The sequence below is a fragment of the Faecalicatena contorta genome, from assembly GCF_022835095.1.
In the GTDB taxonomy this organism is placed as follows: Bacteria; Bacillota; Clostridia; order Lachnospirales; family Lachnospiraceae; genus Faecalicatena; species Faecalicatena contorta.
Map to the genome: position 1 here is coordinate 3,171,933 of NZ_BQNQ01000001.1, position 56,070 is coordinate 3,228,002.

Consider the following 56,070-nt stretch of genomic DNA (forward strand, 5'->3'; position numbering starts at 1 on the left):
AACGCTTTATAGAGGGCCAGGCTGTTTTTTATCTTCAGCATTTTTTTCAGGCTCTTTAATATGCTTCCCGGGCGTGGAATATCGTCGTCCATGAAGTTGTCCGTATTAAAACGGTCATGGATATCTTCCGCGGTCTGCTGCAGCCTTTTTTTGATTGGATATGAAGGGTAAGCAAGGAAACGGCTTTGTATAAAGTCAGCCTCAGCAGTAAAGCGTCCGAAAGTATAGGCTTGGGGTTCAAAGATAAAGTGGGGCAGTTCCTCTAAGAAGGCGTCCATCTTTTCCACAAATTCTAAAGTAGATTTGAAGCGCGCCCGCTCAGCCCATTTTGCGTCGTTGGTTTCCAGAGGATCTTTATCCGGCTCATAGGCAATGACTCCCTCCAGCAAAACGGCGGCTATATCGGCAAAGCTTACACCGTAAATGGGTTCCTCGCCCAATTCCGGAAGAACGGTAGATATGTAATCTCCAAAGACTTTATTAGGCGAAATAATTGTGATATTTCCCGCCTTCAGCCTGTCCTTGAACCGGTACAGTAAAAATGCAATCCGGTGCAGCGCTATGGATGTTTTCCCGGAGCCCGCCACCCCCTGAATGAGAATGGTTCCGGCATTTTCGTTTCGGATGATTTGGTTCTGTTCCTTTTGGATAGTGGAAATGATCGATTTCATCTTTTCATCCGAAGTGTGGGACAACTCCCGCTGTAAAACATCATCCTGAATATTTACCGCGCTTTCCAGCGTATATTCCAATTCACCGTCTTTTATCTTAAACTGGCGTCTGCGTATCAGGTTTCCCTCAATTCTGCCCATGGGGGCGTCGTATCCAGCCGGTCCGGGTTCACAGTCATAAAACATCCCGGCAACCGGAGAGCGCCAGTCATATATCAGAAGTTCATTTTCATAATTGAAAGTAAAACGCCCAATATAGAACTTTTCGGTCCTTTCCCTGCCCTCTTCCTGAAAATCGATCCGGGCGAAATAGGGGGACCCTTTCAGCTTTGAAAGTTTTTCCCACACCTCTGCGGCGAAAGCCCCCGTATGGTCGATCTGCCTGAGCACCAACTCGTTTTGGAACATTTCATGAGGATCAAGCTCCCCGCGGTAATCTGCCATGTATCTTTTCGCATCCATATACTCTTGGTCCATCCGTTCCACATTGGAACGGGCCTCCTGCAGAGCGGCATCTAATTTCCCATTGATCATCTCCAGGTAAGCGGCCTCATCCGGGAACTGCACGGTTTCAACACATTCACTTTCCGTTTTCTTATCACTTCTGCTATGCTCATTCATTATTTACAGCCTCCTCAGATAAGACAAAGCGCTGTGTGGGATAGCCAAACTCAACCAGCAGCTCCGCCTCCGAAAAGCCCAGTCCCTGAATCTCCCGGCGCTGCCCTGTATCCGCTTTATCGCCCTCCCTGAATGTGGTAACGCTGATCTCCTTCCCCACGACCAGTTCGCTCAAAACCTTCTCCAAAAAAGCCTTCGGAATCCCTTTATCCCTGTAAAGAGGGTGGGTCCCCATAAAATCAATGCTCCCGTTTTCATATGAAAAAAGCATAATCCCCACCGCAATCGATCCGTCCTTTAAAATGAGAGCCTGCCTGCATCTAATCCGACGTTTCAGCTCCGCCTCATATTCATCTTCATACAAATGCGGAAACCCATCAATAACAAGACGCACCAGATCCATCCAGCAGGGAATATCATCTTCTGCCGCAAAATCAATACTCCATTCCATAAGATCTTTACTTTGAAGCATTCCATATTCCCCCTCAAACTGAAATCTCAACTGCAAAGGATAAAACTTTTCATTCCTGCGATATTGATTGGGCGGCAGCTTATACATCTCCCTAAAAATATTTGTAAATGCCTGCTGGCTTTCATACCCCGCTGCCGCCGCAATCTCAACAATCGGTTTCTCAGAAAAAACCAAAAGCTTAGCCGCTTCCGTCAGCTGCCTGCGCTGCACATAATCATGGATCGTCAGCCCAACCGTACGCACAAAAACTCTGTGAAGATAATACTTAGAATAATGAACAGCATTCGAGATACGATCCAAATCCAGTTTTTCCATCAAATGCTCCTCAATAAACTCAATTGCCGCCGAAACTTTCGCAACAACATTGTTATCCATAAAAATCTCCTCCTTTCACAATTCCTAATATTATCAAACTCTACAAGATTTGTTTTGCGCATTCTTGCTATAACCATCCGTCTCCCCCGCCGAATCCCCCGCGCCGCCTCCCGTCCGGATGCACCCAGCTGGGAAAAGCGGTTATGGCTTCCTGCAAAGCTGTGTATACCCAAAGGGCATCCCTTCACGCATCCCCTGCGGGCGGAGCCAAAGGAAAGCTGCGGAATCATGTATGCCGTTTCAGAACCCTAAAAACGCGCTTAGAAGCAGTTACAGAGAATATGTGGGGAATAGAGGGCAGGATTTGATTCACAAAATCAAATCCTGTTGCCGCCGGCGGCCCGAATGCATCGGCATTCGGACCAACTGCGGCAAGTACCTCTATTCCCCACATATTCTCTGTTACTGCTTCTTAGCAAGTGGCGCGGATTCTGAAACGGCATACATGATTCCGCAGCTTTCCTTTGGCTCCGCCCGCAGGGGATGCGTGAAGGGATGCCCTTTTGGGTATACACAGCTTTGCAGGAAGCCATACCCGCCGTTTTCCCAGCGTCCTTTCCCCTACTTCATCCTCTCAACCCGTTCCTTGATCGTCTTATTAAAGTTCTCTACCTGTCTGCAGTAAGTCTCATTCATAAACTTAGAATTCAGCATAAAATCCGCTGTTGCCAGGTTATTCGCAATCGGAATATCATAAACCACCGCGATTCGAAGCAGAGCCTTTACATCCGGGTCATGCGGCTGCGCCTCCAGCGGATCCCAGAGAAAGATCATAAAATCAATCTGGCCCTCCACGATCTTAGCGCCAATCTGCTGGTCACCGCCCAGGGGACCGCTGCAGTAGCCTTTCACCGGAAGCCCGGTTCTTTCCGAAATCAACTTTGCCGTTGTGCCTGTTCCGCATAAGAAATGGCTCTTTAAGATGTCTTTATTTCTGTCACACCAATCCACCAGTTCTTTTTTCTTGCCGTCATGGGCTACCAGTGCTATGTGCTTTGCTTTTCCGATTTCTAAAGTTACGTAACTGTCTTCCAGCATAAATAATACCTCCCAATTATTGCAGGACCACTTTCGTGAACTCTCCTGCAGCTCATCTTTTTCAAAGTATTGTAATCGTCTGTACTATGCCAGCTGCTCCATAGAATAAAAACGGATAGAGGCCAGTAAACCGATGACTACTGTCACTATCATACTATAAATGAAAATAATTGGAAAGACCAAATCAATATTAACCATAAATCCTGCTGCCAGCGCAATTGCAAGCCCGATTCCGAGGACCGTCATCTGGAAAATGGCACGCACAAAGTCCTGCCCGGTTTTACCCAGTGTATCGCCCAGAAGGCACTGTGCAATGACTTTAGTATACAGCCGGTTGGCCTGCAGTACCGCATACGTCAGAATTGCCAGGATGCTCTGAACAGGCCCGATCCCCCACGCTATACTCAAGGGGATACAGAAAATACATCCATCCACAAGGGCCTTGATATGCTCCATCAAAGTCGCGTACCACAATTTTCTAACCGGACTGTCCGGAATCAGAAACAGATAGGGCGTCTTCAGTTCATTTTCCCATTTTCCGAGGTATCCTGTCAGGATCAGTGTCATGTACATGATAATACCCAGCATATACATCTGAGGCACCCCTGATTTTAAAGCGCTGTCTCTCATAACGCGGGAAAGCAGGATCGCGATGGCCAGGCACAGCAGAGTCATTTTGGAAAATATAAAATACTTTTCCTTTTTGTATTCCAGCAGCTGTCTGTAAAAAATGGCCTTTGCACCGGTTCCTTTGTATGTGTCCTTTACCCGTCGGAAACGCTTTTTCTTCTCTCCCATCGACATGACCATCTCGCCGTTTACTTTCCGCCTTCTCATTTCCGCATAGTCATCTGCAAATTTGGCGGCATCCTCGTAATAGTCGCCATCGCATTTCATACGGACGGCTGCCGCGATCATCACCGCCACAGCCAGCAGATACAGCACGGTACAGATTACATTCAGTACATCCGGGCCCAGAAGAATCAGGCGGTAAACGGAGATATTCCAGCCCACAACCGGTATCATCTGCAGCCCAGGCCAGTCGAAAAATGCAGACGCAGTCTCGAGCGTAACGCCCTGCTTCTTAAAATAAATAACGATCAGAACCGCAACTCCCACAAGAAAGATCTTAATCCCTGTGCTAATTGCCTTCATTACTTTTTGCGGGATTTTATCATTCGTGTACAAGAAGATCATCACACTGACCTCAAAAACCGTTTCCACGACGCACTCCACCAGGAAAAACAGGATCATCTTCCACGGTGTAATGCCAAATACGGTAAGTCCCGCTATCAGGAATAAAACGCTCACTACAATAGTAAGAAGATAGTTCATCCATGCACTGTGCAGCAGGATCTTTTTCGGGCTAATCGGTGCGGTAAATACAAAGTGTGCATGGGATGGCTTGAAAATAACGCCTTTTTTAGAGGCATAGCCAGCAAAATTACTAAGGAAAATATATAAAGTCCAAAGTGTGATGATGACAGTCAAACCCTTTGCCGAGCTGAAATGTATCTTTGTTACGATCTGCCCCAGCATAACCGCCAAAAAAATACCATATACAATACAGATAATCATGACCAGCAGAGATGCCGGCTTTTTCACCGCTTTTTTCAGGTTGTTTATAAAACTCCGTTTCGTAAGATATAACAATGCCTTCATCTATGCTTCACCACCTGTCTCCCAGTTACCGGTCATCTCAAAGAAGAGGGCATCCAGGTCCTTTTCCCCGACCTCAGACTTCTGATAAGAACCTATGATATGGCTCTTTTCCATCACAAACATGACATCCCACAGCTCTTCTACCATTTCAAGCATGTGTGTGCTGATCAGAACGGTAACTCCCTGGTCACGCAGCTCGAGGACAATTTCTTTCAGTTCTTTAATCGCCCTGGGATCCAGACCGACCATGGGCTCATCCAGAAGAATCACCTTGGGTTTTATGACAAGCGCACAGCAGATGCTGACCTTCTGCATCATCCCTTTGGAGAGTTCATTGCCCAGCTTATCCCGCTTGTCATCCAGCTCAAACCGCTCCAGCAGCGCCGTAACCTCTTCCTCTGTAATACTGCTGCCATATGCCATTCTCACATATTCTATATGCTCCCTCACGGTCAGCGCCTCAAACATAGAAGGAATCTCCGGTACATAGGCAAACAGCTTCTTGGCTTCCATCTGCTTGGCCGGGATTCCCTGTATGCCGATCCTTCCTTTGTACCTCAAAAGCCCGGCGATGCTCTTAATAATCGTGGACTTTCCTGCGCCGTTCGGCCCCAGAAGAATCCCCACCTGCCCGTCCGGGATAAAAAAACTTACCTGATCTACGGCAAGATGTTTCCCATAGGATTTACTCAACTCTTGTATCTCCAGCATAACTTATCCTCCTCATAATTCTAAATTTATTACAGTCAAAACTCTCTTTGTTCGAGAAACTTAACAGAAAGTCCCGCAGACAATATCAAAACAGCTAATCCCGATACTATCAACAGTACGGATATGCCTGTATTCATTACAATTGCTTCCGCAATCAGATTTTTCCCAATTATCGAAAACAAAGCCACCAGCCCCCATGTGGGCAGCATAATCATTACAACAAGCAGCGCCATTTTGATTTTTGTATAGGAAAAACGAAAATACAGCGGGAAAAAAATACTTAAAACAACCGACATAGCCAAAAATGTAACCGAAAGCGAGGAGAGAGTCAAGTCCTCCCTCACGAAAACTATATTTTTAAGCGTAATTTTAGAAAGCAAAAAGTATAAAAACATTTCCAGTATAGTTAGCAGCAAACCCAGGATATATTTTACGGCCACAATCATGCTTTTCTTATATGGAACCGCCAGCAGATATAAGTTGCCCTTATACTTATCCTCCATTAAAAAAATGTTGTTAAAAAGGAAATAGCTGGCAAAGCTGACCGATATAAACAGAATATACACGCTGCTCATATGAACAGACTGATTGCTTAAAAATATCGGGACTGCAAGCAGTATCATGATGGAAAAAACAAAATACATCCCTGCCAGTAAAAGATCTTTTTTTATGAGATGAATAATCTTCATGATGCGCCTCCTCACCCTATTATTTTCAGCATTGCCTCTTCGATTGTAGGATCCGGAAGCTTTGATTGTCTCAGGAACTCCTCTTTCGATGCTGCGGCTAATATCTGCCCTTCATCAATCAGGATGATGTCATCCCCGATTTTGTCCAGATCAGAAGTAATATGCGTAGAAAAAAAGATCGTCTTCCCTTTCTCTTTCTGTTCTGACAACTCCGTACAGAATAGCTGACGCGTCTTCGGGTCCAGACCGCCGGACGGCTCATCCAGAATCAGGATCTCCGCATGATGGGATAACGCCAGGGCAAGCGCAAATTTCATCTTCATGCCCTTCGAAAGTGTATCAATCCTCTGCGTCTCCTTTAGTCCGAACTTCTCCATATACCTGTGATATTCCGAATCATCCCAGCCGGCATAAGCCCCGGCCACAACGTTTTTCATGGCAGATATGGTAAACTTATCATAAAAGTATCCGTCATCAAAGACCACGCCGATCCGCTCTTTATACGCTCGTTCATTATGATACATCGTTCTTCCCTCAAGAAGTATATGCCCGGAATCATATGGAACCAGGCCTAAGATGCATTTCAGCGTGGTTGTTTTACCTGCACCGTTATTGCCGATAAAACCGGTGATCCGTCCCTCTCTGACAGTAAAAGAAACATGATCCAGAGAAAAAGATTTGTAGTTCTTGCTCAGGTTTGATACTTCCAGCATTCTTCATCCCTCCTCATCTCTAAAACGGATTATGTATCCATCTATACAGCAGTAATTTCACTCTATACGGTATCTGTATTACTCATTTAGTACAATAATACAATGATTCCATCATCTTGTCAAGTAGGTGTTATCCGCTTAAGAATAGTACTAAAAACCTTTATTACTTTTCACCCCCAAGCCAGTATCAGTAAATCGGAGGTTCGCCGGCAAGCTTTAGTTTTGCAGGCGGACGGGGCCGCAAAATGAAGGGATAGCCGCAAACCTGCCAAACGCAGATTTGCGGCTATCCCTTCATATTGCTGGGCTCATCCAATCGGCAGTTAAGTTCGCCTACTGAGGGAGGCTCCGTAACCGGGGCAGCGTATTGATTCGTTTGGTAATACTGAATCCGCGTCCCCAAAGCGGGTTCACTTACTGCCCTCTGTTCTGAAGTAGGAATGATCGATCTCCTTCCAGTTATTGTTATTTTCAGGATTCACGCCCGGCCATCCGCCGCTGGGGCTCACGCATATGTAATATTTACCGTCAAAGCTATAGATACTTCCCTCCTGCAGCTTACTGCCGAAATGGTCTCCACCTATAATGTCCGCCTCTGTAATCAACTGATCATTTAAAACCAGAACTTTCGTCCAATTGTTCGTGTAATTTTTAATCTGCGCCATGCTGCCGCAATTGTATTTCTGGGTAATCGTATCCTCGGTTACATAATAATATCTTTGAACGCTCTCATCATAATAAATACCTTGCGGTACTTTTATGATTTCTGTATCATTCGGCGGTTTCATCGCATCTGCCAGATCTTTTAAGTCCTGAAAGGTCGGCACTCCGGCATGGTAACTCAACGTACCGCCGTCTTCCGGCCTGCGCTCTGTCGTGCCGATCGTGATGTGGCTTCAAATTCCGGCAATCCATTTTTCCATCTGTTTCCCCACCATTATCACGGTTTATTAAGCATATCGTAACAGTTCAGGCTGACCGGAACTGTTACGGAGTATCATCAATTGCAAAATCATAAATTGTTATGTTGCTTCCCTTGGTAATTCCTATTTTCTGGCTTTTCAGATCCAGGTTTTCTCCTTCGTATACCAGCTGCAGGGTCATTTCCTCTTCCGTTTTGTTTAACACCGTCTCTCCGCTGTCTTTTGCTCCGTGTTTCTGCTTGTAATAGGATGAATAAACAGCCTCTGTATTTCGCCTCATATTCTGGGAACGCGTGAACAGCTTGTAGGACTGTGAGATTACTTTTGTGAAGGTTCCGACAAGCAGCACCAAGATAACAAATCCCACAACCAATTCTACCATGGTAGACCCTTTCCGTTTATTTTTTGAATCAAAGGGATGACACGTTTTTCTGTTTTTCACTTCATTCTGCATCTTACTCTTCCCCCACTTGGTCGCCAGTATCTGTCAGAGTTATATTCAAACTGGAATAGAACTCCATAGTTTTCGATGGCACCCGTCTCATTTACTGTGTACCTCTTTTCGCCGGCATCCCATGCCGCAGCGAATTCCACGGTATGCTCATACCCATTACCGGTATTTGAATACTGGATACTGATGCCGGAATCCTCTTCCTGCCATGCAGCACTGCATGACGTTTGATTCCTGCAGCTTTGTTTCACCATATCCCCGGAGTCACTGCGGTACCAGCTGGACATGCTTGCCCCGCCTTCTCCGGTTTCCGCATCGCAGGACAGGAATGTAACTTGTCTGGTGTCCTGGTTCCTTGCAAAATTCTCAGATACGATTCGATCCATATCCGGCAGAGTGAGCATAAATGCCGCGCCATCCTGTGCCAGCTGCCCATAGGTAACCAGCGTACTGCCTTGACCCTCCGTCTCCAATTTTCACGGCAGTCCGATGGTTCTGCCTGCGCCGATGTCTCCTAAATAATAAACATTTTCATCATAAGCACTGCATGAAGGGTAATACTCTCCCGGGGCTGGTGCAGTGATCATGGCCTGATCCACATCTGCATAACGATTGTCTGACTTTTGCGAATCTGCAAGCGGATATCCTGCTGACAGATCTGTGTCCGACGTATCCCTATAAAATACATGATAATAAGTTCCGTTCCCCTTTGTAAACTGCAGCATATAGATCTGCGCCGCCTGGGATGCACCCGATATCTCCGCGGTGTAATCGGCGGCATCCGGCCGTGTATTCATCCGGGCGTTGCTGCCATCCACTTCCAAGGCAGTCCCATCTCTTGCAGATAGAGAGGCCAGAGCATCCTGTCCGTCGACCGTTCCTGTCGTACCTGCAATCTCAGTTACTTCGTCCGTCTTCTGGTACCAGCTTCTGAAGGCGGAGTCTTCATACCGTTCTATATTTCCTGAAATGCCTTTTGCCATTACCTGCGAAGTCCTGATATCCTCTGAAGATCCTGCGCCATTCACCGTTTCCGGATCCGCCAGTACAAGAACAAATTCCTGTTTTCCTTCTTCGGATTTTTGGCATTTCAGATAAGATGCTGCCTGTCTGCTGTTCTGGGAGTTGTGGATGACCTGCAGCAAATAGCGTTCTGCATACGATTCCACTGTACAGGTCAGCGTAGTCTGTTCTGTCCTGTTGTCATTCTGCACCGCCGTATCTCCTTCGTAATGACCTGCTTCCGTATATACCACGCCGGTTCTTGACTTTGCCATATCTGGAACCCCATTTTGGACACGGGGTATCCTGAATTCGGCGTAACTCCTGCTATACTTGTATTCATGAGACCAGTAGGAACTGATCTGGCTGTCAGATACCGCACGGACAGCCGCAGCCATATACATCCCCGCACAATCGGAAAGCCTGGACGGCAGCTCCATCTCACGGGTGACACCTGCCGGACCGTCCTTGTAAATCACGGAATCTTTATCTGCTAATGCTTTGACCGATACATTGATTGTCATACCGCCTGTAAATTCACTCAGGTCAACGCTTCGCTCTATTGCGGCGGAAGAAACTCTTTCCGCCCCGCTCAGAGATAAAAATGTCAGATCTCTCTGCGTGTGACCGCATAGGAACCATCTGCATTTTTTGAAATAACTACGGTCTTTTCCACCTGTGCGGCCTCGCGATAGATATCCTCGTCTGATCCTTCTATTTTCCTGCTGTATGCAGCCGTACCTGCTGTCTCATCTGCAGATTCCTCATAACCATTTTCCCTCAGATCTTTTTTCAGTGCTTCCATTTCCTCTGCGCTGTACTACTTACTGCAGACCTTATCCTGTGCGCTGCGCTCGATGGTAACGGCATATCCTGCCAAATAATCCATGATGCCTTCTGAATTCTCATCCGCGGCGTCTGTCTGTGCCGCCTGATCCGCCGCATTGGCAGCTGCCTGCAGCGCCTGTTGTTCCACAATGTACTGTTCTGTATCCCTGCACATATATATTCCCAGAGTCATGCCAAGGGTTCTAGCCTCAGACTCTTTTAATGTCTAAAGTAAAATCGGTAATTCTCATTCTCGGCTCATTTGCCGCGCAGTCATCCACATTCCCTGCCTTCGCGTCAAAGCTCAGTAGGCCGTTCTCTGCATCATAACTGCTGATCTCCGCCGTAACCAGCCCCGATGCACAGGAAGCTACGACCTCTTCGGTTGCGCTGTCCACTCTAGGATAGGCCAGCACACTGCTCTTCAGGCTCGCCATGCTGTTCCCCAGCGAGGAAGCCGCCTGCAGTTCTTCATTCAGCCTGTCGTACTCCTCACATGCCGCCACAACATCCTGTGTCAGTTCCTGACTGGCAGCTTTTCCAAGCTTCACCACCGGCTCCAGCTGTAATGCAACCGCTTCCATCTCCGCATCAATCTGGTAGATACTGTCCTGATAAATCTGCAGTTCGTCCTCCGACAATCCTGCTATGTACACCTGCGGAATCTTCTGTGCCAAATCCTGTGCCTTGGCAAACTGAAGAAGCGCACTGACCGTACGCGCCGTCTCCGCAGCAAACTCCGGGGTTCCGGACTCGGAAAACATCCTGTTTCTGCTGGAATATTTATATTCACCGTTAACCAGAAGCAGATTGATCAGCGGCATGTCGTCCGCAAACTGTACAATGCAGGTTGCGTCACTTAGCTGAAGAAGCTTTTCAGCCAGCCTCATGGTCACGCCCACTGCGTTCTCCACACCACTGATTGCAAGATCCAGGCCGGCAAAACATTCCACATATCCGTGCACAAGTTCTCTCGGCGCTACGGATGCAAAGACCTGTTTTAGCTTTTCCTTCTTCCTCTCGCCCCCGGATAGCGGGAAGTAACCGTAAACCGGATTGGAGATTCGCTCCACATCCGTTAATTCACGGCTGATATATTCCATCAACTGTCTTGGCTTCAGAGCCGACACGTCCACCACTTTCGTAGTAAACTGGCTGCTGTCGATCACCAGATATACATTCTTTCCTGGTATATGATTGGTCTCCCAAAGATTCCGGATCATTTCCCGGAACCCGTCCTGATGATCAGCATGATTGGCTCTACATACGACACCATCTTATTGATAGCAATATCCGCGTCAAATTCCATGGCATCCGCCGTCGGCAACGGCAGAGTATCCATGGTGTCAAACAGCTCCTGGAGCTGCGGCATAACTACTTTGTGAGTACCATGATAACCGCAATGATCATAACACCAAGTATCTTAAGGTACACAAGGGAGCTGGATATCTTTCCGTTCAGGCAGTGCTCTTTCTCTAACATCAAAGCCATCTGCATGGAAACCAGTTCCAGATTACTGCTGCTCTCCGCAGAGCGGTACATATAAATCCTAAGAGGGGGAAACGCCCCGTTCTGTGACTCCATCGCCTCCGAAAGGGATATTCCCTGCCGGATTTGGCGTATCATGTCTTCATACACCTGCCGTTCATTCGGCTTAATGGACTCTCCGTTTGCAATGATGTTGAGCGCCCGCACCAAAGTAACGCCCGCACCGACCAGCGTGGACAACTGCCTGGAAAAATCCGCCTGCACCTTTGCCTTAAACTGCTTCCGGTTCTTTCCGAACCGCACTTCCTTTGCTGAAAGCAGAAAAGCGTCCTGCTCGTGCAACCTGAGCTGCAGCTCCGCCTCGTTTCCCGCATTCATGGTGCCCAACATCTTTTTTCCGTCTATCGTCTGAGCCTTATACTTGTATTGTGCCATCAGACGTCCCTCCCTGATTCCCTAATTTTAGGTAATATTTTACTATATCAGAATCGCCAGATACCAGTCAATCATCTGGTTCCCGAAGAGCAGGCCCAGTATCATGCCCACACACAGAAACGGCCCGAATGCAAACTGTTCCTTGCGCCCCTTCTTTCCTGATGCCAGCAGATAGATCCCATATCCGCCTCCCAGGAGGATACCGATAATCGCAGATGCCAGAACCGTCCGCCATCCAAGAAACAGCCCCCCTGCTGCCATCAGCTTGATATCGCCGCCTCCAAATGCTCCCGGGACAGCGATCGCAAGAAGCAGCATGGGTACGCTGATGCACACCATTCCGATCAGCCTCTGCCCGATCGTAATATCCTTCATAAAAAACAGTCCCGCTGCTGTCAGAACTACAATGGCTATGGAGCAGCCGTCCGCAATCTCCATGGTGTCTAAATCCATCAGTGCCACAACGGTCAGAACCCCTGCGAATGCGAAGACCAGCACTGCTTTCGCATAATCCCCGCCGTCATATCCATAGTATATGGCGCAAAACAGTGCGGCTGCACCTCCTGCTGCCTCGGTAAGCGTGTCCCTGGCTCCAATTTTCCCGCCGCAGTAGCGGCACTTTCCCCGCAATAATAGATAGCTGAATATGGGAATTAAATCCGCTGCCCCTAGTTCATGATGGCAGGCCGGACAGGCTGAACGCCCCCTGATAAAAGACATTTTCTTAGGGACGCGATAGACAATCACGTTTAAAAAAGAAAACACACAGGCGCCGGCAAAAAACAAAAGGATGCACAACAGCGCTTCACATATAATAAAACTCATATTTATTCTCCGAATCTTGTTTCAAACCACGCTCGGTGATTTCACATTGAATTATGTAAGTTAAAATCTTCTTATGAAAAGAAAAAAGGTATTTGTTTCCACTTTTTCCCTTTCATAAAAAGGGGAATTCACCCGGTTACAACCGAACAAATTCCCACTCCTCATCTAATCAGTATATTGATGAATCTTCCAGTAGACTTCCCATGTAACAGTATCATCAGTTGCATCATACTGATACTGCACCAAAAATCTTCCCTTCCGATAACTCATGGTATCTACGCAGTTCTTTCTGGTATTCCATGAAACTAAATGGATCTGTCCAGGACAACATTCTTCGCTTCACGCAGAGCCTGCCGCTCCTGAACTGACTGATTCCATATCCACAGGGTGGTGCAAGAACCACTGCTGAAATAAGCAGGACTATGAGGGCTGTTTTGCATGTATATTTCAATAAACTTGGTACCAGAACCGCTGCAAGAATCAATATAATTACAATTACAGCGATCAGTTCAACCGCGTAAACCCTTTCTTATTTTTAGCCTTCTGTCTTAATTCTTTAAACAAAAATTTTTCCTCCTGGATAATGTTATTCGTCCTCCCTTTGCACCGAATAGATTCAATAGTATGACTCCCGGAAAGACCGCATGTCATGCATCATGACATGCGTATCTGATACTGGTTGGATTTAACTCCCATTTGTCAGTCTGTGTCAATAAGCTGTTGCGCATTTGGCAAATTACTTATTAGCTATCATAAGTTTTGAAGCTATTATTTACGCTTTCTTTGCTCTTCTTCCACACTTTCTTTGCACTTTTCATCTCAAAATATATATTCTAGCAAACACGCCCGTTTATTTCACTTTTACAGCACCAATTGTGCTAAATCCGGAACACTTCCTGGTCATCCGGTACATATAGATTTCCGCTGTAATATTTTCTTCCTTCTTCGGTATATAGTTCTTTCCGTTCCTCCAAATGCGTTTCTTCCGTATGATAAAGAATCAGATTTGGGATTCTCAGCTGCTCTGCCAGCAGACATGCCTCCTTTACCGTACTATGATGTTTTTCGTATGGCTTGAATTTATCTGCTTCTCTATAAAGGCAGAATGCCTCATGCATCAGCCAGTCGCTGTCTCTGACATACTCCTCTTCACACGGATTATACGGTTCATCCCCGCAGCAGGACAGCTTTTTCCCGTCCGCGGTTTTCAAAGTAAATCCAAACTGCCGGGCCTTTGTTGATCCAATATCAAAAAAGGTAACTTCGCAGCCCAGTATCTGTTTCGTATCCCCGCTTTCAAGCGGAATCAGCTGAATACGCCCTCCAAGGTGTTTCGTCACCTTTTTCATGATCGTCAGTTCCGCTATCGTTGTAATCGTGAGGATCAGGCCGCTGTGGCAGTAAATCCTGACCTTCCCCTCATATTTTCCCTGATTGATGTTCTGCCCGATCATTCTTATCAGCCAGAACAACCCCAGCAGATGATCAATGTGCTCGTGTGTAATAAATATATCATGGATTTCTTCCAACGGTATATTCGTCTCCTTCAGAATCCGGAGGATCTGATTGCCGCCCCCTGCATCTACCAGAAAATGCCTGTGTTCCTCCGACAAAACAAAGCACGTATTATAGCAGTCTGTCACCGTTGCATTTCCAGTACCTAATATCGTCAATTTCATAGTCTGCACCCTTTTCTACTGTACGTTTCCCACCGCCCCTTTTAAGCGGCCTGCTGCCTATTCATAGTACTTCATCAGCGCCTGTGTTCCCAGCTCTGCGTATCCTTCCGCTTCCAGTTCTTCACAGTTAGCAAGCACCTGGCTGAGCATCCCCAGGTCCAGCTCACTCATATTTGCCTCAATTAAAGCCAGTTTCATATCCTTGATAAAATGCTTCATAAAAAAGCCGGGCGCATAATCGTCAACCAGAATCTTTGGCCCGAATGTATCCAGCTGTCTGCTGCCTGCCGCACCAGTGGATACTGATTTTAAAACAGTTTCCAGGTTCAGCCCTTTTGCCCTGGCGTAGGCAAGCGCCTCACAGACTCCCGACAGCGCCCCGGCAATCATAATCTGATTTGCAAGCTTGCAGTGCTGTCCGCAGCCAGCCTTTCCCTGATAATTGATATTTGTCCCCATGGCTTCAAACAGCGGAAGACACGCTTCGTAGTCCGCCCGATCCCCACCGGCAAGGATAGAGAGGGTTCCCTCTTTTGCTCCGGTATCACCGCCAGTTACAGGGGCATCAATTACATGGAAGCCTTTCTTTGTCCCCTCTGTATATATTTTCTCCGCGATCTGCGGGCTGGTCGTTGTCATATCAATCAAATATGCGCCTTCGTCCGCACTGTCCAAAATATTGCCTGCGTCAAAATACACCTCTTCCACATCCTTTGGGAATCCCACAATCGTAATAACGGCCTCACATCCCGCCACACAGCTCTTGATCGAGTCATGGAAAAGTGCCCCCTCTGCAATCAAATCTTCTGCCTTCGCTTTGTCCCGTGCAAAGATATGCAGTTCATAGCCCGCTTTCATTAGATTTCGTGCCATGGATTTCCCCATGATTCCTATTCCAATAAACCCTATCTTCTTCATTCTATCACCCTCGTCTTCATATTGCCGGAAAATGATTTCAAATTTTTCCGGATCTTAATTCGTATTTTGTTTTATTGCTTCAGCTGATTCATGATTTTACTTTATACTGCGTAACAGTTCAGACAGGCCTGAACTGTTACCACAGAGACTTACTGTTTTATTATAGTATATTAGGAAACCTGTCACAATAGAGAAATTATTTTTTTGTGTATCATACCGTCAAATCACATTGTAATCTTCCGTTGAAAATGCTATACTGAACACACATTTTACAAAAGAGAATATCTGGGGAGGTATTTTATGAAGCGGAAAAAAGGCGGGTTCACCTTAGTTGAATTAATTGTTGTGATTGTTATCATTCTAGTATTGGCAGCCGTCCTGGTTCCTTCACTTTTAAGATATGTGTCCAAGGCTAAAAATGCCGCCGCTATTAATGAGTGCAGCGAAGTACTTCAGGCTGCTGCCAGGACTGCCGTTGATCTTGCCGCCGAGGGAACCCTTACCGCACAGATCCTGAACGACAGCAGGCCTGTAATCTTGAAACAGGCGAATGCCGGCGGGTCATTTGAGACTACTATACAGTTTGAAGACGATGATGCAGAGATCTTATCTTTCGGATATTTATCGGAAAGCAATCTCCATGTAATTTATGACATCAAGCATGATCCCCGGATTTACATAGATGTTGAAGGTAATGCTACCCTTACCAGAATGAACAATTTTATAAAACAGGCGAGTGACTTTGTTACAGGGCAGAAACAGGATAATCCAAAGCTAAATTCTCTGGACCGCCTCAGGCTTATAGAAAATGCAGTAAATAACGGCGGGCTCTTAGCAGTTACCGAATCCCAGAAAAAGGGCACGCCCTATGAAAAAAACGAATTATATTGGCATCCTTATTATTTAGGCGATTTCAAACAGGAAAACCCTCCGGTTGTCCTGTTTGCCAACACATCATCTACCACACACGGCGGCTGGTCAGCTAATCTTATCTATGTAGACGGAAAAGTATATCAGGCTCCTGAAAAGAACACTGTGAACATAGCAGGCTGGGGAACGGGCACCTCTCCTGTATATGATTACAATTCTTTGAAGACTTGGCTGGACGAAAATAAGTACACTGCAGTAAACTAAATCACCTCATATAAAATATAAACCATCTGCCAACCGGCTGGCACAGCCGGCCAGCGGTGGTTTTTAATTTGCTCATTTATCTGCAATAGGAAAACATCTTCTGGCATTGATACCAATAATATATTACAATATACATATTAACCAGACAGGAGGACTCTCTATGGAACTTTCCAGGCAGCTCGCCTCACAGATTGTTAATGCAGTCTACGAGGTGGTTAAAAATGACATCAACCTGATCAATGCCTTTGGCATCATAATCGGCAGTACGAACCCACAGCGAATCGGTACTTTCCATGAGGCCGGCAGTGAAGCCGTGAAAACCGGCGCGCCCGTATACGTGGACAGCGGACACCGTTTTAAAGGCACACAGAATGGAATTAATTACCCCATTTTTCTGGAGGGGCAGCCAGTCGCCGCCATCGGCATCACCGGAAATCCGGATGAGCTCCGGCAGTTCGGCTTCCTGATTACTAAAATCACAGAAGTTTTTCTCAAGGAGCAGCAACTGAATGAAGAAATGCTCTCTGAAAACCGGTCCCTGCATTATCTTGTAACTTCGCTTATTTATGACAACATTCAGAATCAGAAGCAGCTGGAATTGCTGTTGGATAAATACGAGATTGATCCTGCTCAGGAATATGCCGCGCTTTCTATAAAAATGCCGGACACCACTCTGGAGCCTGCGCTGCGTTTTTATTTTGCCGCTCTGGGATGCCGGCTCTCCCTTTATCTTTATCCCAATGAGTGGGTTGTCATATTTGACAGGGAAACCTTTGGCCGTTTTTCTCCGTCTGAATTTGGCAGCAGGTTTCAGGAACGCGTTCATTCCGGCATGGGGCCATTTTGTACACTCTATCAGCTGCACCAGTCCTATCGCAGTGCCCAGGCCGCTCGGGAACATGCACAGCAGCGGAACGCCGTATTTTATAATATAGAAGACATTTCCATTGAGTTTGTCATGGAAAGCCTGCCAGGCAGCATACAGAGGCTTTATGCGGACCATGTCCTGAAGCAGCTGAATCCCAGGGAGCTGCATATCTTGAAAACGTACTTCAACTGCAGCCTTTCCTTAAAAACTGCTTCCGAAAAACTCTTTATCCACAAGAATACTCTGCAGTATCAATTGGACAAGATCGCAGAAAGAACCGGACTGAATCCACGGGTATTCCATGATGCTTTCATGCTGCAGTTCGCTTTATTCTGCAAGCAGCATTTATAAAGGTCATTGTTTATTCATACCACTGTATGCGGGGATGATTTTCAAACAAGTTTTATTACTAATAACAAATATTGACGGGATTTTTTTCTATTTTCAGTATCTGTAACATAGCCGTACACTGAAGTTTTGATATAATAAATACATACAGGACATCATTGTTTCTGTGTCTATACAAAAAATAGTAAATGTTATTAGTAAGCGACAAGATGTGAAATGATATAAGCCCGTATAAGTTGGGGCATCTATTGTTGATTATGTTAGTAAGGTAAAGACGATGCCTTTTTATGCAGTATTTGATGAGCAGACTCCTGTTGGATTTGCTGCGATAAAAATTCATAATACATTTACAGCCGAGGTGTGCGTCATGGGCGTTATCAACAGGTATCAACGCGGCGGATTAGGCACAAGACTTATATCGGCTGTGGAAGAATATTGTTGTTCCAACAAATTCGAATTTTTGACTGTTAAAACATTAGCCCATACCGTTCACTATGAACCCTATGAGAGAACCAGAAAATTTTACCGCAAGATGGATTTCGTGCCATTAGAGATTTTTCCACTTCATTGGGATGAAGAAAACCCATGCCTATTTATGGCTAAAAAGCTATAGTCCATTATGAACAAAATGGGATATTCCGTATGTCTCTGCCTTGCGGCAAAATGGCATTCTACTGCGTAACTTTTCGTCTATTCAATCAATAAAAAATTAAATTTCAAATATGGAGGTTTTATTATGAAGATCGTAGTTGCTGTTGATTCTTTTAAAGGCAGTTTAAGTTCCATGGAAGCCGGACGTGCAATCCAAGAAGGTATTCAAAAAGCCAGTCCAGAAGCAAATGTAATTGTCAGACCGCTGGCAGACGGAGGCGAAGGTACAACCGATGCCCTCATAGAAGGGCTGGGCGGGGAGCGTATAGAACTCACTGTTACGGGCCCTCTCGGTGAACCGGTGTGCGCCTGTTACGGATATCTGAAAGAAACCGGCACCGCCATTATTGAAATGGCATCTGCCGCGGGGATCACTCTGATTCCAAGAGAACAACGGAATCCTTTGGCCGCCACCACCTTTGGTGTGGGAGAACTGATCAAAGATGCCGCAGAAAAAGGATGCCGCAATTTTATCGTCGGGATCGGCGGAAGTGCAACCAACGATGGCGGAATCGGCATGCTCCAGGCACTTGGATATGAATTTCTGGATGAGAACGGACTTAAATCAGGCCAAGGCGCCCAGGCCCTTGCAGGAATTTCCAGCATCCGCAGCGACCACGTCTTCCCATGGCTGTCCGAATGTACTTTTCAGGCCGCCTGCGACGTAACCAATCCCCTTTGCGGTAAAAACGGCGCCACATACATATACGGCCCGCAAAAAGGCGTTACTGAAGAGATGAAGCCCTTACTGGACGCAGCCATGGATCATTTTGCCCAAATCACCGCTGACACCTTTGGCGTCAGCCACGCCGCCGCCCCCGGAGCCGGAGCAGCCGGAGGACTCGGTTTTGCCCTCCTCAGTTACCTGAATGCCCGTCTTACCCCCGGCATTGACCTGATCTTGAGTGCAGTCCGCCTGGAAGAAGAAATGAAAACCGCAGACATCGTAATCACCGGAGAAGGCCGCCTTGACCACCAGACTGCCATGGGCAAAGCCCCCGCCGGAGTGGCCGCCCTCGCAAAAAAATACGGCGTCAAAGTTCTCGCATTCGCCGGGAGCGTTACCCCAGATGCCCGGGCCTGCAACAGCGCCGGAATAGACGCCTACTTCCCCATAGTACGTGGAATTACCACCCTGGAAGAGGCCCTCATCCCAGAAAATGCTGCCCAAAACCTTACAGACACCACAGAGCAGGTCTTCCGCCTCATAGAGGCACTGTCAAACGAGAGATACTAATAAAAAGGGACTGCTATATGGAAGATTTACATAGGGCAGACCAGCTGCACATCTACAAACCAACCGCCAAGTCATGCCCATATGCCGCCCCCGCCTGTTCCGCGTCCGAAGTGTCGGCTTTCCCGCCCGGATGCCGCTCTCGGGCGGCTTTTTAAAAAATTTTCACTGCAATCATCGCAATCCCCAGCACAGACAGAACAATTCCCGTGGCCCGGTTCAGGACCTTCGCCGGGGCTTTATTCGCAAATTTAGCTGCTAATCTCGCGCCAACCAAAGTAAACAAAATACATAACACGAGGGCAGGTATATCCGGCAGCCCGCCGCTGATTGAAAAATGGGATATGGCGCCTGTAAAAGCCGTAAATGCCATGATGAAAACACTCGTCCCCACCGCTGTCTTCAATTCATATCCAAGTATACTTGTCAGCATCAGAAGCATCATCATGCCACCGCCTGCACCAATAAATCCACAGATAAATCCGATCACGATTCCGCACAGAATTGACTGGATAATTTTTGTCCTGGCGCTTTTTTCCTCCTGCTTTTCTTTTGTCGTCATAACCGGTTTTACTATAAACTTAATACCCAGAAGCAGGGTCATAAAGACAGAAAAGCTTCCCATTGTCGTATTCGGAACCAAAGAAGCGATATAACTGCCGAACAGGGTAAATACCAGGACTGTTAGGAGCATCACGATCCCGTTTTTGATATCCAGGTTCTTATGTTTCCCATATGTATAAGCAGAAACTGCCGATGCGAGCACATCAGATGCCAGTGATATTCCCACCGCCTCATATGCATCAAATCCCAGAAAAGTAATCAGCATGGGGGAGATCACCGCCGCTGCAGAAAGCCCCGCCAACCCCGTTCCGATCCCGGCGCCCATTCCTGCCGCCAGACAGACAAGTATCTTCACTGTCATCATTCCTCACCTCGTTTCATGGTCTCCAAATTACTTGATATACGGTAGAGAATCTGATCAAACATCTGCCTCTCTTCACTCGTAATTCCCCTGAAAACGCTCTTCATAACCCGGGCCTGAGCCTCCAGCGCCTTTTCAAGCGGCCCGGCTGCCTCCTTTGTAACCTGCAGATGGCTGATCCTCCGATCTTTATCATCTTCCCTGATTAACAGCGCCCCTCTTTTCACCAGTAATTCTACTGCCTTAGATACATAAGATTTGGCTATATGACGGTACTCCACGATATCTCTGGCCGTATCGTACTGAGGATTATTGTGAAGAAATAAAAGTACATCCACTTCCACTTTACTCATGCCGTACCCGGCTGCAACCGCATTGATGCTTCCGCTGTACAGCTTATTGAATTGATTTGTAATGGATAAAAATTCACTTATAGAAATCATCATCCTGCCTCCTGATTTATTAATTAAACTGTTCCTTTTTAAATCAAATATAGTTCTTTTAAGAACAGTTCTCTGATGAACTATATTATCATAAAACAAAAATTTGTCAATTGATTTTAAAATAATAGACGTTTTAAAAAAAACAGTTGAAATTCGAGAAAAAAAGAGATATAATAATCAAGGTTCGTCTGACGAACCATTGGCTGGAATAGCTCAGTAGGTAGAGCACTTCACTCGTAATGAAGGGGTCGTCGGTTCAAGTCCGATTTCCAGCTTTCGTAAAAAAGGCCGCAAACCCCGGGGTTTTTAAGGAGGATGCGACTTTTTTTGCTATCTTTTTTTATCGAATGTATTTTCGAAAAACACTCATAAATCCTTAAAAATACCGAGAAATCCTGAGAAGTTTTAGTCAAAATTTAGTCAGAATTAACGACTTCCACGCCTTATATTTAGAGTTGTTGCGCTGTATTGTGAAAATTTTTTTAGTCAAGACACGTAAATTTATCGATCATACTCGCGAGGATTTTTATATTATGAGGAGCTATTATTTCCATTTTTTCTAGTTATTTTTTATCCTTATCATTTTAGGGAATTATATGCTTGTTTACACCACATACTATATCTGCTATGTTTAGAAGATTATTATCCATGTTTTCCACTACGTATGTAGTCGGTGTAAACGGTATATAGTTCCCTCATTTTATAATTATTTTAAAGGTACACTTTATGAATAAGAATATAAAACTATCATTAAAGGAAGAAATGGAGAAACAGGCTCTTAAAATAGAGAAGGAAGTTATGGATAGCCCCTATGTAAAGGATCTTGAAGTAACTGATAAGATGAATTCTGATCTCCTACAAAAAATACAAAATATTAATAAGGCTCCATCATCTCAGCCCACTAAAAGCTAACCTACTCATCAATCCATCTTCTTCCGCGAAATAGGAGCCACGAGATCCGCAAAGACTTCGTGGCTCTCATTTTATACTTTCCTGCCAACAATGGTATCCAATGAAACTTTGAAAACATTAGCCAATCCTACCAGTTCATAGATATCAGGAATCCTTTTCCCGGTTTCGTAATTGGATAGCGTTTGTCTGCTCATACAAAGCTTTACGGAAATCTGCTCTTGAGTCATGCCAGATTCTTTTCTGAGCTTTTTAATGTTATTTCCGATAGTATTCGACATCATAGTTTCACCCCTCCTTATAGCAGTATATTAGCAATTCTTATAATAGCAGATATGCTATTTTTTTGCAATAAGCACCCTATTCGTAACAGTTAAAACAGTGATTGGTTTGTGGTATAAAAACACCAGAAACACGCCATTTTTAGCCAGTATTTCTCTTTCTGAAGTACTGATTTCTACTAAACATTTTGTTGCATTTCATAAGGTAAATGCTGAAATATAATTTGAAATTTTTATTGCAACTCCCCCTCAAATATGTTAAAATTATTTTAAGAAAGGAACCCCCACTAAGTTCCTTTCAGACATAGATTAAGCCCGGAACCCTGAACCGGGCCATTATTTTACTTCAATATTCTCTTGATCGCTGCCTGTAGCCTTGCATGCCACGGAGCCTTACTCTGCCAACTAAAGCAAGGCATGTCCTTCCCATTATTTGCCTTGTAAATACTGTTCAGTACGGTCATTTCATCCTGGTGTGACAGCGGGTGGAACTCTTTCCCGTCAAAATAGATTACCGGCCCTTTGCCGTCTACTGTGTAAAAACATTGCATAGTTGTTTCTCTCCCTTCGTTTTTGGTTTCTTTTTTGTCAGTTGCTGCATTTTCTCCGTCTGTCAGACGGCTCTTAAAATCATCCCAGACACTCTCATTCCCAGGCAACCAGCCATACCATCCGGGGCAACTCTTACCGCACACATCCCAGTGACGTACTACACGCTCCGCAGGTATACCATACCGCTGCATCAGGCTTTTGGTCAGACTTACTGCATTATCAATTGTCTTATCAGCAATCTTTCCGTCTACGGAACACAACTCAATGCTGATGGAATTGGAGTTAGTACAGAGTCCAAATAAATTCCCTCCGTAGTCTACTCCTACCGCCCATGCCGTGTTATTAAGTGATACAACCTCGTAAACATCGGACTCATCTACAAATAAGTGTGCTGATGCTCCCCTGTCGGCATCACGAAAATAGTTCGCATTGTTTTTGGCTGTGTCGGTCAGGTTGCCTGTATAATGTATTACGATATACAGTCTGCCGGAATTTCCCGGAGTATAGTTGACCTGGGTATGATCAATCGCATAGTTATATCCCATGATTACTCCTCCTGTTCTTCCATGACACCCATTAATTTTTCGATTCCAACCATTCCAAAATCTTCTACCGTCTGCGGGGTAAATACCTCTTCTGTTAATACTTCTTTTTCTTCGGACATATCGATACTCCTTTCCATGTTAGTTTTTACGCTGCAATTCGCATTGTATTGTTCTGCTGGATAAAATCTTTCACTTGCTCATATCCCCAGCCACAATCTACCAGGCCGCTCACCAAACATTCCATTGACTGTATTGCGCGCAGTTCTTCCAGTGTCAAATGGTCTCTTAAATTTTCATTGGTTCCAATCCCCAATTCTTCTCTTAACTGCTTCGCATTCTTTCCAAACAGGACTTTATAAATGCAGTTTGTATATGTGGAATAAGCGTGTCCGTGCATTCGTTCATTTTCTGCAGACTGCTGCAGTGCCTTTGTGAGGGACTGTCTGACTGCGATTCCTTTCTCCCGTTCAATTAACTTTCCTTTGAGAAGTTCTTCCATTGCATTGAATTGTTTAATATATGCCAATTTAAACTGCATAGCCTTTTCGCCCGTATACCCCATTGCTAAAAGAGTGAATCCGTCTCTTGTCATAACGTACATAGGGTTTGGCTTTCCATTAGACGCTTTATAAGAGCCCAAAATGAATAGAGCGGAAAATTCCGCTGTACTTATGGTAGATTCGATATTCCTTATAGACTCCATTACGTCACGATGATTCTTTTCAAATGTTTCAGCTACATCCAAGCTGCTTACTACTGTTGTCTCTGATTTATTAACCCTTTTAATTTCTACTAACATAATTTCAATCCTTTCTGTTGAATTTCTGCATGAAAAAGAGGACGATTATTCGCCCTCTGAATCCTTGTCTCTTAGCTGCAGCAAAACATTTTTTAATTTATCCGGTATAGGCGTAAACACTGCCGCATTTTCCAGCAGGCTCAGCCCCTCATTCGCGATATAAAACATAATAACGACTTCCCGTAATGGTATTGTCCCGCCGATCAGCCCCTGGATAACAAAAGATACTGCAATCACAATAAACATTACGATCTTCTTCAGTAATCCTTTAAACCCTATTTCGGATGACAGTTGCTTGGTGTAAATACCCTTAATCCATCCTGTTATGTAATCCGCAATCGCTAAAAACACGATCGTCTTTAGCAGCACATCCCATCCTCCCAGCCAGTATGTAAGGAAGCCTCCGGCCATTCCGAATACGATGCTAATCCAGTTAAATAATTTCTCCATTTTCTTCATTTCCCTCACTCTCTTTCTATTGTTTTCACAAAAATAAGACCTCAAGGGTCTTGCTCTGATTTTCATATTTTCTCGCCTTTACAAATCTACAGATCTTAGTCGATCAAGCTCATACCCTTTTTGGTGTGCCTTTATCTCCCAGTCAAATTCGAGTCCCGGTGTACCGACTACTGTGAAAGAGCTCACTCCCTTCTTGCTGATCCATGCGTCACCGCCCCCATATTTCGTGATAAAAACATAATATCCGTATTCGGTGCTGACAGTTTCTCCATATTTCGGATCTATGAAAATGATACATGCTCCAAGATCATTTATTATTCCGTGTCCCATATCGCCAAACATAGGCTCCGTAGTCTCGTAAGAGCTTTGAGCTATTGTACCAAAATTTTTTGTCTTTACAATTCTATTTTTGGTACCAGTCACACTAAAATTTCCATTTACCTCTACATTAATTGTATCTTTATACGCATTGGTTCCCAGGATAATTTCTCCGACATTCTTACTATAATCCCACGTACCTTTTAATACGCTGAAGTTACTTGTAGAACCATTTCTATAATGCTCTATGCTTAAATTAACATGTTTAGCCACTATAGCTAGCCCCAAGTAACCCGTGTCCGAGACAACACCTGATTGATATATCTTTGCATACCACTCTTTTACGCCGCTGTACTCAGAATACATAGTCATTCTCCCGCTGTTGAAATCTACCTGAAAGTTTTCTGAGCCTATAACGGCATATTTAAACTCACAATTCTCAGCATATATTCCTTTGTTATCCCACTTGCCTATTTGAACCCCCAATGCATTTAGTATATTTATCCTGTCATCCTGGATACCACCTACAGTAACAGAACCTAAGAACTTTCCATTTTTGGCCTCCATGCTGCCATCAGCGAGAATTTTGAAGTTCTGGTTTGCGGTTACAACGCCATTTAGATTTATCTTATTTGCATCAATACTTACAGCCTCTGCAGATTGATTTATTGTGGAAATAAGGCTGTCCTTACTTACTTTTAGCCGTATCTCCTGTGAATTAAGTTCTATGGATGCCCTGGCCTGGGTTATTGCACTGAGGACACCATTAATGTCTTTGTATTCTGAGGATGATACTGCCAAATTTATTGAGTTCAAATCCATTTCGACAGCCGATAATTTGCTGTACATTGTCTTATCTCCGTTTTTCAATTCCTCAATTTCAGATGCTGATATCAGGAGAGAAATATTACCCTGTATTACATTGATCGCGGTCTCCTGGGCCGTGAACTTTCGGGATATAGCGTATCTGTCATAGACTGTTGCGCGGGACGCCAAAATTAAGGACATCGTATCACCTTCTTTCTTTTTTTATTTGGGACCTTATTTGCGTTTACATATAAATCAACTAAATAGCAATTATACTGATTTACTTAGTAATGTTTCAAATTGCATTGACGCAATTAACGAACTTGCGTACGAGCAATTAGGAAATCTATACTTCGAACATAATTTAAAATCGTCCGTGACTGCAGAATACTCTGCTGACAACGTACTTACATTTGGTGGTGTACAAATGTATCCAGAGAAATTTGTAAGATCAACGTTTTTGACCATCCTAAATGGGTCTGCATCAACAGGAAAGGGGACAATTTACCTCGTTGTTTTCGGCGCTGCAGATGAAGCCCCCGCAATAGTAAATATCGGTGGAGATGAGACTGGTTTATATCCAAAACTTGCAAAGACAGCCAGCAATTGTATTTATGTTGCTTGGAGTGCCACAGCTACAGCAGGTGTTCATGCCAGTCTATTTAAGCTATATTAGGATGGTTTTGACACAAATGTCTCATTGATATTAACGCCCACACCTGTTGCGATATCTGCCGTAGGTGTGTAGGTTACCTTGCCATCCACGTCTATAGATATCCTAAATAAACGGCTTGTTGTGCTGCCGCCTAAAACATATTTTATGATTTTATACGATGGCCGATATGCGGCCGGAAGCGTGCCGATGACAAATTCTGCATTAGCTGGCACGTCCTTCAAAATCAATCCAGCGCATTGCAACTGTATCGCACGTCCGCTCGCTATTACATTAGTCACAGGGTAATAAGTCGAATTGGTCAGTGTGAAATTTGCCACATTCAAATTGCTATTTAGTGCAGCAACTGATGTAACTACTTCGTTTATCGCAACAACCAGATTTGTTTTTTGCGCTGTCGATAGACTGGAAAGCGTGCCTATATACCCCAGCAAGGCTTTTCCCTGTGGGGCTGATAATACCTTGGTTATATCTGTTGTGTTTAGGTCGTCGGCAATTCCTGACGCTGTAAGTTTCCCATTAATAAACTCAGTCAGAGCATCTTCTAGGTCTGATTGTGATACCTTGTTCTTATTTGCAAGCTCACCAAGTCCCAATTTTGTTCTGATTTGATTAAATATCCCCAAGAATGTAGTTTTCTTGGTTGATACAACGTCCTGTAGCAAAAAGATGTCTGCATCATCCGGATTTGTTTTCTCGGTATATTCATTAAATTTTGGCATATTACCCTCCTGTTTTAAGCTGTCAGACCAATAATATTCTTTCCATTCGCATCTAGTATGTTATTTCCATTGTGGTCAAGTATTGGTGATTCATCCCAGATTATAAATGTGCATTCAAAATCTGCTACCATAGTTACGTCATTACCTGAGAGGGATATCGAATACCCCGTGGCCTGACGGCCATTCCATTCTCTATCACCCGAATCATCTTCTGATAATCGGGTCCATATGAAATGCTCTGGCCCAAATGTATTCGTAACTTCCTGGTTGCTTGCATATAGCCTGGCGTGGATCGTTGCTGTCTCCCCGTCTCCGGTATGTCCGCCATCTACGTAGGTCTGCAGCGTATATCCACCACCGGATGTTGCTATACCGTCAATTTCCTCCTGCATGGTATCGAACTTAGCTGATATGGTCTGCCCTGTCCCATCAATAACTACTTTGCTTCCCTGGATCTGCACATCGCTGCCGTTAATGTTCTGCACCAGCGTCTGTACATTGACCTTATAACCGCTGATACTGGCATCGTCTGCCACCATCGAGTCTTTTATGATGGGGGCCTTAATTCCCGCGGCAGATACGCCGTTAAGGGCGTCAAACATCGTATTCCCGGCGGCATCCACGATATAGTAATTAAATGCACCGGCAGAATCAAGACCGGCCTGCATCCTTATCCTTCCATCTTTGTCCATCCACTGCTGAGTAGACCCGAATATCTTCATGCCGCCAGCTTCATCTGACCAAATTTGAAATTTGTTAGTATAGATGGTGCCCGCCAGCAGATCATTCACTGTCACGGACTGCATTACCGCGCTTTTTATCAGTGCGCTCTCGATGACCGCGTTCTGGGAGGTTAGATGTATATTTGTCAGATCACCAACTCCGGCATTCCCCGATAGCAAGTTTTCAATGTTTCCAAGATTGATATTTGCAGTATTTATCTTTGCATTTATTGCAACTAAATCTTCAGTCTTTAGCTTTGTAATAATAGCATTTGTGGCTTCCAGATCCGTTATCTTGGCGTAGGTAATGTTGGCCGTATTGACATCCAATTTATTAACAATTGCATGATCTATCAGGGCAATCTGCACGGCATAACGCTCTATTGCCTGTGTTACAGGCCCCTTGAATCCTTGTTGTTCTTCTGTTTCGGATTCCCCGGGGGCTTCCACACTGGTGGTTAGCCCGCCATCAAAATCTTGCGTCATGCTCATGACTGGAACAGAATAGATGTGGCCATCCCGATCCGACACCTTAATGATGTCCCACGGATCTATCCGAGGATCCCCCAGAAACCGAAGACTTCCAGGCATGTAACTGAACCCTTTCAGGGCCGCCGCCACACTGTTTAAGATACTCTGGGTCATTAACGGGTTGGATATTGTAAGTTCTCGGTTTCCACTGCCGGCGGTTATAGAGATGCTTTCTCCGTTTTGGTCTTTTCCCGTATAGCAAACGATCCGCTGAAACGTATACGGAAAGTCGTTATGTTTAAAAGTGTCCCAGTATCTTGCAGGAGCGATACTTATGTTAGATACTGCATATTTCTTTATTTCAATTTGCCCCTGTCGGTTGCATATAGCAAACCCCGCATACATTTGTGATATATAAGAAAGAACCTCTCTACAGGTGTAACCATCCGGGCGTTTTATTGTTATTGAACTAAGTCCTCCTGTTGCTATCGGAACCTTAAGGAAAGCAGACATTTCGTTCAGCACTGCGATTGTCGTTGTAGCTGCAGGTAATGATGAAAAATATCCTCTGTCTGCCTTTAGCATCCTATCAAAAGCCGTGAATTTAATCATGTCCTCGTCAGCCTCAGGCTTCCCTGCAGTAAAATACCCCATCGGAACAAATTCTTCCACAGTTGCAGAAATATCAGCTCCTATACGCCATTCAAGTTCTTCATTTTCTATGAATATGGATGGCTTTTCCATTTCTACTTCTATGTACTGACTGATGCAACTCCCAATAATAAAAGAGGTTCCACTATTGGAACCCCCTTTTAATATAATACTTTTAATGCCTGATTCAATTTCATTTTCACCGATAATTAATTTGCTTTTAAACGTCCGGGAATCTTTCTGCACCAATTCCGTAAACGCCGCTGAGGATTGATACATTATCTCACCTCCCGGCCTAATCTACTGTCATGAAATCCAGCAGTTTAAGGTCTTTTATTGTAAGTGCGTCAAACTGTTCTAAATCACACTTCTCCAGTTCCGATATGGGCACGGTGTGAATCGAAACCTCGTTTTCAATTCCCAGCAACTCATCCATATCGGCTCCAAACCCTGACATGTCCTGAATGTCATAAGTATTTCCCACTACGATGTATCTTCCATCCTCGCCTTTTTTAGCATACTTATCAATAATTTTTGTGCGCTCCTCTTCGTATGCTTTTGCAACGGATTCTAATAGGGCTATATTCCGTGCGATTGCATATCCGACTTTTGATTGGATATCTGCAACCCCGTTCAAAAAAGTCACTACCTGGCTATTTTTGATTTTCATTACTGCGCTACCTCCGTATGGATGGAATCTTCTATCTCATAGACCATCTGATCAAATGCAGCCATATCCTGCCTGCACTCAGTTTTGTTTGTCTCATATAATGCTTTGTCCTGTATGCTACTGGAATGGCTGGTTGTGCCCCCATCCGTAGATATATTTGCCTGCATATAGACCACAGGCTTATCATTAATCATGCTATTTCCTGACAGGTTAATAGTTTTGCTTGTCTTTAACATTTTTTCCTCCTATTTTTGAATTATATCGACACTAACGCTCCGATACCAAAATATCCCATCTCCCAGTTGTCCTAACTGCTCTTTTGATAACGTACCGCGATAGCTTGTGATTGTAATGTCCGTACCATTGTCATGGAATGTAAATGGGAAAAAACCTGCCACTAAATAATTCTTTATAGTGACAAGCTCACTCTCTTGTAAAAATTCCCACTTTATTTTCACAGATTTTTTCTCCGCTATTATATCCCCTATCATCTCTGCGTTGGCAGCTCTTCCTGTATTCTTCGACCAGATAATCTGATCTTCCACGGAAATGGACACTGGAGCAGGAAGGTCAACACCAGCCCTACAAATTATCAATATCTTCCCCTCCTTTACGTTAACAACTCACATTTTCCTGTCGCTTGTGTATTTTTGTTTGTTGTTTTTATAAAGTACTTTCTCAAAGATTCCTCATCTATCTTCACAATGTCAAGCGTCTGCAGTAACAATATGATTTTTTCCAATAGTTGGATTACTTCCGCTGACATCCCTTCATTTCCGGTATTTTGCTGGTTTCGCATTTCATCACTGACACGCTTAATCCATTCCCGGTTATGTTCTAACGGCACCACTGCCTCTTTCCCGTCTTCTCCCATCATTGCAAGGGTCGGATGATCAATCACGCCGCCTTTTGCGAGATACGGTATTTTACCTGGTGACCAGGTGGGGAGGTTGAATCCGATAGATTTACCGCCAATACCTGGGACCCAACTGGGTATTGTGACTTTTAATTTATTCAGCATTTTCGCAACCGCGTTTACTGCTGTTGCAACCCCACTTATAAGTCCATTTAGTATGGCGATAATTCCATTAATCGGACTTTTTACTATACCAGATAGACCGTCAAACACGCCCTTGAAAATGTTTTTTATTCCCTCCCAAGCACGCTTCCAGTCCCCCGTAAATACACCTGCCACAAAGTCTATTATTCCTTTAAAAATCAGCTTGATTGAGTTCCATATATCTGAGATACTTTTAAAGAACGCATTGAATACTTTACCAATCACTCCAAAATCTTTTGTCCAATCTCTCGTGAATATCCCCGATAAAAATTCTCTAAACTCATTGAATTTCTGCTTAACAAAATCCCACACTTCTTTCGCTTTCGCAGATATTTTATCCCAATTTTTCCAGAGTAGGATGCCTATTGCTATTGCCGCTGCAATTGCAATGGTAACTGGGCCGCCTAAAGCCGTTGTAACCAAGCTCAGCGCGCCAGCAACACTTTTTATGGAGCCTACAATATTAATAATTGTGGTAACCAAGCCTACTGCTTTAGTAACAAATTCCCCGATTTTCCATGCAGCAAAAAATGATCCTACAACAATTGCAATATTCTGTATTGTGGTTTGATGTGTCTGGCACCAGTCTGAAAACTTTTTCAGCAAATCTGTTATGGTTTTCATGACAGAAATAAAAAGACCACCTGTAAATTCGGCTAATGGCTTGAGGAAATTATCAAACAGCCAAGTATTAAGAGGCTTCAGAGCATCTATGATAGCATTCACAGCCCCAATTGCCGCGGCTAACATGTCTAAAAATGTAGGCACCGCAGTTTGTATTGTCCATCCCGCGATTGGTAAGAGTACATTATTCCAGAACCACTCAAGCCCCGCCCCTATATTTGAAGTAAGCGGCTCCAGTGCTTGCAGCAGGCCATGAATTGATGTAAGCAGAGGCGTGAAATTTAATTTTGCGGCCCATTCGACGGTAGCCCCGGATATGTTCCGAATAGTGCCCAAAATTATGTTAAACAAGTTAAATATACTCTGAATGATCTTTGTCCCGGTATTATTCTTTTCCCACGCATTCTGCAAACCTGCAGCGATATTCCCTATTATCTTAAATATATTTTGGAAAATAACAAGCAAATTTGACAGCATTAATTCCCCGGTTCCATTCGTCCACACTTCCAGGAAACTTCTCCCAATACTCTTAACAAGATCCCAGACACTGCTAAGAGCGTACTTCATACTGGAAATTGTAGCCTTTCCTTCCCGGGCCCATGCCTGCTTAAATGGTTCAAAAATTTTACTCATTATATCCTTGAATTTTTTAACCCAAGGTATCGTTGCAGCATCTAACGCTGCCATATTAGGGGGCTGAATCAAGACAGGTGCATTGCTGTCACCTGCGATTTCGGATGCATCTGAACCAGAATTATCACTTAGTTTTTCTATCTTATCGAATCCCAATATGTCACGTTGCGCGTCTTTCGCTGCTTTGCCAGCTGCTGTTGCAGCATTTCCCGCTTTCTTTGCTGCGTTTCCATAGGCTCCCATAGCATCCTTTGCAGCTATAAGCGATTTTGTATTTTCAAAGCTTTGCTGGAATGATTTTCCAAACAGCAAACTAATAAAGCTAGCAACGTAGCTTGTTGCCGTAGCGATCGCGCTCATCAATGCATTGATAGCAGGTAAAATTGCATTATAGATTGGAGTAAAAGCAACCATAAGATTCGATTTTATCAAATTCAAAGAAGAAACAAACTGCTCATTAGTATTCAACGATGATATCAGGCTGGTCGTTAAGGCTTTTATGCCGCTTGCAATGCCCGGAAGAATAACCATCCATTTCATCATTTGCCCCAGGCTGTTCCCAATTCCACCACCGAAAGAATTGACATTAACACTGGCCTTTTTAGAATGCCGTCCAATGTTATTAAAACCCTGCCCGATACGGCTTAATAAAGACGGAGACTTCTTTCCTGCGGAATTAAATCTGCCCAATATTGAGGACATGCCAGACATTTTTGATGTTGCGGCTTTAATAGCATTTGCTGAAGCATTCTGTGCCTGGCTAAATTCACTAGCCTGTCTCTCCAATTTTTCATACTTTGCCCCAAGAGTATCCATCTTTCCAGTAAGGGAATTAATAGCAGATTCTTCATTCAGAATCTTGTTGTGGATGGTAGCCTTTACGTCTGGATTAAAGGCCCGGTTATATGACTCCCGTAGATCCTTTAATTTCTGTTTGTGGGATCTTATTTTGCTCTCAAGATTATCCATTGTTCGTTTTACAGTTTCCATCTCAGATGATACTCTGTCGATATTTAACGTAGGGGGCGCTCTGGGTGTAGCTGCAACAGGGATTTTAGTGGATGCCTTCTGTGCAACAGGCTCAGCACTCACAGGAGCCGTGGAAGGTGTTTTCAATTTAAATGTATTCAGAATACTACGCGCGAGATTTCTTGATTTCTGCCCAATATTGTTGATGGTATCCCCTGCAATTTTGCCTGTATCGCTGAAGGTCTTCTTAATCATATCGGTTGTATTCTTCATCATGCTTTGAGTGGTTTTATTGACATTACCCGTTGCCCTCTTCATTGTACCTTCAATTGTCTTTTCGACACTTTTCATTGCAGTATCGGTGCTCTTTCCTGTATTATTGAATACTTTCTTGACTGATTTATTTAGAGTCCTTCTTAAGCGATCCCCGATACTAGAGGATACTGAATTAATCTCATTTAGCAGATCCGATTTAACTTCCAGATCCAGACTGATTTTTCCAACGCTTTCTCCCATGTCCACTCCTCCCTTCCTATAATTTTACCCGAAGGTTTCAGCAAGCATATTTTGCAATATTGATACAGATTCTTCTTTTTCTTCGACCGTCATGTTTTCGGTGATTGGGTGCCTACTACGCCATGTATTTCTTATACTCATTTGTTCAGAGGTAAAATTCGCCAGCATATCTTTGTCTTCTTCTGCCCTGATTTTTACAATCATCCCCAATGGAGTATCTGGCATAATTCCGGTAAGCAGAGTGCAAAACTCTCCCCACTCCATTACCGCAATGTCATCTTCTCGTAACTTATACTGCAATGCAAATGATGATACGATCAGATCCCAGTCTTCGTACAGATCGTACCACTTATTTACGTTTCTTCCCCTTTTCCTGAAATCGGCCACCTTCCGCCATCTCCTCCACTTCTTCGAGGGATGAGTCTGCAAGGGCTGCCATAATAACATTGATTATCATGGTATATGCCGGCATTGTAAGCTCCTGCGCTTCTACATAGGCTGCAGCTTCTTCACCCAGTGCGATTACAATAATCTTTTTCAGGATTTCGAATTCTCCTAAGCTTTTATCATTCTGCAGTGCTTCGATCATCATTGCTGCAGGAGCAGTGTTGTTGATCTTAAATACATGTTCATCATCGATGGATACTGTTGGTTTCTGGTTCCTCTCTGCTAACTTTTTTGCGATATCGTATTGTCTTGCCATTACATTAATCCTCCTAATTACTATTCCGAAGCCGATGCCGGCGTATAAACTGGTTTGCCGTCACCCTGCATGGTAAATTCCAATGGTGCTACATTGGTGGAGTCACCTCCGCCTACATTAGTTACGTTAATAACACAATCAAACGACAACTTTGCACCGTCAGGAAATTCAATCTGGCCTTTTGTGGAACAGTCCAGTCCATCTTTCCATGCGGTATTTGCAACATAATCGTTCCCTTTATCGCCGACACACCTTTTGCCTTTCATTTCAATACTGAATTTCTTGCCGGTCATAAGGCCCCTGGCCCACCCAAAAGTTGTCATAGGCGTCCAATCTTCTACGCCTCCATCAATACTAATACCAAAACTCTCAAGATCTGAGATTTCAGCCATATCTTCTTCAGTGCTTGATTTCCCTTTTGTCCCAACTTTAAATTTTAAATTATAAACCGGGAATACTCCTGTAAATGCCATATTCATACCTTCCTTTCTATTTCTTATAGTAAATTATAAAATTAATGACATACTCATATACGCCTTTATCATCTGTCCCAATACCAACCGGTTCAGAAGTCCTCATATCGAACTTAACAACCTCTTTTCCAGCAATTTTGCCTGATTGCCCAAATAATGCATTAAATACCTCCTGTGCTTTCTCTTCCGCTGGAGTGCAATATTTCCCCCAATGCACCAATACTGAAACTGCTTTGGTGCCATAGGATGACATACCCAGCCCCCCGATTGGGATAACTGGTACGGGCCCCTGGGTAGGATAGACTGTTATGCTATTCTCTTTCGCTTCATCCCTTTTCCCAACATACCAGTTAGGGCAATCTATTTTTGATTTCAAAAAATCTTTCACTTCTGCCAGTGTCATGTAATTAGCCCACCTCCCAGCTGTTTCAGGAACTTACCATAGGTATCTTTCACAAATTCTTTCTTCGGACCGTCTATGTATGTCTGCATCCATAGGCCACCTGCATATTGGTTCTTATCATGCCGAAAGCCATATTCAGGATGCCAGTAAAGCCGGCGCGCATAAGGCGTATCAAAAATTATATGTGCCACCATTGATTTCACATCAGTCTCTACAAAACCGCTTCTTTCGAGTTCCCCGTTATTTTTGGGGATAGTTTGGCTCTGTTGTGCATCAGTGAGGACTGCCTGCACGGTTAACTCAAACGCCCGCTGGCTGGCTTCCTGTAACTTTCTGATGCGATCCGGGTATAGTTTTATGTATACTTTCACGCCCATCAAACCAGCCTCAATTCCGTATAGTTTACAGAACCGTCTGGGTTACGTGCTTTGATCCCTTGGAATATCTGTCGTTCCACCCCAAAAACTGTGGCCTGTCCGCCGCTTAGCGAAGGGAGGTCAGGGGCGATGTCACCAGGGAACATTGCCACGCCAGAAAGCTGCACTTGCTTCCCCTCTGCCGTCAGGACTGTCTTCGCAGTATCTTGGTAATTACACAAGAGATCGGATTCAAAAGCCAATAACGGGCCCCCGTCTTCGCTAACGCCTTCCTGTTCTATCCGAACATGGATATGCGTAGTACATAATTGTTTCATAACTAAACATGGATACTTCATAGACTCACCTCGCTAACCGGCAGCACAATCCGGTCTGGCACAACTGCTCATATACATCACGCCGCATAGGGATCCCCTTTTGGGTTGTCACATTCCAGCTCTCCCCAAACTGCATGGACACCCCGTTAATGGAGTAATCCTGCAGGATCATGTCAAATATTTCGCGATTCTGATACTCAAAATCCGCCTGCATACAGCAGACTTCCTGAATATTTCCCCGCTGGAATGGAGTTAGATCAGAAAATCCCCGGCCCACAATCCGGTTGTAAGTCAGGGAATCAATGTGCCTGCTTGCCTGTTTAAGCATCTTTTCAAGATCTTCAGCCGGAACTATGCTGCCCTTGTATACTTCTGCATAATACGCAGTATCTGCATATGGTTCATAAGCCATGTTACTCACTCGCTTTCTTGATTCCCGCCTTCTTAGGCGGTTCAACCTCCATCACGTCGTGCACTTCTTCGGCTGCCGCTGTATCCGTGGTAGACTCGAGATCTGCAATCCTCTTCCGCAGCACTTCAATCTCTGCAATGGCTCTCATGTGTTCGTCATATGGCACGGTTTTTCCTCGCCCATAAGCAACCACTTCCCCTAGCTCGTTTAGAATGTCAAAACCGGCATCCTGATATCCCTTTTGCTGTGAGCCATCAATCATGTACTCCTTGTTTCCTTTTGTCGCCCTCATACTGATCCTCCTCTACGCACCTGCTGCTTCTACGTTCATTGCACAGCCTTCTACCTTTTTCTCAAGCAAGAACAAATCGCCATAGTTTCGGTTTTGATACAGGTAGCCGTCTGCCGTACGGCTGTCCGTTCCTGGCGTGAAGAGCTTGATATAGCTGTATTTGTCGCGGCATACTACACAAGAGTTATGGATCAGGATCCAGTTAATCTGCTTCGCGTCGGATGCAGCCACGCAACCGGTTGTAAAGTCATACTTTGTCTTCATTCTTGCGGCTGGCACCATCTTAATAGTCACATCATCCAGACTGTGCACCTTTCGATTGATTGTGGATGGAGAAGTGACTGTCATAACCCGCTGAAGTCCCTCTGCTTCCTTCACGATCTTATTTATTGTCGGAGTCACGTACAGCACCCTGCCCTCTTCTGGTACGGCTGCTTCATCCATACGGGACATTTCTTCATCAAACGCCTCCAGAAAGTTTGCCGCCGTGATTACAGTCGTATCAATCCGGCCAGAGTATGTCGTAAGCTCTGCATGGAGTTTTGAGAACCGGTAAGAGTCCTTTTCCGGGATCGCCTGCTCTGTCTCAAAAGTATTCTGGATGTTTGCCACGGACAATGCGAGGTTAGTCTCGTCAATATCCATAGGATCGATCCAGAACTCCACGTCTCTGTCATGTTCCAGTTTCTTAGCCTCCCAGTCGTTGCTCAGGGTACCGGCATTAAATCCAGGCGTCCTGGTATGGTCCTTATATCCAGTTACTGCCATTCTTGGCAATTTAATGGTCTGAGCGTTGATAAATTTCACGCTCTGGTTGCTCTGGGTCAATGCATCAGAGCACAACTCTTTTGCATATTTCTGCTGCAGGAGCTGTGTAAACGTTGTTGCATAATCATATACTGCCATGTATTAATTCCTCTCTTTCTTATAATCCAAATGCCTTTTTTAAGGCATCATCTGTTGTCTGCTGCTGCCCTGATCCGCCGGATGCGCCCACCTGCACGAAACCTGTCTGACCTGCTGGCGCCGGTTTCAATGCGGGTACATCTTCCAGGACTTTATTCAGCACAGTTTTAAGTGTCTCATCATTGATCTTCCCGTCTTCCCCCATAACCTGGCTTAAATCTGCCATTTTAAGGACATACGGGATAGTTTTTGCATCAATGCCAAGCCCGACTGCTGCCATAGTAGCCGCCGCCTGAATTTGCGCCTGTTGCGCATCCGCCTGGGCCTGTGCTGCCTGAGCCTGCAATGCGTTTACATCCGGGGTATTAGCCGCCTGCTGTTGCTTAAATGTCGTAATTGCCTGGTCCATCTGCTCTTTTGATAATCCCTGCTGCTTTAAGTAGCCTCTCAATGCACTATCTTCCGCTACTGACTGTTTCCCCTGTACAATCTGGGCCAGTTTTTCATAGTCGATAGCCAGCTCCTGGGTCTGCTGTGCCGGTGGAGTTTGTGTCTGCTGCGTTCCTCCTGCGGGTAACTCTGTACTCCCTGCTGATTCCGCAAAGTGTTGTAAATCCAGTTTCATTAAATTCTTCATCTCTGTTTCTCCTTTCGACAGTTGTAAGAGTGTCTCTCCATTACAGTTTTTAATGTGCTGTCTGCACGGACAGTTGTTGACCCGGTGTCTCCGTGTAGTTTAATGTCTTCGGACACAAAAATAAGACGCATTACCCTGCATCTTAAAGGGAGATATCTGGATCACCGCCTCTCTATCTTCCCCTGCCTTTTTTACCACCTTTGCAAGCCAATGCCTCCATCCTCCTTTCTATTCTAAAGCTGTTTTCCCATTCGCAAGTATTCATCTGTTTTTTTCTCTGTCGTAATCCCGGCGCAGTTCCGGGTGCCTGTCCATATGCTCTTCCAGCTCATCTCGATACTGTTTGACTTTTTTCCGTGCTTGACTTATGTTCACAGGATCACAAGACCCTTCTTCTTTCCGTTTCCACTTTCTGATCTTCCGCTCAAATTCTCGTTGTTTCTGCTCTGCCCTGTATGTATTTAATGCCTTATTAGTATCCGTAACTTCTGGAAGCTGTGTGATCCCCGGGAAGTATGTTGATATGGTATGCCTGCAGTTTGGATGTAGCAGACCAGCCTCCATTGCATCTGATAAGAGCGGATATCCTAGTTCTTTTGCCTCCCTTGCGGACACGTGGCTAAATACATCATCCACCAGCACTTTCCCCTGCCAGGGAGCGCATAAAGGGCATGTATTTGCATGGGCCGATACCACAACTGTATGTATGCCCCACTCATCCCGTTTTTTTCCTTCACCTAAAAGCATTGCTCGGTGTGAGGCCGTCCTAAGCGCCATCTCTGCGTAGCTGGCTATATTGACACGGCGGCCGTTCTTGTACTCTATGCAGTCAATACCTGCGTCCAGAAACTCCTTCGTTGCCATATCGATAGCTTGATCAAGCGTCTTAACCCCTGCAGCCATGTTCATACCTGCCCTGTAAACAGTCTGCCGGTATATGTCATCCATCCGCCTCCATACGGCCTTTTGGGCTTCTTTCAGGTCGTGTACCACTTTTTTCTTCATATCATCCAGTTTGATATCGTTGGAGCCCTCAGGGAGTGCTTTTTCCTTCCCATCAGGATGGAAAGTACCTCCAATTTCTTCTGGTTCCTGTTTATCTGCTGGCGAATTATCCAGTTTAGATTCTTTCTCTTGCGTGGGCAAGTCCTCTGGTTTTTCTACTGCTGGGATCTCTTCCTGTGGACTTACCTTTTCAGCCTCTTCCTGCATAACATTTATCTTATTTTTGTTCACGCCAAAAAAATCTTGTTCATCCGGAGGAGGTGTCGATGGCTTGTGGATTTCTATACTTTTTGGAAGCTTGACCCGCTTTCGCTTAAAAAAGATGGATTTTATACTATCCAAAATCCGGTTAAATAAATTCTGTCCACGCTGATAGCTGCCTTCCAGCGCCTCATTTACAACCCGCTCCACCTCAGGACTTATTTTATCCACAGTATTTTTACTTTCTTTTCGATATTTTTGTAGGTTCCGCAGCTTTGCCCTTTGCCACATCTCCCAGCGAAAACCTTCTTTTTTTTCTTCCTGTTCATGACGTTTAAGGTTACGTCGTAAACTGCGTACAAGATCAAGCTCCATTTCCTCAAAGACACTCCGGAGATTGTATGCATCATCCTGCCGATTTTTTTTTGACATGACTAATCACCTGCTTTCGGTGTCCCCTCTGCTGGTTCGTTTGGAAGTTCCTGTATTAATCCGTCCATCCCCGCAACACTGGGCTCGTCTGTTTCCAAAAGCCCCTGTTCAGTTTTTAGGCGCTTCACCTCTTCGGCTTTCCAGTCTTCATCCTTGCTATCCCCATACAATTCTTCTACTGCCGCCTCGATACTCATGATACCGCCCTGCTTTCCTTTAGCTACAGTCTCGACCTGGCTCTCAAAAGAGGGGTTCGCATACTCTCCGAACGGAATCTCCACCTCAACCGCTTCAATCGCCATCTTATGCAGGATGTTATAGGCATTGATGCATGTTGATACCAGTTCCGGCAATGTTTCCTGTAATGCTTCGATAATAGCATTCCGCGTGTAAAGGGTAGCTTTCTCCTTTTCCCGCTGCGCCTCAGCATTATCCAGCTTTTTCACATCAATTCCAAGAGTGGATGGACTGATTACGCCTTGTAAGCATAAGTCAAGCGCTGTCACGTAGCTTGCCAAATAGCTATCGTGTGGTATGGCTGGCTGAGTGGTTTCGATGACATTTTTCTGTCCTTCCCGCATGTCTCCGTCGGCAGCAAAATATCTGTTGTCGAACGGATTGGGATGTATGACCCGCCCAGTTTCCGGGTCATGCGGCACCAGGCACTCCGGGATATAGGTCTTTGCCCTGCCTGCCCTGAGCGCATCCATCCATTGGCTCCATGCCTCGTCAAAGGCGTCGAAGCTATCTAACTTGCCATCAAAAATAGAGCCTCCACGACCCTCATATTTCGTATTTTCATAAATTTGGAGTGGCACCGCCAAGATCACCGACTTATCAAACGTTACGTCCTTGATGTTTTTTGTTTCATCAATATCTGTCAGCGGAACCTCATTTTCGCCGCGATACAGATGGTTATTTATATACCCGTATCCGTAATGCTCGTGTAGAACATATTGCTGTGTATTGACAGTATATGCGGTCTTAAACACCACTTCTTTTAAGCGGCCCCTGTGCTGCACAAGCTCTATCTTCTCCCCTGGGTACCATTCAAGAAGAGGATACTGGCTGATGTCCGTATCAATTGTGATCTTGTAGGCCCCGTCTCCAATGTACAGTACTTCTTTCAGGGACTTCTCAAACTTCTTTCGGAATTTGTTGTCTTTTTCAATCTTTTCCCAAAGTTGTTTGTGCGTGTCCTTCTCAAATTCAAAGTCGTTCATGTCAGCTACGACAATACTGTTGAGCGTCCGCACGATCAGTCCAGGTAAGCCTGTGTGGATCTTACGCATATCCATGCCTGGACTGCACCGGCTCGCCCAGAACTTTGTCTTATCCGCATACTCTGGATTCTGCTGATACATTTGTTCCAGCTCATTTCCGTCACCACGGTACCAGATCCGGTTCCGGATTGCGGACAGTTCAAAGTCCATCACCTCATTGATCTGTATGGCATAGGGGTTTGACGGTGTTATCTGGAGCCAGCTACGCAGTCCTTTTTTGATGTTGTTGCTCAATCTTTCTGTCCACCTCATTTCTCATCCTCCTCGAATCCAATCGTCTGCCGGTACGGGATCCATGCGTACTGATTGGCGTTAATCGTATGGTCATTGCGATCCTCCGGGATGTCCTTGTCCTCATCCCAGCTGTATCGGTCAAGCTCTCCCAGATGCTCCCTGCAGGTATCGACAACCAGATAGCACCCCTGCTGGATCCAACCTAGCTGCAGTTTAATACGGTCGATAATCTCCACTTTTTTGTATGACTCTATAAAATTGTACATGCATCCGTGCAGGCGCTTGTACTTACGTAGCTCCGTAATCGTCGCTGCATCTGCGCAGTCAACAAATGTATCTTTCGCAAATCCCCAATCTTTGCGGCACTGCTCCAGGAAGGGCACGAATTTAACCGCCGTATCGGAAGGTGCCAGCGGTTGATCCAGATCAGCATTGCTGTATGTCTTCTCCGCCAACGTGATCAGCTTACGATCTTCCGTGATGCCTTGGAATATCATGGCAATCGTATCCGGAGACTTGCTGGAATATGATGTATCCAGGCCGACCGTAAATTTCTTGAATTGTATCTTCCCCGCTTTAACCTGCTGTTTCACCCATGCAACGGTTACTACATGTTTTGCCCGGTCAAAGTTCGGGAAGATCAGGCCCGTTGCTTTTCCACGCAGGCCCTTTATCTTATTTTTCCAGATCTTTGTGCCAGGTGGCGTGTTCTGGATGATCCGCTCCAGCTTTTCTTTTGGAAGTCCCAGGTTGTGGGCAAAAGAAAAGAACCAATGAACCCAGCCGGGTTTTGGTTCCTCTTTCAATTCATCTCTAATTTCCTGCGGCGTCTCGTCCTCCCATTCGGGAAGCGGACGGGAACAGTTGATATACTCCTTGTACACATCCAGATTCGGATCATCCGGGTTAAGGGTAGCCATCAAGTAATCGCTACGCATGGCCGACTCACGAACAAATTCAATATCCGCCGTGTTAATCTCGTCAATATACAGACAGCCGTACTGGCCACCCAGGGCATCTTTCCACTTGCGCTTGTTTCCATACCCGACGACAAATATAATCTTGTCGCCTCCGGACGTATGGAAAAGGATGTGTGGCATCTTGTACTCTCCGGATCCATTGCCCTTGTACTCCACCAACACGCCGAAGTCATCCAGGATGCCCAGATCCTTTTGTATAATATTCTTCTCGGCGGCGCCGGTATCATCGGCAGCAAGAATGTGCAGCTTTTTTGGACTCTCCGCCACCTTAAGCATGAACTTAAACAGTCCTACGGTTGTCTTTCCCGCGGCTGTAGTCCCTTCCAGAAATTCTACTGGTGCATCACAGCGGAGGAATGCCTTGTACTTTTCGGACAACAGCAATCTCTCATCACTCACTATCCATCGCCCCTCATCTGCTGGAGCAAGTCATCCAACTTTGTCTTCTCGGAATCCAGTACGCCTGACAGCTCAACTTTGTCTTTAAACATTCCCATATGCTTGCCCAGGAGCTCCAACGCCTTGAGCTTATCCGCCATCTTTATTTCACGCTCCAGGCCATCATCGCCGAATGTTTTTACCTTAACCGATTGGATAGCCGCGGTATCTTCTGAAAGGGCGTCTTCCTTGACTGTTGCTGTCTTTGGGTCAATTACATCTACAGCATTCACGAATGCGATCTTGGCCAGCTCCTGCACAACCCGGTCCGCATTGACTCCTGTCCGCTTGGACCGCTCTGCCATTTCCCTGTCTATGCACGCGCGAATGTTAGGTTTTGTTAAGTTCTCACACCCAATCTCTTTTGCTGTATCTGGGCTGTACCCCGCCCTTATGGCTGCCTGAGTGGCATTCAAGTCTATCAGATATTCTTCTACAAATAATTTTTGTTTTTTTGTCATTCAGGCTCACCTCCCTTCTGAGATACAGGCCGCCGGGTAGTGACGGCCTGCACTGTTGCGGTTCTTGTACGACACATGCCCAATGCTGAATACTAAGTTGAACAATGACTTTTTGAATTATTGTTATTAGTTACACCCATGAACAACCGCAACAAAAACATGGGTAATGGGAGGGCCCGGAATCGAACCGAGACACAGGGCGCTACCCTGCATATTTTCCATTCCTCCGCTGTCTTATCCAGCTACCTCGCAAAACTGGACGGCCAATGCTTTCTCACCCGTAGGCTTTCCCCTTTGCCTTATCGGTTCACAGCCGGCATTGGCACTGGTATTTTAAGGGAAATCGTGGCAAGGTTTTTATGACTGCAATAAGCCGGACACGCGTAGTCCATTTAAGGCCCGCTCTGCAGGCAACACTTACTGCCGTCATTCTTGGAGTCGCAATAAGCCGGATGTGCACCAATCCATTTAAGACCCGGATACCAGGCAACACTTATTGACTTGCGCTCCGAATAGGGACAACCGGGTTCGAACCGGTGACACGCTGGATATAATCCAGTTGCTCTGCCTGCTGAGCTATGCCCCGTTATTTTATTGCATAGAAAAAGCACCCAGGGCGGCCTGAATGCTTCGTTTATTAGTTATTATTCCGTCGATTTCATTTCAATAAGTTTTTGTATATCGTCTGACAAAAACGATAAATCCTCTTGAACAGGAAATAAGTCCTTGATCTCATTGTCTGCATCAATTGCAGAATAAATCTGCAAACCTTTATCCATCCAGAATGCAAGTTTTTCTAGACATCTCCCAGCTTTATCTACTTCTTCCCCATCATTAAGCTTTCCCAAATCATTTTCTAATTCAGATACGTATTTATCTGTAATCACTTTATTTGTTTTCTTAAAAGCATCAATCATCTCTGACGCCAATTCATTTTTTAACTCCATCGATCTCAGTGCTTCTTCTTGCATCTTAACGGTGGTTGCGTGTGATTTTATTTTAACCGCTTGATCTACTATCTTGCTCAATTTTTCAAGTATGGATACCGCCATTGTTCCGGTTACTAAAAATGTTAGCCATGTAGAACCAACATCTACGCTTCCATACTTTATTTGTACCCCTTTAACATTCAAAAATGGGCACTGCTTTATTACAAAGTCCAAGTCCTCCAAACATGCGGCAAACTCGCCTATGTCGTTATATGCCGGCAATTTAATATCGAACCCCGTACACTTCTCGCTGGTTGTTTTATTATTTACGGCTTCGTACGTATTTATAACCGTTTTCATTGCCACTAAAAGCTTGTTTTTTGCTATTTCAAACTTTCGTGCGGTAGCCTCTGACACATCAAACCGGTCTATATCTTGGAATACGGCAGGTATAACATCATATAGAGCCCTTGCATATTCTCTAATAGGTCCTACTTGTGCTATTTTGTTTATTACTTTGCTCTTTTCCAACCAATTCGGAAGAACTTTTACGGTGTTCCCACTAACCTGCCGTGTTTCTAATATCATTTCTTCTACACACTCTGTATATTCCTTGCATAAAAAATACATGCTAAACAACCTCATATTCTTTCCTCCTCATAAGTACATGAGGATATTATAGCACCTTATTCGTCATTTCTCCATATAAAAACGCCCCACATTTTCATGCAGGACGTTCTTTAATATGTGTATGAAGGAGGATCATGCTTCCGAAAAAATCTTTATTTCCGGCGCCAAAGGAAAGCTAAGCCCTATATCGGCCTACTCCATTCTGGAACCCTGACGCCCGTACAGTACTGCCTTATTAACCACAAGGGCTCAATCTGCTATTCTGCCGGTAAACGGCTTTGTTATTGAGAAAACACCACCGAACAATTGATCCAATCGTTCTAGAATAACTATATCATACTCTTGACTGGGAATCAAGGGAACTTTCGGTCTTTTCGGTCTTCTTTATGTACCTGTAAAATACTTTTGATACCCAACTTCTGCTATACCCAACAATCGCCCCGATATCATCCCAACTCAAATCATTTATTACACGATAACGAATGATTTCACTTTCTGGATGAGGCGCTGCCGCAATAAACGCCTCCACCTTCGCTCTGTCCCTCCGAAGCTTCTCCTCATAAGTTTTTATCTTCCCTCTCAGCCGTTCCTTCTCCTCGATATACCACGCAGTGACATCTTTACCCTGTCCTCCTTTCGGCATGTCCGTTATGACGTTATTCCTGTACGGATTAAACTCCTCCAGATTTGCAAGTTCCATACTCAGGCTCTTTAATTTATTTAAATCAGCCTGCACACTGAATAATTCCTTTAGTGTCATATATCTTCGCCTCCTTCTCGCTACCTTTTTCTTTTCCCTATTTCTCCCAGCTCATTAACCACCGCACAGATCATGGCATTTGCAAAACTGTGGTTTTCGTATTTCTTAGCTAACTCACAAGCTTCATCACGAATCTGCTCAAGCTCATCATCGATTAAATCCTTTGAAAAATACTCTTTGTATAGCCTCCAGCAATCAGTTATCATTTGATGAACTTGCTTGATTTCCATTTCTTTCGCTGTCATTATCTACTGCCCCCATCTCTTCGACATCAAATGGTATATCATCGTCAAAATCTGTAACGAAACCATCCGTATTTTCCATCCATCCATATGTTTTATATTCTGCCAAGTCATTTCTAAGCCGCTTTGATCCAATTTCAAAATACAATGGAATAAACTCGTCCTGTACGCCACCATCTCTGTCCTTGCATATTTCAATTACGTTCGAACAATAATATAACGGGTTCTCGGCTTTCCATTTGAACATTTCTTTCGACAGTCTCTTAAAATCCTCATTCACTCTATGAAGGATCAAAGCATTATCCACTCGGTTTACAATATCATTACTTCCAGATATATCATCCAGACGTAGGAATCCTTGTGATTTTCTAGGATGAGCCACAAATAGAATATGCACATTGTTGCGCTTTGCGAAATCCTCCAGGTATTCCACAAATTTACTCTGCTGCTGATATTTGTCATGCTCCAGCATTGATATATTAAGCGCCATCATATTATCCAATATAATTAGGTCAACCTTATGCTCTACGACACATTTCTGAATCTGCTCCATTATGTTAGTAAAATCGTTTCCGTAATAATTATTATATACATAGACCATCTCATCCAGCCATTTCGATATCACTTCGTCATATCCCTGGGATACTCTGTAATAATTATCATACTGTGTTTCCACAACGTAGTTCTTTCCTGCGGATTGAAGTAGTAGCCATCTCAACAGGTTCTTCGCTGTCAGCTCACCGCTGAATAGCGCCGTCCTGTAACCCTGATCTGCCGCCTCTACCGTAAGCTGAGAAATGAGACTTGATTTCCCGCAGGCACGTAATCCGCTCAAACAGGTAACAAATCCTTTTTTAAGCCCTCTCAATTTTGAATCCAGCATTGTTATTCCGGTCTTAATAAATTCTTCCGGCGGTGTTTTTAGCAATCGGATTTGCTCTGTTGTATAAAATACCGGCTGCCCATCGACTTCCTTTGCTTTTTCCACTTTTTCAACAACATAGTTTGGATTCTTATAATTAGGCCTACGGACTTCCTGAAAATAATCTTTCCCATCATAAGCATCTGGCTCATAGAAAAGTCTTACATCCCGCCATGTTTTGTCTGAACATGAGTTGTGAAAACAGTGAAAGCCTATTGCTCCATTTGACATTTGGAAGATACAAGCATCTTTTTCTTTATGACCGCTGTCAAATGGGCAGTGCTCCAGTATATATTTCGTTCCCCCTGCATAGCCTTCCGCTCTGTAGGATATGCCATGCTGGCCCATCCAGTCTACTAAATCAAATTGCTGTGGATTGTATCTATTGTATTTTTGCGGCTGTTCTGGCTGCGGCAGGTTCCCGGCTAATTTTTCCAACAAGGCCTTTCTGTTCTGAACTGGACTTTCAGGTGCCTTTATTATTTGGCTTAGCCTATGTGGGCGCTCTGGCGTATCTGCGCCTTTCCTTGCCATCGTACCATAAAGTTTGCATATTCTGGCCGGGTTGAAATTAGCTGTATCAACCTTGATCTTATCATCGGAAAAGAAGAGGCTCAGGACCGTCAGGCAGTCTTTTACAATTTTCTGGTTTTCCTTATTTGCCTCCAGGCCTATGTAATACAGAAGATGCACGCCATTGCCACTCATGGCAACAATCGGCTCTTCGAATCCGTTATTTTTTAAATACACATATACTTCATTTGCCTTAACCTTTGCAAGCTCAATCTCCTCGTGACTGGATGATGTACCAGACGCGCGTTCAGGGTCAATATCAACCATCAGCCAGTCATAGCATTTTATATCTGTATCTGACGTTGTATTTTTTATATTCTTCACAAATGCATTACGCTGTTCCCTTGAATAACATTCATCCTTAATTGAATTAAGTGTTATGTAGATACCGTTCATTTCCCCAGGCATTCTCTTCAGACAAGAAATAAGCGTATCTGGGTCCCTGAAATAACCACTGTAATTTGATTTTGCTACAAGGATCCTAATTTCAAAGAGCTTTTCCGCCGGCTTCATTATCGTAATGGTCTTTCTCACCTGCGCTTCGTCGAATATCATTCAATAATCCTCCCATCATCCATTATTTTTTCTTCCCGGCCTTCCTCTTGGCTGACGCATAAATAATCTTCAAACGGTCTGTTCGGCCCGAGGAATGTTGCCGGGAGCTGTATAAACTTTTCTTCCTTGTTTAAATCTGAACACTCTTCTGCATATCGTTTTGCAGCTCCCTCTAATTGTTCATCGCTAAATCCTTCTTTGAGTCTGGCACAATAACATTTGAAAGCCTTCTGTTTTACTTTCTTCCGTGGGTACATCCTCCAAAAAGATTCGAATGGATCACTATATATATTTTCTTTCTTTTCATTCTTATCTTCTTTATCATTCTTGTTAGTTGTTAGGCCTTTGTTAGGTCTTTGTGAGGTCTTTGTTAGCTCATTGTTAGCACCTTTGTTACCCTCTTCGTCATAACCCTGATAAACCTCCCAATTTACAATGGTTATCAGCCTTCCCGTCTTTGTTGACTCGTTTGTTAGAAAATTGAGTTTTTCAAATCTTTTTAGAGCAGTCCTGACATTTTGAGAACTAATATCATTTCCAGATTTCTCTGATATTTTTGCTATACTGGTCACAAACTGCCCGGGTTCACATTCAAATTGCTGTCCGTTCCACTCCCATTTTTTAGCCTTATGGTTTGCCATCATAAGAAGTGTAATAAGAATGACCTTCTGCTCTTTTGTGGACAGTTGCCAGATAGGCTTATCAAGCAGCTCCCTATATATTTTTATCCATCCTCTGTTATCCGACAACTTGCCATCACCTCTCAAATCTATTATTATTCGGGTCCTATACAAAATACCGTTGGCAGCCAATGATCTGTCTTGTAATCCCTATTCTGCTTCACAAGCGGCATCTTTAATACCCCGCCGTCTGTTATATATGTAAAAATCGCCGTCGGTTCCCGGTGAATGTACTCCTCGTCAATCAATTCCCCAAGTACCTCATGAATTTCTTCGTTCCACCCCGTCCAAAATACAATGTGATCACATTTTTCTGATAGAATATCAAATTCCCCTTTGAACGGGATCTGCTTATCATTGAAAAACCACTCTAACTCTTTATAACTTACCTGTTTATTCTCAGAAATATAATCCAGTACGGCCCTTTTTACTTCCTCTTTATTAAACTGTTGCTGCATCCCCTTGCTCCTCCTTTATATTAATAATGCCTTTTCCGATTAAATAGCCAAGTAAGAACACGTATTCAGTACCAATTCCTACGCAATTATTCACGGTCTTCCTCCCGGTGTTGTTGGCAATCACTTCCAGCTCATAAGCCACATATTCTGCATTATGAAAGCTGATCTCAGAATCTTCTGATCTTCTATATTCCTCAATCAACTTAAAGTAACGGCATGCTGCCAATTTAGCTTTTATCTTTTCCCGCTTTTTTCTGCGCTTAAAATATTCATCCCGCAGGATGCGCCATACAGTCCACCCATATTTCTCATAAATATAATCACTTGTCCCAGCTACAGGTGAAGTATCATCATTTATCGCCTCTCCTTCGTAACAGCAAATCTGAAGAAATTTCTCAATATCTTCTTCCGGAACTGCCTCATTTACAAACAGCTTATTTGCCGTTGAGTTTCCCAACACAACAAAATCTCCAAGCTCTGTTTTGTACTGGTAATTCAACCGGAAAACCTGCCCTTTATTCAAATCACACGGTTTTATCCTTACCACTTCCATTTTTTCTGACATTTTTATACCGTCCTTCTAATACTTATTATCGTTTCTGCAACGCAATCCCTGATTCTGCGACCGTAACGGGATTCCCCGCTTCGGTTAAATCTGTATAGATTCCTGCCGCCGAGGGCTGGGTGTTGGCGCACCGTCCCCCAGAAGGCAGTTATATTATCTGAGCAATATCCAATAACATCCGTGCCGCTCTGTCAGCCTGTTCTTCATAAGCTCCATCATTTCCAAGAATATTGCCCTTGTCATAGTGCAGATATACGTGAGCCAGTTCATGAGCAAGCGTATAATTTATCTGTTCGATCCCCATATCATTCGCAATTCCTACCTTGTCGCATTTCAGCCGTCCGTAATTGCACTGTAGTGGCGCAAATTTCACTTGCAACCCGTTCCTTCCGGCCAGATGAATCAGCTTCTCAAATATTTTTCCCTTATCCATCACACAGCACCTTCTTTCATCTCAATCAGAAGCGGCCTGTGCATGTCGGTGAATTGAAACAGCTTCCGCAGATAATCCTTGATCTTTTCGTCATTACTCTTATATGACAGCATAATGAGCCTTGTCTGCTCATAATCTGCAGTATCCTTCTGCAATAATGCCGTGATGCTTTCATACACAATTCGATTAAACCCTTTATCTATCCTGTTCATAAAACCCTTTCCTCCTCTTAACTCTTCGCTACCTTCTTTTCAATAACTAAATCCACCGCCTTAATGCAAAAAGCCTGTAATCTTTCATCAAGTCCTAATTCCTTCATCTCCATAGCCCACACTTTTTTAAGTTCATAGAGTTCTTCAATGTCCATCTTATATAATTCATGTATCAGCTCATCCATCAATCTTTTTAATTCATTCATACTGTCACTCCTCCTGCGACAACCACGTATCCTTCTCTGGCGCGCCTGTTCCATCTTTCAACCGACTTTTGCCTGCATTCGTCTATAGACACATATCTGGATGGAATATCCTTAAAAGCCATTGTTTGTCCCTCAGTCTGGATACAGGAGACGGCGTGACATGATGTACATTGTATGTATACTCTCTGGTGCCCCACGAATTCATTCTGTTTCATTTCAGCTTCCCCGCCGCAAAACGGGCACCTTTTTAGCTTGTACTCTTTATGATCTTTCATATCAGCACACCTCCTCTATCGCTCTATTATTCAGAAATTTGTTAATAAAATATTGCTGGCCTTTTCCTGTTACTTTAGGTGTCTTTGTGATTCTATTAGTACCATCAGGGTTACAGATCGTGCGCTCTTTTATTTCGATCAGCTCCATATCGGCTGATTTCTGAGTAGGCATATTATAATCTGTCCCTTTCCTTGATATCAGGAAACCATTTTCACGCATCCAAGCAAATAACCTGTTTTGGCCAATATCAATACCATTCTGTCTCATCAGTTTTGCCAGTTCGCCGATAAGAATAGACGTATCCGCTACAGCTACCGCATCAGCAAAGATTTCTTTCGGCTTCATGCGTTTGTTCTCTTCCAGCAAGATTTTATTCTTTTCCTTCTCAACCTTATACGATGTAAGCAACTGGATCCCGAAATCAGGATTCTCAAGTATCTTATCAATTACATTTTCTCTAGGATTGTAATAATTTTCTTCCAGGGCGTCATATTGTTCCCAAGCCTTATCTGTACCGAGCATCTTGCTATGGCGGCTTGCTCCTCGGCGTGTCCAGAGGTAAAGTTTATTTGCATTCTTTCCAACAAGGGGAAAATCAGTTACCATGTCCTTAAATGCTTTTAATTCATCCCCTACAAGATAAAAATAATGCATTTCTGAAGAAAAATGTTCCCTATTACTTTGAAAATTTTTCTTAATATTATCTGTATCTGTCTCATATACATTTGCAAGCTGTGCTGTTGTAATTACCCGCTGCCCTTTCCATTCAATAACCGGCAGCTCCTGATTATTTATCGTTACTAATTCATTCTTCATACAAAAAAATCCCTTTCCGCTTGATAATATAGGCGGAATCTCTTATAATGTACTAGAGATCCATATTGTTAATAGGTTCTTTTCATTGAGTAAACACCCGACCGACCAAAGTGTGTGTTTACTCTTTTTTTGCTTCAATTGCTTCTTTCTCTCCTTTCCAAACGTATCCTGTCAGATCATACAGTTTCTTTGGGCTTATGTAAGTATTCCTGTATGATCGCTTTCCACGCTTTTTTCGGGCCTTTTGAATGGCCCCTAAATCAAGTATGCCTGCTTCCATCCAGTCACGAATGGTATCCGGCTTCATTCCCATTACCTTGGATACTACTTTCATCGGCACGCTCCCCGGGCTAAACTCCTGATCTAAATCTGCCATGATCTCCCTCCCTTCTGCTGCAATCCACTCCTCCAAATTTAGAAGGAAATTCCTCCTGTTTTTCGAATACTACCACCTTTTAAAATGCCTGTAAAACCCATGAAACCGCGGTTTTTCAGTGTTTTAATCAACTAAATTTTGATTTAGTTATGTAGTGTGCCACATGCTCACGAATCTGTGTGATTGGGTATCTATAAATTTGATGTGCCACGGTTTCTCCACTAAACTATAATTTAGATAAGCAAAAACTTTTTTGCCACATTTCGTTGATTCTGATGTTTATACGATGAGCAGCTTACTTCGCATCATCGCTGTCGCCTTCCTTTAATTTCAGGAAAAAATCCTCATGTTTACTGTTATCATTCAGATATATGCTCCAGTCACCTAGATTTCCTGTATAATGAACTGCAAACATCCGTATATTTACATTTTCGTAGTTCCATAATATTGACTCTATATTACTGGCGATATAGATGGGCTTGTCCTGATCAATTTTGGAAATCTTTTCTATCGTGTAGAAGTAATCCTTAATTCCATACTTGTCACCGTCATATACCTTGTCTACCGGAAACATCTGCCGTAACTCTAACGGAGTCAGGCGACTTAACGCCTCCAAGACATTAGATAATCTAATAAATTCACTCCTAACAGTATATGGAGTTTTTGATTTAGGCTGGTCACGATAATACAGCCCATATCTTTTGATACCTAAATATGTATATTTCAAAACTTCTTCATGTGATAACTTAGACACTTCCACATTTCCATTGTATTTTTCTACGAACCTATCGTACGCATCCATATACGCGATCCACTTATGTTTTCTCATGCATGCTATTCGGTCCTTACTAACTTTAAACTCCCGATAACATTGATCTGGCTCTTTATTATCAATGCATTCTTTAACAGCTCGTTTTAATATCCGCACACCCGGACGGTATTTTAAGTAGTCCTTTGCACTCCGTACTTTCTGAATACCTTTTCGTTTAAATATCATCCTCGTTTTTCGGCTACTGATCTCTGTTTTGATCCACGGAAGAATCCTTTCGATTTCTGGGTACTTCTCAACTTTTTCTTGCGCCTCATTCAGTATTCTTCTCAGCTCTGAAATATTAAGGCTATTGAGATATTTAATTACGTCATTATTGTATCCATATTCTGTACTCAAAAGATCCATATATTCTTGATATAATTCGTATTTATCTTCTGGTATGTAGGAATCCAATATGCCATGACATTTGCGCAACCCAATTCGATCTATCAGAATTTCTCCTATTCGTTCTCCAATAAGATCTAATAAAACATGGCTATTATCAAAAAGCCCCGCATCCGCAATCCGATTTGAACAAATACGACTATAATTTCCAACACCTGCCTGTTCCATAATGTCGCTTATGTATAAGAATGGCTCTGGATATTCTTCCCTGTTTTTCAGATGCTCTAAAAAATCTGCTTCTTTAATCATTCTCCCTCTCCTTTTCCTAAAATCCGTTCAAACTCTGGAATCACAGTTTCAAAATACACCCATGTATCACACTCATGTGCTGAATTCCTACTTTTATCGCGTCGGTATTCCCCGTATTCCTCGGTTTTAAGATCATTCTGATTTGCAATTCTACCTACCATATTTGCAGAAATACCAAACATATCCCCAATATCCTTGGCTGTATACGTCTTTCGCTGCTCTACTTTAGGTAATGGAATAATCTGCTCTCCCGCCAAAATTTCACACGCCTTAGATGCGATAACATTCTTATATGTAGGTGATAATGTGGCTATTTCTCCAATTCTTAGATATGTCTGTGCCATCCGGGAACGGGCATTCATGTCCATAATGCGATATCTTTCTTCTGATGATGATTCGCTTTTACCAGTTCCACCCACCTGAGCCTTTGGCAAAAAGGCATCTGCTAAAACATCTGCACATCTATCTTGATATACTTCTAATTTTTCAGATAATTCTGGCATTTCATTTTCCATCTTCGGTGTGATTTCCAATTTTGCTAAAGCAAGCGGAAGTTTCTTTATGTCAATACAATATGTCTCCTGTTTTCCGCCACCGATAGAGGGGTGTAAAAATTTTCGCACCCCTTTGAAGAGTACTTTATCTTCCGACCACTTATCTCTGCGATATCTTATCTGCCCTTCATCAAATCCGATCTCTCGTAAAACTGAATTTACTCCTGCGTAAATCCTCCCTGTTTCTTTCTCCTGCACCGCTAATAATTCAGCTCCACAAAATGATACATTCTTTACTACTAATTCATTCTCTTTCATTTAATTCTCCTTTCTTTACTCACATCGCGCATGTTTACTGTTGCTATTCAGTTTTCAAGGTACACTTCAACTTTACAGACTTACTAAACATCCTTGAACGTTTTCGTGTTTTAGTACGAGAACCCAATAATCAGCGTTTTCATCCCGGCTATATATTTACTTTATAGACCACCAGCATCTCCCGGATGACAGCTTCATACACAGGCTTTAAATCCTTATCGCCCTCAATTACTGTTAATTTGGTTATGTCCTTAATTTGGGTCTTTGTAGCTCCCGCCCTTGCTGCCTCTCCCTTTGCCCGGTCGAGTCTCTGATCTAATCGACACGGACGTTTGCGGTTGAGCCGATCATAACTTTCTGTTCTCACAGCGCGGTGCCTGTCCTGCATACTTCCTATGTATTGAAAACCTGAACTCTCTGCTATTGCCGATAGGCTGCCATTTACCCACTCGCGGAAACTTTTCTCTACTGGCCGTGACAGAGCCTGAGTAATAGCCTTCTGATTTTCCTTAACGTCCTCCAACTCTTTAGCCTGCCGCTCCTGCTCTTTCCCTTGCCGTTTCTGCTCCAATTCCACTTTTATCATAAACTGGAGCTGTGGGGACATTTCCTGCATCTGGAGAACCATCTCCTTTGCGCCATCCTCTACTCTTGTAAAGTAATCTCTGGCCTCTTCTCCCTTCTGGTTCTTTTGGGTCATGGATAACTTCTTTGCAAAACGGGCTGTCAGTTTCGCATCCTTTGAAGCCTGACCTCCGCATTCAGCATTTGTGTTGAATGGGAAAAAGTCTACATTTTCCTCCGCAAACTCATTATCTGCAATATTGCTTTTATACCACCTCGCATATGAAGCAGGATGCAATTCCAAGAACTCATACAGTTTCTTTGCCGTAGTCATTCCTTTTTCATCAATCCCCAGCGCAATTTCTATCGGTGTCCGATTTAATTTGTCTTTCATTATCTCGTTCGTCATTACTTCTCTCCTTTCCCTCTTGTCGCTTCTAGAGCGACTACTTGACTAAAAAAAATTTCCATTGGGGCATCAATATCCAACATAACTATCATAGCCTCTATTTCCGTGCTTGTAAAAACTCCCTTTTTCATCTTTTCATAAAAGGTTTTTGGTGTAATCCCCAGTTTTTTCGCCACTTTAGCACGTGATAGTCCTCTTGAATAAATAATTCCAACCAACCTACTTGTGTCTATCATTTCACACCTCCTTGTCGCTTATTACGCAACAATGATAGCATACAGTTATGTGACGTGTCAATATACATTTTAAACTTTTTTTCATTTTTTGTTGCTTATTAGGTGAAATATGTTATAATTCGATTATAAACAAGAAAAAGGAGGATTCCTTAATGAATTTAGGAGATAGAATAAAAGCCAAAAGGGACGAATTAGATCTTACGCTTGAGGAAGTAGCGAAATTCGTAGGTGTCAGCCGTCAGACAATCCAAAAATATGAAAGCGGAGTTATTTCAAATATTCCATCTGATAAAATTGAATCCCTCGCTTTTGCTCTTCGCACCACTCCTTCGTATCTCATGGGGTGGGAGTCCTCGGCCAGTATCACTCTATATAACGTGCATTGCGAGACAGCAGATGAATCAGAATTAATAATCTCATTCCGGAAATTGTCGGATATAGGAAAGCAGAAGGCAACAACGTATTTAGAAAATCTATTGTCATTGGAAACAGCAGAGCACGATGCACTACCACGGCCGACATATTTTATGGCCTATTATCATGAACTTGCCTCTGCAGGGACAGGTGAATACATTTTCGCGGATCTTCCTACTGACACTATAGAAGTACCAGTGAATGAACTATCAGAAAAGGCTGATTTTGTAATAGGTGTAAAAGGAGATAGCATGGAACCGACATTCCACGACGGTGACAAAGTGTATGTGGAAAAGATGCAAGTTGTAGAAATTGGTGACATAGGTATTTTTATGGTCAACGGGGAATGTTTCATTAAAGAAACTGGAGAAAATGGGCTAATATCTCACAATCCGAAATACGATGAAATTCCGGGAACTGAAACCATACAATGTATTGGGAAAGTTTTGGGAAAAGTAAAATGATGTTAAGCTAATAGGCCAAACATAAACGTGGTGT

At 43.9% G+C, this 56,070-nt stretch carries 70 protein-coding genes and 2 tRNA genes (1 of these 72 cut by a window edge); 8 read left to right on the plus strand and 64 right to left on the minus strand.

Features of this window, described 5'->3' with window-relative positions; translation table 11 throughout:
- From MWG26_RS14120 to MWG26_RS14210, 19 genes are all read right to left on the minus strand, one after another.
- A protein-coding gene (locus MWG26_RS14120) for a HelD family protein (RefSeq protein ID WP_117441265.1) crosses the window boundary here: on the minus strand, positions 1–1,292 show its 5' portion. The gene continues 793 nt to the left of window position 1, outside the view; the window shows 1,292 of its 2,085 coding nt (coding positions 1–1,292); the start codon lies at positions 1,290–1,292; its stop codon lies beyond the left edge, outside the window.
- Complete coding sequence (locus tag MWG26_RS14125; RefSeq protein ID WP_117441266.1) at positions 1,285–2,139, minus strand: helix-turn-helix transcriptional regulator; 855 nt, start codon at positions 2,137–2,139, stop codon at positions 1,285–1,287. The genes MWG26_RS14120 and MWG26_RS14125 overlap by 8 nt, the downstream gene beginning before the upstream one ends.
- A gap of 561 nt (positions 2,140–2,700) precedes the next feature.
- Positions 2,701–3,177 (minus strand): methylglyoxal synthase, encoded by a 477-nt coding sequence (locus MWG26_RS14130; RefSeq protein WP_025656938.1) that lies wholly within the window; start codon positions 3,175–3,177, stop codon positions 2,701–2,703.
- Positions 3,178–3,261: 84 nt separating this feature from the next.
- Positions 3,262–4,839 (minus strand): putative ABC exporter domain-containing protein, encoded by a 1,578-nt coding sequence (locus MWG26_RS14135; protein WP_117441267.1) that lies wholly within the window; start codon positions 4,837–4,839, stop codon positions 3,262–3,264.
- The gene (locus MWG26_RS14140; RefSeq protein WP_025656937.1) at positions 4,840–5,550 is read right to left on the minus strand and encodes an ABC transporter ATP-binding protein; all 711 of its coding nucleotides are present in this window, start codon (positions 5,548–5,550) and stop codon (positions 4,840–4,842) included.
- A gap of 35 nt (positions 5,551–5,585) precedes the next feature.
- Positions 5,586–6,239 carry an ABC-2 transporter permease gene (locus MWG26_RS14145; protein WP_025656936.1) on the minus strand — a complete coding sequence of 218 codons (654 nt, stop codon included), beginning with the start codon at positions 6,237–6,239 and terminating at the stop codon, positions 5,586–5,588.
- Between the two features lie 11 nt (positions 6,240–6,250).
- On the minus strand, positions 6,251–6,952 hold the full coding sequence (locus tag MWG26_RS14150) for an ABC transporter ATP-binding protein (RefSeq protein WP_025656935.1): 702 nt from the start codon (positions 6,950–6,952) through the stop codon (positions 6,251–6,253).
- Positions 6,953–7,362: 410 nt separating this feature from the next.
- Positions 7,363–7,797: a hypothetical protein gene (locus tag MWG26_RS14155; protein ID WP_025656934.1), complete on the minus strand. Its 435-nt coding sequence runs from the start codon at positions 7,795–7,797 to the stop codon at positions 7,363–7,365.
- A gap of 142 nt (positions 7,798–7,939) precedes the next feature.
- On the minus strand, positions 7,940–8,329 hold the full coding sequence (locus MWG26_RS14160) for a hypothetical protein (protein ID WP_025656933.1): 390 nt from the start codon (positions 8,327–8,329) through the stop codon (positions 7,940–7,942).
- Positions 8,314–8,799: a hypothetical protein gene (locus tag MWG26_RS14165; RefSeq protein WP_025656932.1), complete on the minus strand. Its 486-nt coding sequence runs from the start codon at positions 8,797–8,799 to the stop codon at positions 8,314–8,316. Before MWG26_RS14165 ends, MWG26_RS14160 begins: the two co-directional genes overlap by 16 nt.
- A gap of 3 nt (positions 8,800–8,802) precedes the next feature.
- The gene (locus MWG26_RS14170; RefSeq protein ID WP_025656931.1) at positions 8,803–9,852 is read right to left on the minus strand and encodes a hypothetical protein; all 1,050 of its coding nucleotides are present in this window, start codon (positions 9,850–9,852) and stop codon (positions 8,803–8,805) included.
- An 83-nt stretch (positions 9,853–9,935) separates the two neighbouring features.
- A complete protein-coding gene (locus MWG26_RS14175; protein ID WP_025656930.1) occupies positions 9,936–10,133 on the minus strand; it encodes a hypothetical protein in 198 nt (65 codons plus the stop codon).
- A gap of 15 nt (positions 10,134–10,148) precedes the next feature.
- Positions 10,149–10,331, minus strand: a complete 183-nt coding sequence (locus MWG26_RS14180) for a hypothetical protein (protein WP_147324112.1) — start codon at positions 10,329–10,331, stop codon at positions 10,149–10,151.
- A gap of 34 nt (positions 10,332–10,365) precedes the next feature.
- Complete coding sequence (locus tag MWG26_RS14185) at positions 10,366–11,379, minus strand: type IV pilus biogenesis protein PilM (protein WP_025656928.1); 1,014 nt, start codon at positions 11,377–11,379, stop codon at positions 10,366–10,368.
- Positions 11,376–11,528, minus strand: a complete 153-nt coding sequence (locus MWG26_RS14190; RefSeq protein ID WP_153921213.1) for a hypothetical protein — start codon at positions 11,526–11,528, stop codon at positions 11,376–11,378. Before MWG26_RS14190 ends, MWG26_RS14185 begins: the two co-directional genes overlap by 4 nt.
- Before the next feature lie 2 nt (positions 11,529–11,530).
- Positions 11,531–12,079, minus strand: coding sequence for a type II secretion system F family protein (locus MWG26_RS14195; protein ID WP_049915810.1), 549 nt, complete (start codon positions 12,077–12,079; stop codon positions 11,531–11,533).
- Positions 12,080–12,121: 42 nt separating this feature from the next.
- Complete coding sequence (locus MWG26_RS14200; RefSeq protein WP_025656927.1) at positions 12,122–12,904, minus strand: prepilin peptidase; 783 nt, start codon at positions 12,902–12,904, stop codon at positions 12,122–12,124.
- A gap of 878 nt (positions 12,905–13,782) precedes the next feature.
- Positions 13,783–14,583: an MBL fold metallo-hydrolase gene (locus MWG26_RS14205; protein WP_025656926.1), complete on the minus strand. Its 801-nt coding sequence runs from the start codon at positions 14,581–14,583 to the stop codon at positions 13,783–13,785.
- Between the two features lie 57 nt (positions 14,584–14,640).
- A complete protein-coding gene (locus MWG26_RS14210; RefSeq protein WP_025656925.1) occupies positions 14,641–15,501 on the minus strand; it encodes an NAD(P)-dependent oxidoreductase in 861 nt (286 codons plus the stop codon).
- 300 nt (positions 15,502–15,801) lie between these two features.
- On the opposite strand from MWG26_RS14210, the gene MWG26_RS14215 reads away from it, so the two are divergent.
- The 4 genes from MWG26_RS14215 (at position 15,802) to MWG26_RS14230 (ending at position 19,739) form a co-directional block, all read left to right on the plus strand.
- On the plus strand, positions 15,802–16,635 hold the full coding sequence (locus MWG26_RS14215) for a prepilin-type N-terminal cleavage/methylation domain-containing protein (RefSeq protein ID WP_025656924.1): 834 nt from the start codon (positions 15,802–15,804) through the stop codon (positions 16,633–16,635).
- Positions 16,636–16,795: 160 nt separating this feature from the next.
- On the plus strand, positions 16,796–17,854 hold the full coding sequence (locus MWG26_RS14220; protein WP_025656923.1) for a CdaR family transcriptional regulator: 1,059 nt from the start codon (positions 16,796–16,798) through the stop codon (positions 17,852–17,854).
- Between the two features lie 274 nt (positions 17,855–18,128).
- The gene (locus MWG26_RS14225; protein ID WP_025656922.1) at positions 18,129–18,464 is read left to right on the plus strand and encodes a GNAT family N-acetyltransferase; all 336 of its coding nucleotides are present in this window, start codon (positions 18,129–18,131) and stop codon (positions 18,462–18,464) included.
- A gap of 123 nt (positions 18,465–18,587) precedes the next feature.
- Positions 18,588–19,739, plus strand: coding sequence for a glycerate kinase family protein (locus MWG26_RS14230; RefSeq protein WP_117441268.1), 1,152 nt, complete (start codon positions 18,588–18,590; stop codon positions 19,737–19,739).
- 151 nt (positions 19,740–19,890) lie between these two features.
- Here MWG26_RS14230 and MWG26_RS14235 read toward each other — a convergent pair whose 3' ends face one another.
- The gene (locus tag MWG26_RS14235) at positions 19,891–20,661 is read right to left on the minus strand and encodes a sulfite exporter TauE/SafE family protein (protein WP_025656921.1); all 771 of its coding nucleotides are present in this window, start codon (positions 20,659–20,661) and stop codon (positions 19,891–19,893) included.
- The gene (locus MWG26_RS14240; protein ID WP_025656920.1) at positions 20,661–21,104 is read right to left on the minus strand and encodes a MarR family winged helix-turn-helix transcriptional regulator; all 444 of its coding nucleotides are present in this window, start codon (positions 21,102–21,104) and stop codon (positions 20,661–20,663) included. The genes MWG26_RS14235 and MWG26_RS14240 overlap by 1 nt, the downstream gene beginning before the upstream one ends.
- Before the next feature lie 202 nt (positions 21,105–21,306).
- Between MWG26_RS14240 and MWG26_RS14245 the strand changes: the two genes are divergently transcribed.
- Together MWG26_RS14245 and MWG26_RS14250 are read left to right on the plus strand one after the other, a co-directional pair.
- A tRNA-Thr gene (locus tag MWG26_RS14245) sits at positions 21,307–21,379 on the plus strand.
- 451 nt (positions 21,380–21,830) lie between these two features.
- Complete coding sequence (locus MWG26_RS14250; RefSeq protein ID WP_153921225.1) at positions 21,831–22,016, plus strand: hypothetical protein; 186 nt, start codon at positions 21,831–21,833, stop codon at positions 22,014–22,016.
- Between the two features lie 71 nt (positions 22,017–22,087).
- On the opposite strand, the gene MWG26_RS14255 is transcribed toward MWG26_RS14250, so the two are convergent.
- The 5 genes from MWG26_RS14255 to MWG26_RS14275 all read right to left on the minus strand — a co-directional run bounded on the left by MWG26_RS14255 (position 22,088) and on the right by MWG26_RS14275 (position 25,975).
- A complete protein-coding gene (locus MWG26_RS14255) occupies positions 22,088–22,297 on the minus strand; it encodes a helix-turn-helix transcriptional regulator (protein WP_153921227.1) in 210 nt (69 codons plus the stop codon).
- 338 nt (positions 22,298–22,635) lie between these two features.
- Entirely contained in the window at positions 22,636–23,391 is a 756-nt protein-coding gene (locus MWG26_RS14260; protein WP_240285777.1) for a peptidoglycan recognition protein family protein, read from the minus strand.
- Positions 23,392–23,536: 145 nt separating this feature from the next.
- A complete protein-coding gene (locus MWG26_RS14265) occupies positions 23,537–24,190 on the minus strand; it encodes a Rha family transcriptional regulator (protein WP_240285778.1) in 654 nt (217 codons plus the stop codon).
- A 45-nt stretch (positions 24,191–24,235) separates the two neighbouring features.
- A complete protein-coding gene (locus tag MWG26_RS14270) occupies positions 24,236–24,640 on the minus strand; it encodes a phage holin family protein (RefSeq protein ID WP_240285872.1) in 405 nt (134 codons plus the stop codon).
- An 87-nt stretch (positions 24,641–24,727) separates the two neighbouring features.
- Entirely contained in the window at positions 24,728–25,975 is a 1,248-nt protein-coding gene (locus MWG26_RS14275) for a gp58-like family protein (protein WP_244062735.1), read from the minus strand.
- 25 nt (positions 25,976–26,000) lie between these two features.
- Here MWG26_RS14275 and MWG26_RS14280 point away from each other — a divergent pair, with 25 nt between their 5' ends.
- Positions 26,001–26,450 carry a hypothetical protein gene (locus MWG26_RS14280; RefSeq protein ID WP_244062736.1) on the plus strand — a complete coding sequence of 150 codons (450 nt, stop codon included), beginning with the start codon at positions 26,001–26,003 and terminating at the stop codon, positions 26,448–26,450.
- On the opposite strand, the gene MWG26_RS14285 is transcribed toward MWG26_RS14280, so the two are convergent.
- The 38 genes from MWG26_RS14285 to MWG26_RS14470 all read right to left on the minus strand — a co-directional run bounded on the left by MWG26_RS14285 (position 26,447) and on the right by MWG26_RS14470 (position 55,158).
- Positions 26,447–27,169 carry a hypothetical protein gene (locus MWG26_RS14285; protein WP_244062737.1) on the minus strand — a complete coding sequence of 241 codons (723 nt, stop codon included), beginning with the start codon at positions 27,167–27,169 and terminating at the stop codon, positions 26,447–26,449. The two genes, MWG26_RS14280 and MWG26_RS14285, sit on opposite strands and share 4 nt — an antisense overlap.
- 14 nt (positions 27,170–27,183) lie before the next feature.
- Positions 27,184–29,292 carry a hypothetical protein gene (locus tag MWG26_RS14290; protein ID WP_240285782.1) on the minus strand — a complete coding sequence of 703 codons (2,109 nt, stop codon included), beginning with the start codon at positions 29,290–29,292 and terminating at the stop codon, positions 27,184–27,186.
- 16 nt (positions 29,293–29,308) lie between these two features.
- The gene (locus tag MWG26_RS14295; RefSeq protein ID WP_244062738.1) at positions 29,309–29,683 is read right to left on the minus strand and encodes a hypothetical protein; all 375 of its coding nucleotides are present in this window, start codon (positions 29,681–29,683) and stop codon (positions 29,309–29,311) included.
- Positions 29,683–29,919 (minus strand): hypothetical protein, encoded by a 237-nt coding sequence (locus MWG26_RS14300; RefSeq protein WP_117441110.1) that lies wholly within the window; start codon positions 29,917–29,919, stop codon positions 29,683–29,685. The genes MWG26_RS14295 and MWG26_RS14300 overlap by 1 nt, the downstream gene beginning before the upstream one ends.
- A gap of 9 nt (positions 29,920–29,928) precedes the next feature.
- Positions 29,929–30,279, minus strand: a complete 351-nt coding sequence (locus MWG26_RS14305) for a hypothetical protein (RefSeq protein WP_153920228.1) — start codon at positions 30,277–30,279, stop codon at positions 29,929–29,931.
- Between the two features lie 14 nt (positions 30,280–30,293).
- Positions 30,294–33,485, minus strand: a complete 3,192-nt coding sequence (locus tag MWG26_RS14310) for a phage tail protein (RefSeq protein ID WP_240285784.1) — start codon at positions 33,483–33,485, stop codon at positions 30,294–30,296.
- A 24-nt stretch (positions 33,486–33,509) separates the two neighbouring features.
- A complete protein-coding gene (locus MWG26_RS14315; protein ID WP_243002530.1) occupies positions 33,510–33,872 on the minus strand; it encodes a Gp15 family bacteriophage protein in 363 nt (120 codons plus the stop codon).
- On the minus strand, positions 33,835–34,188 hold the full coding sequence (locus MWG26_RS14320) for a hypothetical protein (protein WP_117441114.1): 354 nt from the start codon (positions 34,186–34,188) through the stop codon (positions 33,835–33,837). The genes MWG26_RS14315 and MWG26_RS14320 overlap by 38 nt, the downstream gene beginning before the upstream one ends.
- Positions 34,189–34,208: 20 nt before the next feature.
- The gene (locus MWG26_RS14325) at positions 34,209–34,661 is read right to left on the minus strand and encodes a phage tail tube protein (RefSeq protein WP_117441115.1); all 453 of its coding nucleotides are present in this window, start codon (positions 34,659–34,661) and stop codon (positions 34,209–34,211) included.
- 16 nt (positions 34,662–34,677) lie between these two features.
- On the minus strand, positions 34,678–35,064 hold the full coding sequence (locus MWG26_RS14330; RefSeq protein WP_117441116.1) for a minor capsid protein: 387 nt from the start codon (positions 35,062–35,064) through the stop codon (positions 34,678–34,680).
- Positions 35,061–35,441: a hypothetical protein gene (locus MWG26_RS14335; RefSeq protein ID WP_117441117.1), complete on the minus strand. Its 381-nt coding sequence runs from the start codon at positions 35,439–35,441 to the stop codon at positions 35,061–35,063. Before MWG26_RS14335 ends, MWG26_RS14330 begins: the two co-directional genes overlap by 4 nt.
- Positions 35,441–35,779 (minus strand): hypothetical protein, encoded by a 339-nt coding sequence (locus MWG26_RS14340; protein WP_117441118.1) that lies wholly within the window; start codon positions 35,777–35,779, stop codon positions 35,441–35,443. The genes MWG26_RS14335 and MWG26_RS14340 overlap by 1 nt, the downstream gene beginning before the upstream one ends.
- 4 nt (positions 35,780–35,783) lie before the next feature.
- Positions 35,784–36,170 (minus strand): head-tail connector protein, encoded by a 387-nt coding sequence (locus MWG26_RS14345; RefSeq protein ID WP_153920220.1) that lies wholly within the window; start codon positions 36,168–36,170, stop codon positions 35,784–35,786.
- A 1-nt stretch (position 36,171) separates the two neighbouring features.
- Entirely contained in the window at positions 36,172–36,462 is a 291-nt protein-coding gene (locus tag MWG26_RS14350; protein WP_153920218.1) for a hypothetical protein, read from the minus strand.
- A 12-nt stretch (positions 36,463–36,474) separates the two neighbouring features.
- On the minus strand, positions 36,475–37,368 hold the full coding sequence (locus MWG26_RS14355) for a capsid protein (protein ID WP_153920216.1): 894 nt from the start codon (positions 37,366–37,368) through the stop codon (positions 36,475–36,477).
- A gap of 19 nt (positions 37,369–37,387) precedes the next feature.
- Entirely contained in the window at positions 37,388–38,005 is a 618-nt protein-coding gene (locus MWG26_RS14360) for a hypothetical protein (RefSeq protein ID WP_153920214.1), read from the minus strand.
- Positions 38,006–38,266: 261 nt separating this feature from the next.
- On the minus strand, positions 38,267–39,643 hold the full coding sequence (locus tag MWG26_RS14365) for a phage minor capsid protein (RefSeq protein ID WP_153920212.1): 1,377 nt from the start codon (positions 39,641–39,643) through the stop codon (positions 38,267–38,269).
- Positions 39,644–39,645: 2 nt separating this feature from the next.
- Positions 39,646–41,178 (minus strand): capsid protein, encoded by a 1,533-nt coding sequence (locus tag MWG26_RS14370; protein ID WP_153920210.1) that lies wholly within the window; start codon positions 41,176–41,178, stop codon positions 39,646–39,648.
- Positions 41,175–42,539, minus strand: a complete 1,365-nt coding sequence (locus MWG26_RS14375; protein WP_244062739.1) for a terminase — start codon at positions 42,537–42,539, stop codon at positions 41,175–41,177. The genes MWG26_RS14370 and MWG26_RS14375 overlap by 4 nt, the downstream gene beginning before the upstream one ends.
- On the minus strand, positions 42,539–43,039 hold the full coding sequence (locus tag MWG26_RS14380; RefSeq protein WP_240285787.1) for a terminase small subunit: 501 nt from the start codon (positions 43,037–43,039) through the stop codon (positions 42,539–42,541). The genes MWG26_RS14375 and MWG26_RS14380 overlap by 1 nt, the downstream gene beginning before the upstream one ends.
- A 513-nt stretch (positions 43,040–43,552) precedes the next feature.
- Positions 43,553–43,625, minus strand: a tRNA-Ile gene (locus tag MWG26_RS14385).
- A 58-nt stretch (positions 43,626–43,683) separates the two neighbouring features.
- Entirely contained in the window at positions 43,684–44,613 is a 930-nt protein-coding gene (locus tag MWG26_RS14390) for a hypothetical protein (RefSeq protein WP_244062740.1), read from the minus strand.
- Positions 44,614–44,932: 319 nt separating this feature from the next.
- The gene (locus MWG26_RS14395) at positions 44,933–45,358 is read right to left on the minus strand and encodes a hypothetical protein (protein WP_244062741.1); all 426 of its coding nucleotides are present in this window, start codon (positions 45,356–45,358) and stop codon (positions 44,933–44,935) included.
- Between the two features lie 20 nt (positions 45,359–45,378).
- Positions 45,379–45,603, minus strand: a complete 225-nt coding sequence (locus MWG26_RS14400) for a hypothetical protein (protein ID WP_153920202.1) — start codon at positions 45,601–45,603, stop codon at positions 45,379–45,381.
- Complete coding sequence (locus MWG26_RS14405; RefSeq protein WP_309295988.1) at positions 45,554–47,608, minus strand: DnaB-like helicase C-terminal domain-containing protein; 2,055 nt, start codon at positions 47,606–47,608, stop codon at positions 45,554–45,556. The genes MWG26_RS14400 and MWG26_RS14405 overlap by 50 nt, the downstream gene beginning before the upstream one ends.
- 38 nt (positions 47,609–47,646) lie before the next feature.
- Entirely contained in the window at positions 47,647–48,399 is a 753-nt protein-coding gene (locus tag MWG26_RS14410; protein WP_244062742.1) for a hypothetical protein, read from the minus strand.
- 26 nt (positions 48,400–48,425) lie between these two features.
- The gene (locus tag MWG26_RS14415) at positions 48,426–48,788 is read right to left on the minus strand and encodes a hypothetical protein (protein ID WP_153920197.1); all 363 of its coding nucleotides are present in this window, start codon (positions 48,786–48,788) and stop codon (positions 48,426–48,428) included.
- Positions 48,772–49,353 carry a hypothetical protein gene (locus tag MWG26_RS14420; protein ID WP_153920195.1) on the minus strand — a complete coding sequence of 194 codons (582 nt, stop codon included), beginning with the start codon at positions 49,351–49,353 and terminating at the stop codon, positions 48,772–48,774. Before MWG26_RS14420 ends, MWG26_RS14415 begins: the two co-directional genes overlap by 17 nt.
- 148 nt (positions 49,354–49,501) lie before the next feature.
- A complete protein-coding gene (locus MWG26_RS14425) occupies positions 49,502–49,786 on the minus strand; it encodes an ImmA/IrrE family metallo-endopeptidase (RefSeq protein ID WP_153920193.1) in 285 nt (94 codons plus the stop codon).
- Positions 49,786–49,998: a hypothetical protein gene (locus MWG26_RS14430; RefSeq protein ID WP_153920191.1), complete on the minus strand. Its 213-nt coding sequence runs from the start codon at positions 49,996–49,998 to the stop codon at positions 49,786–49,788. The genes MWG26_RS14425 and MWG26_RS14430 overlap by 1 nt, the downstream gene beginning before the upstream one ends.
- 17 nt (positions 49,999–50,015) lie before the next feature.
- Positions 50,016–50,204, minus strand: a complete 189-nt coding sequence (locus MWG26_RS14435) for a hypothetical protein (protein ID WP_153920189.1) — start codon at positions 50,202–50,204, stop codon at positions 50,016–50,018.
- Positions 50,201–50,479, minus strand: coding sequence for a Lar family restriction alleviation protein (locus MWG26_RS14440; protein WP_244062743.1), 279 nt, complete (start codon positions 50,477–50,479; stop codon positions 50,201–50,203). The genes MWG26_RS14435 and MWG26_RS14440 overlap by 4 nt, the downstream gene beginning before the upstream one ends.
- A 1-nt stretch (position 50,480) precedes the next feature.
- Complete coding sequence (locus MWG26_RS14445) at positions 50,481–51,296, minus strand: phage antirepressor KilAC domain-containing protein (protein ID WP_244062744.1); 816 nt, start codon at positions 51,294–51,296, stop codon at positions 50,481–50,483.
- Positions 51,297–51,414: 118 nt separating this feature from the next.
- The gene (locus MWG26_RS14450; protein WP_244062745.1) at positions 51,415–51,708 is read right to left on the minus strand and encodes a MerR family transcriptional regulator; all 294 of its coding nucleotides are present in this window, start codon (positions 51,706–51,708) and stop codon (positions 51,415–51,417) included.
- A gap of 259 nt (positions 51,709–51,967) precedes the next feature.
- Positions 51,968–53,137, minus strand: a complete 1,170-nt coding sequence (locus MWG26_RS14455; protein WP_244062746.1) for a hypothetical protein — start codon at positions 53,135–53,137, stop codon at positions 51,968–51,970.
- Positions 53,134–53,949: a phage antirepressor N-terminal domain-containing protein gene (locus MWG26_RS14460; RefSeq protein ID WP_244062747.1), complete on the minus strand. Its 816-nt coding sequence runs from the start codon at positions 53,947–53,949 to the stop codon at positions 53,134–53,136. Before MWG26_RS14460 ends, MWG26_RS14455 begins: the two co-directional genes overlap by 4 nt.
- A 148-nt stretch (positions 53,950–54,097) precedes the next feature.
- Positions 54,098–54,922 carry an antA/AntB antirepressor family protein gene (locus tag MWG26_RS14465; protein WP_153920170.1) on the minus strand — a complete coding sequence of 275 codons (825 nt, stop codon included), beginning with the start codon at positions 54,920–54,922 and terminating at the stop codon, positions 54,098–54,100.
- Positions 54,922–55,158: a helix-turn-helix domain-containing protein gene (locus MWG26_RS14470; RefSeq protein WP_153920168.1), complete on the minus strand. Its 237-nt coding sequence runs from the start codon at positions 55,156–55,158 to the stop codon at positions 54,922–54,924. Before MWG26_RS14470 ends, MWG26_RS14465 begins: the two co-directional genes overlap by 1 nt.
- Before the next feature lie 152 nt (positions 55,159–55,310).
- Between MWG26_RS14470 and MWG26_RS14475 the strand changes: the two genes are divergently transcribed.
- Positions 55,311–56,036 carry an XRE family transcriptional regulator gene (locus MWG26_RS14475; protein WP_055152141.1) on the plus strand — a complete coding sequence of 242 codons (726 nt, stop codon included), beginning with the start codon at positions 55,311–55,313 and terminating at the stop codon, positions 56,034–56,036.
- Positions 56,037–56,070 lie beyond the last annotated feature (34 nt).

Coding starts and splice junctions, on each gene's coding strand:
- MWG26_RS14180 (WP_147324112.1), bottom strand. CDS start 10,331: ATGTGCAGGGATACAGAACAGTACATTGTGGAACAACAGGCGCTGCAG.
- MWG26_RS14240 (WP_025656920.1), bottom strand. CDS start 21,104: ATGATTTCTATAAGTGAATTTTTATCCATTACAAATCAATTCAATAAG.
- MWG26_RS14220 (WP_025656923.1), top strand. CDS start 16,796: ATGGAACTTTCCAGGCAGCTCGCCTCACAGATTGTTAATGCAGTCTAC.
- MWG26_RS14365 (WP_153920212.1), bottom strand. CDS start 39,643: ATGTCAAAAAAAAATCGGCAGGATGATGCATACAATCTCCGGAGTGTC.
- MWG26_RS14340 (WP_117441118.1), bottom strand. CDS start 35,779: ATGAAGTATCCATGTTTAGTTATGAAACAATTATGTACTACGCATATC.
- MWG26_RS14135 (WP_117441267.1), bottom strand. CDS start 4,839: ATGAAGGCATTGTTATATCTTACGAAACGGAGTTTTATAAACAACCTG.
- MWG26_RS14270 (WP_240285872.1), bottom strand. CDS start 24,640: ATGGAGAAATTATTTAACTGGATTAGCATCGTATTCGGAATGGCCGGA.
- MWG26_RS14460 (WP_244062747.1), bottom strand. CDS start 53,949: ATGAAAGAGAATGAATTAGTAGTAAAGAATGTATCATTTTGTGGAGCT.
- MWG26_RS14200 (WP_025656927.1), bottom strand. CDS start 12,904: ATGAGTTTTATTATATGTGAAGCGCTGTTGTGCATCCTTTTGTTTTTT.
- MWG26_RS14210 (WP_025656925.1), bottom strand. CDS start 15,501: ATGAAGAAGATAGGGTTTATTGGAATAGGAATCATGGGGAAATCCATG.
- MWG26_RS14230 (WP_117441268.1), top strand. CDS start 18,588: ATGAAGATCGTAGTTGCTGTTGATTCTTTTAAAGGCAGTTTAAGTTCC.
- MWG26_RS14380 (WP_240285787.1), bottom strand. CDS start 43,039: ATGACAAAAAAACAAAAATTATTTGTAGAAGAATATCTGATAGACTTG.
- MWG26_RS14260 (WP_240285777.1), bottom strand. CDS start 23,391: ATGGGATATAACTATGCGATTGATCATACCCAGGTCAACTATACTCCG.
- MWG26_RS14395 (WP_244062741.1), bottom strand. CDS start 45,358: ATGACACTAAAGGAATTATTCAGTGTGCAGGCTGATTTAAATAAATTA.
- MWG26_RS14195 (WP_049915810.1), bottom strand. CDS start 12,079: ATGGCACAATACAAGTATAAGGCTCAGACGATAGACGGAAAAAAGATG.
- MWG26_RS14235 (WP_025656921.1), bottom strand. CDS start 20,661: ATGACAGTGAAGATACTTGTCTGTCTGGCGGCAGGAATGGGCGCCGGG.
- MWG26_RS14295 (WP_244062738.1), bottom strand. CDS start 29,683: ATGAAAATCAAAAATAGCCAGGTAGTGACTTTTTTGAACGGGGTTGCA.
- MWG26_RS14160 (WP_025656933.1), bottom strand. CDS start 8,329: ATGCAGAATGAAGTGAAAAACAGAAAAACGTGTCATCCCTTTGATTCA.
- MWG26_RS14225 (WP_025656922.1), top strand. CDS start 18,129: ATGCCTTTTTATGCAGTATTTGATGAGCAGACTCCTGTTGGATTTGCT.
- MWG26_RS14425 (WP_153920193.1), bottom strand. CDS start 49,786: ATGGATAAGGGAAAAATATTTGAGAAGCTGATTCATCTGGCCGGAAGG.
- MWG26_RS14205 (WP_025656926.1), bottom strand. CDS start 14,583: ATGAAATTGACGATATTAGGTACTGGAAATGCAACGGTGACAGACTGC.
- MWG26_RS14190 (WP_153921213.1), bottom strand. CDS start 11,528: ATGCCGCAGCTCCAGGAGCTGTTTGACACCATGGATACTCTGCCGTTG.
- MWG26_RS14140 (WP_025656937.1), bottom strand. CDS start 5,550: ATGCTGGAGATACAAGAGTTGAGTAAATCCTATGGGAAACATCTTGCC.
- MWG26_RS14475 (WP_055152141.1), top strand. CDS start 55,311: ATGAATTTAGGAGATAGAATAAAAGCCAAAAGGGACGAATTAGATCTT.
- MWG26_RS14330 (WP_117441116.1), bottom strand. CDS start 35,064: ATGACACTGGCAGAAGTGAAAGATTTTTTGAAATCAAAAATAGATTGC.
- MWG26_RS14265 (WP_240285778.1), bottom strand. CDS start 24,190: ATGTTAGTAGAAATTAAAAGGGTTAATAAATCAGAGACAACAGTAGTA.
- MWG26_RS14125 (WP_117441266.1), bottom strand. CDS start 2,139: ATGGATAACAATGTTGTTGCGAAAGTTTCGGCGGCAATTGAGTTTATT.
- MWG26_RS14470 (WP_153920168.1), bottom strand. CDS start 55,158: ATGATAGACACAAGTAGGTTGGTTGGAATTATTTATTCAAGAGGACTA.
- MWG26_RS14310 (WP_240285784.1), bottom strand. CDS start 33,485: ATGGGAGAAAGCGTTGGAAAAATCAGTCTGGATCTGGAAGTTAAATCG.
- MWG26_RS14255 (WP_153921227.1), bottom strand. CDS start 22,297: ATGATGTCGAATACTATCGGAAATAACATTAAAAAGCTCAGAAAAGAA.
- MWG26_RS14170 (WP_025656931.1), bottom strand. CDS start 9,852: ATGACAATCAATGTATCGGTCAAAGCATTAGCAGATAAAGATTCCGTG.
- MWG26_RS14215 (WP_025656924.1), top strand. CDS start 15,802: ATGAAGCGGAAAAAAGGCGGGTTCACCTTAGTTGAATTAATTGTTGTG.
- MWG26_RS14465 (WP_153920170.1), bottom strand. CDS start 54,922: ATGACGAACGAGATAATGAAAGACAAATTAAATCGGACACCGATAGAA.
- MWG26_RS14400 (WP_153920202.1), bottom strand. CDS start 45,603: ATGACAGCGAAAGAAATGGAAATCAAGCAAGTTCATCAAATGATAACT.
- MWG26_RS14415 (WP_153920197.1), bottom strand. CDS start 48,788: ATGCAGCAACAGTTTAATAAAGAGGAAGTAAAAAGGGCCGTACTGGAT.
- MWG26_RS14455 (WP_244062746.1), bottom strand. CDS start 53,137: ATGATTAAAGAAGCAGATTTTTTAGAGCATCTGAAAAACAGGGAAGAA.
- MWG26_RS14435 (WP_153920189.1), bottom strand. CDS start 50,204: ATGAATGAATTAAAAAGATTGATGGATGAGCTGATACATGAATTATAT.
- MWG26_RS14335 (WP_117441117.1), bottom strand. CDS start 35,441: ATGGGCGTGAAAGTATACATAAAACTATACCCGGATCGCATCAGAAAG.
- MWG26_RS14150 (WP_025656935.1), bottom strand. CDS start 6,952: ATGCTGGAAGTATCAAACCTGAGCAAGAACTACAAATCTTTTTCTCTG.
- MWG26_RS14350 (WP_153920218.1), bottom strand. CDS start 36,462: ATGAGGGCGACAAAAGGAAACAAGGAGTACATGATTGATGGCTCACAG.
- MWG26_RS14325 (WP_117441115.1), bottom strand. CDS start 34,661: ATGGCATTTACAGGAGTATTCCCGGTTTATAATTTAAAATTTAAAGTT.
- MWG26_RS14250 (WP_153921225.1), top strand. CDS start 21,831: ATGAATAAGAATATAAAACTATCATTAAAGGAAGAAATGGAGAAACAG.
- MWG26_RS14420 (WP_153920195.1), bottom strand. CDS start 49,353: ATGTCAGAAAAAATGGAAGTGGTAAGGATAAAACCGTGTGATTTGAAT.
- MWG26_RS14175 (WP_025656930.1), bottom strand. CDS start 10,133: ATGGAAGCACTGAAAAAAGATCTGAGGGAAAATGGTTATGAGGAATCT.
- MWG26_RS14345 (WP_153920220.1), bottom strand. CDS start 36,170: ATGGCTTATGAACCATATGCAGATACTGCGTATTATGCAGAAGTATAC.
- MWG26_RS14185 (WP_025656928.1), bottom strand. CDS start 11,379: ATGATCCGGAATCTTTGGGAGACCAATCATATACCAGGAAAGAATGTA.
- MWG26_RS14320 (WP_117441114.1), bottom strand. CDS start 34,188: ATGGCAAGACAATACGATATCGCAAAAAAGTTAGCAGAGAGGAACCAG.
- MWG26_RS14355 (WP_153920216.1), bottom strand. CDS start 37,368: ATGGCAGTATATGATTATGCAACAACGTTTACACAGCTCCTGCAGCAG.
- MWG26_RS14370 (WP_153920210.1), bottom strand. CDS start 41,178: ATGAGGTGGACAGAAAGATTGAGCAACAACATCAAAAAAGGACTGCGT.
- MWG26_RS14275 (WP_244062735.1), bottom strand. CDS start 25,975: ATGTCCTTAATTTTGGCGTCCCGCGCAACAGTCTATGACAGATACGCT.
- MWG26_RS14130 (WP_025656938.1), bottom strand. CDS start 3,177: ATGCTGGAAGACAGTTACGTAACTTTAGAAATCGGAAAAGCAAAGCAC.
- MWG26_RS14145 (WP_025656936.1), bottom strand. CDS start 6,239: ATGAAGATTATTCATCTCATAAAAAAAGATCTTTTACTGGCAGGGATG.
- MWG26_RS14285 (WP_244062737.1), bottom strand. CDS start 27,169: ATGCCAAAATTTAATGAATATACCGAGAAAACAAATCCGGATGATGCA.
- MWG26_RS14405 (WP_309295988.1), bottom strand. CDS start 47,608: ATGAAGCCGGCGGAAAAGCTCTTTGAAATTAGGATCCTTGTAGCAAAA.
- MWG26_RS14290 (WP_240285782.1), bottom strand. CDS start 29,292: ATGTATCAATCCTCAGCGGCGTTTACGGAATTGGTGCAGAAAGATTCC.
- MWG26_RS14390 (WP_244062740.1), bottom strand. CDS start 44,613: ATGAGGTTGTTTAGCATGTATTTTTTATGCAAGGAATATACAGAGTGT.
- MWG26_RS14360 (WP_153920214.1), bottom strand. CDS start 38,005: ATGAAGAATTTAATGAAACTGGATTTACAACACTTTGCGGAATCAGCA.
- MWG26_RS14430 (WP_153920191.1), bottom strand. CDS start 49,998: ATGAACAGGATAGATAAAGGGTTTAATCGAATTGTGTATGAAAGCATC.
- MWG26_RS14300 (WP_117441110.1), bottom strand. CDS start 29,919: ATGTTAAAGACAAGCAAAACTATTAACCTGTCAGGAAATAGCATGATT.
- MWG26_RS14445 (WP_244062744.1), bottom strand. CDS start 51,296: ATGAAGAATGAATTAGTAACGATAAATAATCAGGAGCTGCCGGTTATT.
- MWG26_RS14440 (WP_244062743.1), bottom strand. CDS start 50,479: ATGAAAGATCATAAAGAGTACAAGCTAAAAAGGTGCCCGTTTTGCGGC.